Annotated in this window: 33 protein-coding genes and 1 tRNA gene; 20 read left to right on the forward strand and 14 right to left on the reverse strand. The window is 56.1% G+C overall.

What is annotated here, in order from left to right; translation table 11 throughout:
- Nucleotides 1–628: 628 nt before the first annotated feature.
- Nucleotides 629–916, forward strand: a complete 288-nt coding sequence (locus tag DWV16_RS04665) for a DUF6809 family protein (RefSeq protein WP_118477924.1) — start codon at nt 629–631, stop codon at nt 914–916.
- 59 nt (nt 917–975) lie between these two features.
- On the opposite strand, the gene abc-f is transcribed toward DWV16_RS04665, so the two are convergent.
- Both abc-f and DWV16_RS04675 read right to left on the reverse strand, forming a co-directional pair.
- Nucleotides 976–2,508 (reverse strand): ribosomal protection-like ABC-F family protein, encoded by a 1,533-nt coding sequence (gene abc-f, locus DWV16_RS04670; protein ID WP_118477926.1) that lies wholly within the window; start codon nt 2,506–2,508, stop codon nt 976–978.
- 267 nt (nt 2,509–2,775) lie between these two features.
- Nucleotides 2,776–4,413 (reverse strand): peptide ABC transporter substrate-binding protein, encoded by a 1,638-nt coding sequence (locus DWV16_RS04675; RefSeq protein WP_118477928.1) that lies wholly within the window; start codon nt 4,411–4,413, stop codon nt 2,776–2,778.
- 326 nt (nt 4,414–4,739) lie between these two features.
- Between DWV16_RS04675 and DWV16_RS04680 the strand changes: the two genes are divergently transcribed.
- The 3 genes from DWV16_RS04680 to nrdG all read left to right on the forward strand — a co-directional run bounded on the left by DWV16_RS04680 (nt 4,740) and on the right by nrdG (nt 8,278).
- Nucleotides 4,740–7,028, forward strand: coding sequence for an anaerobic ribonucleoside triphosphate reductase (locus DWV16_RS04680; RefSeq protein WP_118477930.1), 2,289 nt, complete (start codon nt 4,740–4,742; stop codon nt 7,026–7,028).
- 585 nt (nt 7,029–7,613) lie between these two features.
- The gene (gene nrdD, locus DWV16_RS04685) at nt 7,614–7,793 is read left to right on the forward strand and encodes an anaerobic ribonucleoside-triphosphate reductase (protein WP_066455284.1); all 180 of its coding nucleotides are present in this window, start codon (nt 7,614–7,616) and stop codon (nt 7,791–7,793) included.
- Nucleotides 7,790–8,278: an anaerobic ribonucleoside-triphosphate reductase activating protein gene (gene nrdG, locus DWV16_RS04690; protein ID WP_066455280.1), complete on the forward strand. Its 489-nt coding sequence runs from the start codon at nt 7,790–7,792 to the stop codon at nt 8,276–8,278. The genes nrdD and nrdG overlap by 4 nt, the downstream gene beginning before the upstream one ends.
- Nucleotides 8,279–8,302: 24 nt before the next feature.
- Here the strand turns inward: nrdG and DWV16_RS04695 are convergent, their stop codons facing one another.
- A complete protein-coding gene (locus tag DWV16_RS04695; RefSeq protein WP_066455277.1) occupies nt 8,303–10,384 on the reverse strand; it encodes a glutamine synthetase III in 2,082 nt (693 codons plus the stop codon).
- Between the two features lie 59 nt (nt 10,385–10,443).
- Nucleotides 10,444–11,457, reverse strand: a complete 1,014-nt coding sequence (gene asnA, locus DWV16_RS04700; protein ID WP_066455275.1) for an aspartate--ammonia ligase — start codon at nt 11,455–11,457, stop codon at nt 10,444–10,446.
- 311 nt (nt 11,458–11,768) lie between these two features.
- On the opposite strand from asnA, the gene DWV16_RS04705 reads away from it, so the two are divergent.
- Nucleotides 11,769–12,308 (forward strand): Chromate resistance protein ChrB, encoded by a 540-nt coding sequence (locus DWV16_RS04705; protein ID WP_118477932.1) that lies wholly within the window; start codon nt 11,769–11,771, stop codon nt 12,306–12,308.
- Between the two features lie 26 nt (nt 12,309–12,334).
- Here DWV16_RS04705 and DWV16_RS04710 read toward each other — a convergent pair whose 3' ends face one another.
- The 3 genes from DWV16_RS04710 to lepA all read right to left on the reverse strand — a co-directional run bounded on the left by DWV16_RS04710 (nt 12,335) and on the right by lepA (nt 16,566).
- A complete protein-coding gene (locus tag DWV16_RS04710) occupies nt 12,335–13,189 on the reverse strand; it encodes a metallophosphoesterase (protein ID WP_118477934.1) in 855 nt (284 codons plus the stop codon).
- Nucleotides 13,186–14,313 (reverse strand): radical SAM family heme chaperone HemW, encoded by a 1,128-nt coding sequence (gene hemW, locus DWV16_RS04715; RefSeq protein ID WP_118477936.1) that lies wholly within the window; start codon nt 14,311–14,313, stop codon nt 13,186–13,188. The genes DWV16_RS04710 and hemW overlap by 4 nt, the downstream gene beginning before the upstream one ends.
- Nucleotides 14,314–14,751: 438 nt before the next feature.
- Nucleotides 14,752–16,566 carry a translation elongation factor 4 gene (gene lepA, locus DWV16_RS04720; RefSeq protein WP_066455268.1) on the reverse strand — a complete coding sequence of 605 codons (1,815 nt, stop codon included), beginning with the start codon at nt 16,564–16,566 and terminating at the stop codon, nt 14,752–14,754.
- A gap of 243 nt (nt 16,567–16,809) precedes the next feature.
- On the opposite strand from lepA, the gene DWV16_RS04725 reads away from it, so the two are divergent.
- A complete protein-coding gene (locus DWV16_RS04725) occupies nt 16,810–17,559 on the forward strand; it encodes a GNAT family N-acetyltransferase (RefSeq protein WP_118477984.1) in 750 nt (249 codons plus the stop codon).
- A gap of 16 nt (nt 17,560–17,575) precedes the next feature.
- Here DWV16_RS04725 and DWV16_RS04730 read toward each other — a convergent pair whose 3' ends face one another.
- The 3 genes from DWV16_RS04730 to gpr form a co-directional block, all read right to left on the reverse strand.
- Complete coding sequence (locus DWV16_RS04730; protein WP_118477938.1) at nt 17,576–17,971, reverse strand: hypothetical protein; 396 nt, start codon at nt 17,969–17,971, stop codon at nt 17,576–17,578.
- Between the two features lie 32 nt (nt 17,972–18,003).
- Nucleotides 18,004–19,224 (reverse strand): stage II sporulation protein P, encoded by a 1,221-nt coding sequence (spoIIP, locus tag DWV16_RS04735; protein WP_118477940.1) that lies wholly within the window; start codon nt 19,222–19,224, stop codon nt 18,004–18,006.
- A 145-nt stretch (nt 19,225–19,369) separates the two neighbouring features.
- Nucleotides 19,370–20,242 carry a GPR endopeptidase gene (gpr, locus tag DWV16_RS04740; RefSeq protein WP_118477942.1) on the reverse strand — a complete coding sequence of 291 codons (873 nt, stop codon included), beginning with the start codon at nt 20,240–20,242 and terminating at the stop codon, nt 19,370–19,372.
- A 153-nt stretch (nt 20,243–20,395) separates the two neighbouring features.
- On the opposite strand from gpr, the gene DWV16_RS04745 reads away from it, so the two are divergent.
- From DWV16_RS04745 to DWV16_RS04785, 9 genes are all read left to right on the forward strand, one after another.
- On the forward strand, nt 20,396–20,581 hold the full coding sequence (locus DWV16_RS04745) for a hypothetical protein (RefSeq protein ID WP_066455255.1): 186 nt from the start codon (nt 20,396–20,398) through the stop codon (nt 20,579–20,581).
- Nucleotides 20,582–20,600: 19 nt separating this feature from the next.
- Complete coding sequence (gene alr, locus DWV16_RS04750; protein ID WP_118477944.1) at nt 20,601–21,794, forward strand: alanine racemase; 1,194 nt, start codon at nt 20,601–20,603, stop codon at nt 21,792–21,794.
- Nucleotides 21,795–21,909: 115 nt separating this feature from the next.
- Complete coding sequence (gene murD / locus DWV16_RS04755; protein ID WP_118477946.1) at nt 21,910–23,298, forward strand: UDP-N-acetylmuramoyl-L-alanine--D-glutamate ligase; 1,389 nt, start codon at nt 21,910–21,912, stop codon at nt 23,296–23,298.
- A 22-nt stretch (nt 23,299–23,320) separates the two neighbouring features.
- Nucleotides 23,321–24,358 carry a M42 family metallopeptidase gene (locus DWV16_RS04760; RefSeq protein ID WP_158572777.1) on the forward strand — a complete coding sequence of 346 codons (1,038 nt, stop codon included), beginning with the start codon at nt 23,321–23,323 and terminating at the stop codon, nt 24,356–24,358.
- Nucleotides 24,348–25,361 (forward strand): M42 family metallopeptidase, encoded by a 1,014-nt coding sequence (locus DWV16_RS04765; protein ID WP_118477950.1) that lies wholly within the window; start codon nt 24,348–24,350, stop codon nt 25,359–25,361. The genes DWV16_RS04760 and DWV16_RS04765 overlap by 11 nt, the downstream gene beginning before the upstream one ends.
- Nucleotides 25,358–26,155, forward strand: coding sequence for a GNAT family N-acetyltransferase (locus DWV16_RS04770; protein WP_066455247.1), 798 nt, complete (start codon nt 25,358–25,360; stop codon nt 26,153–26,155). Before DWV16_RS04765 ends, DWV16_RS04770 begins: the two co-directional genes overlap by 4 nt.
- 18 nt (nt 26,156–26,173) lie before the next feature.
- Nucleotides 26,174–27,442, forward strand: coding sequence for a methionine gamma-lyase family protein (locus DWV16_RS04775; protein WP_118477952.1), 1,269 nt, complete (start codon nt 26,174–26,176; stop codon nt 27,440–27,442).
- A 54-nt stretch (nt 27,443–27,496) separates the two neighbouring features.
- A tRNA-Leu gene (locus tag DWV16_RS04780) sits at nt 27,497–27,578 on the forward strand.
- A gap of 77 nt (nt 27,579–27,655) precedes the next feature.
- The gene (locus DWV16_RS04785) at nt 27,656–29,272 is read left to right on the forward strand and encodes a SulP family inorganic anion transporter (RefSeq protein ID WP_341472900.1); all 1,617 of its coding nucleotides are present in this window, start codon (nt 27,656–27,658) and stop codon (nt 29,270–29,272) included.
- Nucleotides 29,273–29,409: 137 nt separating this feature from the next.
- Here the strand turns inward: DWV16_RS04785 and DWV16_RS04790 are convergent, their stop codons facing one another.
- Both DWV16_RS04790 and DWV16_RS04795 read right to left on the reverse strand, forming a co-directional pair.
- A complete protein-coding gene (locus tag DWV16_RS04790) occupies nt 29,410–29,964 on the reverse strand; it encodes a permease (RefSeq protein ID WP_066455237.1) in 555 nt (184 codons plus the stop codon).
- Complete coding sequence (locus DWV16_RS04795) at nt 29,961–30,440, reverse strand: permease (RefSeq protein WP_199719764.1); 480 nt, start codon at nt 30,438–30,440, stop codon at nt 29,961–29,963. Before DWV16_RS04795 ends, DWV16_RS04790 begins: the two co-directional genes overlap by 4 nt.
- Before the next feature lie 208 nt (nt 30,441–30,648).
- On the opposite strand from DWV16_RS04795, the gene DWV16_RS04800 reads away from it, so the two are divergent.
- Both DWV16_RS04800 and DWV16_RS04805 read left to right on the forward strand, forming a co-directional pair.
- A complete protein-coding gene (locus DWV16_RS04800; protein WP_079988109.1) occupies nt 30,649–31,329 on the forward strand; it encodes a Crp/Fnr family transcriptional regulator in 681 nt (226 codons plus the stop codon).
- Between the two features lie 259 nt (nt 31,330–31,588).
- Entirely contained in the window at nt 31,589–34,492 is a 2,904-nt protein-coding gene (locus DWV16_RS04805; RefSeq protein ID WP_158572778.1) for a diguanylate cyclase domain-containing protein, read from the forward strand.
- Nucleotides 34,493–34,533: 41 nt separating this feature from the next.
- On the opposite strand, the gene DWV16_RS04810 is transcribed toward DWV16_RS04805, so the two are convergent.
- Both DWV16_RS04810 and DWV16_RS04815 read right to left on the reverse strand, forming a co-directional pair.
- Nucleotides 34,534–34,977, reverse strand: a complete 444-nt coding sequence (locus tag DWV16_RS04810; protein WP_066455227.1) for a GNAT family N-acetyltransferase — start codon at nt 34,975–34,977, stop codon at nt 34,534–34,536.
- Nucleotides 34,978–35,003: 26 nt separating this feature from the next.
- Entirely contained in the window at nt 35,004–36,086 is a 1,083-nt protein-coding gene (locus tag DWV16_RS04815) for a glycerol dehydrogenase (protein ID WP_066455224.1), read from the reverse strand.
- Between the two features lie 205 nt (nt 36,087–36,291).
- On the opposite strand from DWV16_RS04815, the gene DWV16_RS18970 reads away from it, so the two are divergent.
- From DWV16_RS18970 to DWV16_RS04830, 3 genes are all read left to right on the forward strand, one after another.
- Nucleotides 36,292–36,510, forward strand: a complete 219-nt coding sequence (locus DWV16_RS18970) for a hypothetical protein (protein WP_066455221.1) — start codon at nt 36,292–36,294, stop codon at nt 36,508–36,510.
- A gap of 15 nt (nt 36,511–36,525) precedes the next feature.
- Nucleotides 36,526–38,685 (forward strand): Tex family protein, encoded by a 2,160-nt coding sequence (locus DWV16_RS04825; protein WP_118477956.1) that lies wholly within the window; start codon nt 36,526–36,528, stop codon nt 38,683–38,685.
- 270 nt (nt 38,686–38,955) lie between these two features.
- Entirely contained in the window at nt 38,956–40,536 is a 1,581-nt protein-coding gene (locus DWV16_RS04830) for a B12-binding domain-containing radical SAM protein (RefSeq protein ID WP_118477958.1), read from the forward strand.
- Nucleotides 40,537–40,565: the final 29 nt, after the last annotated feature.

Consider the following 40,565-nt stretch of genomic DNA (forward strand, 5'->3'; position numbering starts at 1 on the left):
AAGGAGTGCCTGCGGCACAATAGCCCCTTAAGAAACCCGGCGGACGCCTTGCCAGGACTTGCGCCGCCTGCGCTCCCAACAAACGGTCAGCTCAGGACTGAACCTGGCGTTTCGCGCTCCCTGCATACTCCCCGCGATGGAGACGGCGAACTCAAGTCTGATAGCAGCCTTTAAATGCGCGGCCCGCAGGGCCGCGCATTTTTTAATCGGTTCGTCCGTTTTGCGCGTAGCGCATTTTCGCGCCGGGCGCGAAAATTTGTCCCGCGCGTCATTGCGAAGCGCGCGCGGCGCACTGCGTTTTCTCTCAGCAGATTGCGCGCGGTCTTTGCCGCAAAGCGGCAACACAAGCGCGCGCAGGGGGCCGCGGGGTGTCCCCGCGCGTGTTCTTTTCCCCCTTTCTTGCACGAGCAAGAAAGGGGGCCGCCGGAGGCATGCGGAGGGTGCCTTTGCCGCCAAAGGGCGGCGATTTTAAATTTTTGTATACCTGATAAGAACTATTTTCTAATATTTTAGGAAAAAAGTGTATAATGATATTGAAAGAGTTTTTTACATACATTTAAATGTATTTCTACCTATAAAATCTGTTTTGCGGTATAATAAGAACACTTTATTTTGGATGGTGATAAAAATGTATGAAATGCTGTATCGGTTTTTCAACGGTGACGTTCGACCGTGCGAGATGCCGTACCCGAAGGATGGTAAAATCAATCTTGCGTGGCGGGAATTTGACCGCGCGCAGGAAAGCCTGCGCGCCCAACTGAACCCGGCGCAGGCGACCCTGCTGGATGAACTGCTGCTTGAGCAGGTCGCGCTGAACGCCGCCATGGAGGAAACTTATTTTGTGCGCGGCCTGCGGTTTGGCGCGCAGTTTTGTGTGGAGCTGCTCTTCCCAGAGGTTTGCGGCGCAGCCGAATAAAGGTTTTTTAGGGGTCCGAGGGACTTTTTTGCAAAAAAGTCCCCCAGTGTTGGATGAAATTAATAAAGTTCCCCCAGCCGCCGGAGCTGTTCGCGCAGATCAGACATGTCGTCGCGCGGGGCCGCCCGGCGCGTTTGCTCGGCCTGCCAGGCGTCCCAACCGCCTTCGAACGTCTCAATTTTCCCATCCTGCACGAATAGCAGCCGCTCGGCGAGCTTTTCAATCAGCCGCTGATCGTGTGTGATGAGCAGCATGGTGCCCTGCCAGCAGACAAGTAGCTTTTCGAGTGCCTCGGCCGTGAAGAGGTCGATGTGGTTGGTCGGCTCGTCGAGGACGAGCAGGTTGCAGTCGGAGGCGAGCAGCCGCGCAAAGGAAACCTTGGCTCGTTCACCGCCTGAAAGAACTCCGGCGGGCTTATAGACGTCGTCCTTTGCGATCATCAGGTTTGCCAGGATGGTACGCACCTCGTGTTCCGGCAGGGAAGAGGTTTCCCGCACATTTTCCAGAACGGTTTTTTGGAGATCGAGTACCGTGTGATCCTGCGCGAAATAGCCTGCCTTTATCCCTTGTGCAAACTGGGCGCGATCTCTGTTGTGCAGCAGATATTCGATGGCGGTTGTTTTGCCCGCGCCATTTGGCCCGAACATGACCGTGCGTTTGCCGGTTGTGATCGAAAAGGAAACGTCATCGAGTACCGTACGCTTACCGTAACGTATGGTGAGTCCTTCGATCCGGGCCGCATTTTTGGATGTGACCGGGCTGGCCGCGCCAAGCGCCATCCTGATTTCCGGCGGGTCGGAAGGCCGCTCCTTTTCTTCCAGGTGGCCGGCGCGGCTGAGCAGCACTGCCGCGCGGTGCGCGACCTGTCCCTGTGGGACGGTCCGGCTTCCCTTGTGCAGCCGGGCTTCGCTGTTGCCCATCCGTTTGGGCGCTTTGCGCATGGTGCGGGCCTGTTCGCGCAGGACGGCTGCTTCGGCCTGCAGCCGCGTCTTTTCGCTGCGGTACCGTTCATATTCAAATTGTGCGAAGTCCCGTTCCCGCTGCTTTTGGACCGTCCAGTCGGTATAGTTTCCAGGGAAGACGCGAAGTCCGCCGTCCGCGATCTCCCAGATGGATGTGCAGAGACTGTCGAGCAGCGCCCGGTCATGGGAGATCAGCAGAATTGCGCCGGAGTAGTTTTCGAGCTTTTCCCGCAAGACGGAAATCCCGTCAAGATCCAGGTTGGTGGTGGGTTCGTCCGCGAAGAGCAGCGGAGCCTCCTGGCTGAACGCGGCCGCAATGGCCGCGCGGGTCCGCTCGCCGCCGCTCATACGCGGTGAATCCATCAGCGCGAGTTCCTTTTGCATCCGGCGGCCGCTCTCGCCTTCCGGCTCGCCCGACTGCCGGATCAGTGCGATCGGGCAGCGGCGTTCGATCAGGCCTTCGTCATATGGCTCCTCCCCATAGAGGATGCCGAGCAGGGTGGATTTGCCCGCGCCGTTTGCACCGACCAGTCCGATACGGTCGTGATCATGCACCTCAAGCCGGTCAATTGTGAACAGTGTGCGCGCCCCAAAAGTTTTTATCAGTTTTTGCGCTTTGAGTAACAACATAAAAATCCCTCCAGACAGTCCTGTCCGGAGGGATTTGTTTTCTGCATAAAGAAAACGGCGCGCGTAAAGATACGCCGCACAGCAATTGCAAAAACAAAAACTTCCACAGCCAGACAGAACAAACAATACCAAAGCCTCCGAAGAAGGCAGGTCAGAATAATTTGTTCGATTTGCGGCTGTCAGTTACGCATGTTTTGTGCAATTACCTCGTTCTTTCTCAAATTCGTATGGATTTTATCACAGTTTTATGGGAATGTCAAGCATTGCTTACTTTTTGCGGGCATATTTGAAGTATACGCCCGACAGAAACGGTGAAAATTCAATGCCGGAAACGTCCGGCCCCATCGCGTAGTAGGAAGTCTCGAAAAAAAGCGGAATGATCGGCGCATCGTAAAGCAGCATCTCCTCGGCCTGCGCGTAGACTTCGTAAGCTTCCTGCCCCGAAAGAGAAGCCGTTGCGGCGAGCAGCGTGTCAAAGTCCGCGTTTCCGTAGCCGGTGAGGTTTTGTGTGGATGCGGAGGAAAAGTCCGCGAGCACAGCCCCAGGCGAAGAATAGGAGGCTGAAAGCGGCAGGATGGCCGCCGAATAATTGCCCGAAGCCACCCGCGCGAGCAGCTCAGCTTCTGAAAGCTTGACAAGCCCGGTGTAGACCGCCAGGTTTTTCTGCCAGCCCTGCTGGACAAAGCCGGTGAGCAGCGGGAGGTTGTAGGTATCCGGCACCAGGATTTCAGAAAGCGGGATCTTTTCGAGCCCCAGATCCTCCAGACCGGAGGCAAAATTCTGTTTGGCAAGATGCGGGCTGTAGAGCAGCTCGCTATTCTCCCCGGCAAAGGTGCGGAAGGATTCCCCAAGCAGAGAAACCGCGGGCGGCACCAGCATTTCGCTGACCCGAAGGTTTTCCGGCAGGTACTGGTCAAACAATTTGCGGTCGATGGCGTAAGCCAGCGCGCGGCGGATTTCCGCGTTTGCAAGTGCTTCGTCACGGCAGTTGAAGGCGAGCACCCACACAACATCTTCAAAGGATTCATAGGCCCCGTCCGCGCCGAGCACCGCCGGAAGGGCACCGTAATTGACTTTGCAGGCGTCAGTGGAACCGGCAAGGAAACGTCCGACCGGGTCTGCGGGCGCTTCAGGGGATCCCGGCTGGATATAGAGGTTTACGCCCCCTGCAATTACCGGGTCGGGCGAACTGTAAAAAGCATTCTGGCGCAGCGTGACGGCCGATTCGTTGTCCCAGGAGGTCACGCCAAACGGACCGTTAAAAAGCAGGCTCTTCAGGTCAAGTCCATACCGGGCCTTTGTCGAGCGGAAGAAATCCTCGTTACAGGGCATTGCATAACTCGCGGCGAGCAGCTCCGGCAAAAGGCTGTCCTGCCGGATGAGGGTGATTTCGAGCGTATAATCGTCGGTCGCGCGCACGCCGAGCGAATCCATTGGCGCCGCGCCGCGCCGGATGAGCTCGGCGTTTTTGATGCTGGAAAAAGAGCCGGCAAACGGGCTGGGCGCGGTGGGATTGAACATCCGGGAAAGCGCGAAGACAAAATCGTGGGCGGTCACGGGCGTCCCATTGTAGGCTTCGCGAACCGCCCGCGGCAGCTTCGCATTGCCCCAGGCGGCGTCGCGGCGCAGGTGAAAGGTGTAGGTGAGCCCGTCCGCGGAAACCTCATAGCTTTCGGCAAGGCATGGCTCGATTTCCCCCGAAGGAAGCTGCCGGAAGAGCCCTTCGAAGGTGTTTTGTATGATCATGCGGGCGGTGGAATCGGTGGCGAACTGCGGGTCGAGATTGTGCACGCCCGATGGGATATCGTATTTAAAGATTTGGCCGGCGGTTTTGTCCCCGCAGCCGGAAAAAGCAAACAGGAACACTGCCGCAAGCAGCAAGGCAAGCAGTCGGTTTTTTGTCATATGCAGACACCTTCACATTTGATCTATAAGCAAGTTTAGCAGAAGCGCCGTGGGAATGCAACGCATCAAATGTGAATTCTTCACGCGCCAAAAGATCCCGGAAAGGCCGGTGTAATGCGGTGGGAGCGGTTTTTTGGAGAAAAATTCCACAATATATAGTGCATTCTACAAAAATAGCCCCCAAAAAATGTGCTTTTACGCATTGACAGAAAACTCGTTTTGCATTAAAATGATACTTGCGCAATGAATGCGCGACTAGATATTGTATAGTTTTTTGTTTTAAAATACAAAATATAGAGCTGAATGATTTTGACGGAGGGGACAAAATGATCAATACCATTGTGAAACGCGACGGGCGGTGCGTGCTTTTCGATATCGACAAGATTGCAAACGCAATCTTCAAAGCCGCGCAGGCGCTCGGCGGCAGCGATTATGAAATGGCGCAGAACCTGGCGCAGCAGGTGGCCGATTATCTGGAGAATACCTGCCACAATGAAACGCCTTCGGTTGAGGAGATCCAGGACGCGGTGGAGCATGTCCTGGTTGAGAGCGGGCACGCCCGTACGGCAAAGGAGTTCATCCTCTACCGCGCGCAGCGGACAAAAGTGCGTGATATGAACACCCGCCTCATGAAAACCTATGAGGATCTCACCTACAAATCCGCCAACGAGAACGACATCAAGCGCGAGAACGCCAACATCGACGGCGACACCGCGATGGGCACCATGCTCAAGTACGGTTCTGAGGGCGCCAAGCAGTTCTACCATATGTTTGTCCTGAACCCGGTGCACTCCAAGGCGCATCTCGCGGGAGATATTCATATCCACGACCTCGACTTTCTGACGCTGACCACTACCTGCTGCCAGATCGATATCGAGAAGCTCTTTCAGCACGGTTTCTGCACAGGCCATGGCTTTTTGCGCGAGCCGAACGATATCGCCAGCTACGCCGCGCTTGCCTGCATCGCGATCCAGTCGAACCAGAACGACCAGCACGGCGGCCAGAGCATCCCGAATTTTGATTACGGCATGGCCGCGGGCGTGGCCAAGACCTACCGCAAGAGCTACCTGCGCAACATTGCAAAGGCGCTCAGTTTGTTCGCGGACCTCGAAAACGCCGATGAGCGCGCGAAGGAAATTGCCGCGCAGGTGAAAGAGGCGCAGGGCGTGGAGCCGGTGCTTGCGGACGACAACGGCTACCGCGGCTTTGAACTGCCGCTGCTCTGCGCGCTGGTGGATGAACAGACAGCACAGAAGATCCAGCGGTTTGCGCTCAGAGAGGCGTTCAAAGAGACAGACCGCGCTACCTACCAGGCAATGGAGGCGCTGGTCCACAATCTCAATACGATGCATTCCCGCGCCGGCGCGCAGATCCCGTTCTCCTCGATCAACTACGGCACCGACACCTCCCCAGAGGGACGCATGGTCACTGAAAAGGTGCTGCTTGCGACCGAGGCGGGGCTTGGAAACGGCGAAACCGCCATCTTCCCGATCCACATCTTCAAGGTGAAGGAAGGCATTAACTTTAACCCTGGCGAGCCGAATTACGACCTCTTTAAGCTGGCCTGCCGGGTTTCCGCCAAACGGCTGTTCCCGAACTTCTCCTTCCTCGACGCGCCGTATAACCTGCAGTATTACCGGCCCGGCCGCCCGGAAACCGAAATTGCTTATATGGGATGCCGCACCCGCGTGATCGGCAACTACTACGATAAGACCCGTGAAATTGTCAACGGGCGCGGGAACCTCAGCTTCACCTCGGTGAACCTCCCACGCATCGCGATCCGTTCGAAAGGCGACATCGACTTCTTCTTCGAAGAGCTCGACCGTAAGATTGATATTGTCATCGAGCAGCTGATGGAGCGCTACAAGATCCAGGCGAAAAAGAAGGTCCGTAACTACCCGTTCCTGATGGGACAGGGTATCTGGCTTGATTCGGACAAGCTCGGCCCGGACGACGAGGTGGGCGAGGTGCTCAAGCACGGCACCCTCTCGATGGGCTTCATCGGCCTGGCGGAGACGCTCAAGGCGTTGATTGGGCAGCACCACGGCGAAAGCGAATATGCCCAGAATCTGGGACTTGAGATTGTTGGTCATATGCGTAAACGCATGGATGACACAACTCGCGCCACCGGGTTCAATTATACCCTGCTCGCCACTCCGGCGGAAGGCCTTTCCGGACGTTTTGTCCGGATGGACCGCGAGCTCTATGGCTCGATCGAAGGGGTGACCGACCACGACTTTTACACCAACTCGTTCCACATCCCGGTCTACTTCAACATCTCCGCCAGCGAGAAGATCCGTCTGGAAGCGCCGTATCATGCGCTGACCAACGCGGGGCATATCTCCTACATCGAGCTGGACGGCGACCCGCTCAAGAACCTCGACGCGTTCGAACAGGTGGTCCGCTACATGAAGGAATGCGGCATCGGCTACGGGTCGATCAACCATCCGGTCGACCGCGACCCAGTCTGCGGTTACACCGGCATCATCGACGACGTCTGTCCGCGCTGTGGACGCCACGAAGGCGAAGCGGTGAGCGTCGCGAAGCTCAAGGAGCTCGGCTGCTATGTCGGCGCCGGTCGGGATTTTCGCGGCTATGAAGGGTACGGCAAATAGCGGCCTGCCCGGAAAAACCGCGCGAATGCATCGCGCGGCATTTTCCGGAGCGCGCCAAAGGCGCGACGGCCGCTCGCAGGGGGTTGCATACCCCCTGCGGGATCCCCGTGGGGCGCCTTCTGCGACGCCCCGCCGCTTTCAGCGGCGGATTTGGGATAAGGTGTGCTTCGCACGAATTGAAATCCGAATCGCGGTGGGCGCGGAAAACGGACGGTCCATGGCGAATCCATTCTCTCCCGCCGAACTTGGGAACTAAGTGGTACGGGGAGAAAAAAACGGAAAGGCGACCTTTTTCTCCCGCTCGAACTTGATATCTAAGCGGCGCGGGGAGCAGATAACGCCGGCTTCAGCCTTGAGCTGACCGTTTGTTGGGGCGTTTGTGGCGCAGGTTTTGGCAAGGCGTCCGCGGGGTTTCGGAAGGGGCGGCTAGCCCCTTGCGCGAACTTTTGGTGCCTTTTCGTTCGTTCGAAAAGGCACCCGTGGTGCGCGGCGGAACGCGCAAAGACCCGTGGTGCGCGGCGGAACGCGCAAAGGCATGACACACAGATGATTTACGTATGAAATAACATACAGGAGGGAATTCATATGCAAAATACACAGACTGTACAGAATGAACCGGAGATGATCGGCGCGGGCGTCGGCTTTGAACGCATTCGGCGTATCACCGGTTACCTGGTGGGCACGCTCGACCGCTTCAATGATGCGAAACGCGCAGAGGAAAGCGAGCGGGTCAAGCACACTGTTGTCCGCGAAGTGAAGTTATGAGCACCCCGCTGCGAATTTCCGGTTGCATCTCCGATTCGATTGTGGATGGGCCGGGAATGCGCTATGTCGTGTTCGTACAGGGGTGCCCGCATCATTGTCCAGGCTGTCACAATCCCCAGACGCATGATTTTGACGGCGGCTATCTGGCTGACATGGATGAGATCGTGCGGCAGGTGAAAGCTGACCCGCTGATGAGCGGCGTGACCTTTTCCGGCGGAGAGCCGTTTTGCCAGGCCGCGGCGCTCTGTGAACTCGGTGAGCGGATCAAAGCGCTTGGAAAAAACCTGACAATTTACTCTGGGTATACTTTTGAACAATTATTGCAAAAATCGGAGCAGGAGCCGGATATTTTGCGGCTTTTGCAGCTCTGCGATCTGCTTGTGGACGGCCCCTATCTGGAAGCCGAACGCGACCTTTCGCTGCAGTTCCGAGGCAGCAGGAATCAACGCCTGATCAATTTAAAAGAAGCGCTCACCCATCGGTGAGCGCTTCTTTTTGTCTGGAATGCTTTATACCCGCAAGAGCAGGTCGGTGTAGGTGGGGATCGGCCAGCTTTCAAAGTCAAGGATGTGCTCGGCCGCATCACAGGCGGCGCGCAGGCTGTCCATACAGCCGCAGACGGTGTCGCGCATGAATACCGCGTGCTCGTGCAGGTCCTCGATCGATTGGCTGCGCGCGAACGCGTCGCGCAGAGCGTCCAGCTCACTGTCGATCTGGTCGATCAGCGCGGTGAGCGTTCCCAGCACCCGCACCGTCGATTCGCTGAGCGCACCGGCGGTACGCATCCGGTTGAGCGTTTCGGCCAGCTCGCCGGTATAGCGCACAACCGCCGGATAGACCTGGCGGCGCACCATTTCGATCATGGTGGCTGACTCGATGGCGAGGACTTTGCTGTAGTTTTCGAGTAGGATCTCCACACGGGAAAGGCACTCGGGCTCGGTAAAAACGCAGTGACGTTTGAAAAGGGCGATATTTTTCGGCGCGGTGAGGCAGTCGAACGCCTCAACCGAGGAATCCAGGACCGGCAGGCCGCGGCGTTTGGCTTCCTGCACCCAAGCTTCGGAATAGTTGTTACCGTTGAAAATAATCCTGCCGTGGCGGTTCATCACATCGGCAATGATCGCGCCGATTTCTTTGTCGCGGTCGGGAGCCTTTTCGAGCCGGTCGCAGAACTTCTGAAAGACGTCGGCCAGAGCGGTGTTGAGCACCACGTTGGTCAGCGCGATCGATTGGGAGGAACCGAGCATGCGGAATTCAAATTTATTGCCGGTAAAGGCAAAGGGAGAGGTGCGGTTGCGGTCGCTGTCATCCTTGACGAAGTCGGGCAAAGCGGCTACGCCGGTATGCAGCATCTGACGTTCGTTCTCGTGGGCGCTGTGGCCCTCAGCAGCGCTGACAAGCTCTTGGGTAAGGTTCTCGCCAAGGAAGACCGAAATGATGGCGGGAGGCGCCTCGCAGCCGCCCAGACGGTGGTCGTTCCCGGCGCAGGCGGCGGATGCGCGCAGAAGATCCGCATAATCGTCGACCGCTTCGAGGAAGGCGGCGAGCACCAGCAGGAACCGGCGGTTTTTGGCGGGATCCTTCGAGGGGGAAAGCAGATTCAGGCCGTCGTCGGTCGAAAGGGAATAGTTGTTATGCTTTCCGGAGCCGTTGATGCCCGCGAACGGTTTTTCATGCAGCAGGCAGGCCAGACCCTTCTGTTTTGCGACCACCCGCAGCGTTTCCATTGTGAGCTGGTTGTGGTCGCAGGTGATGTTTGCCGATCCAAAAACCGAGGCCAGCTCATGCTGGGCGGGCGCGACTTCGTTATGCTTGGTCTTGCTCGGGATGCCGAGCGCCCAGAGTTCCTCGTCGACCGCTTTCATATAGTCCGCCACCCGCAGCCGGATGCGCCCACAGTAGTGGTCGTCAAGCTCCTGGCCCTTCGGCGGCTTCGCGCCGATCAGTGTGCGCCCGCAGATTTTGAGGTCAAGCCGTTTTTCGTAAAGGCCGCGGTCGATGAGGAAGTATTCCTGTTCCGCGCCGACCGTCGGCACCACGCACTTGGAGGTCGTATTGCCCAACAGCCGCAGCAGCCGCAGCGCCTGATCGTTCACCGCCTGCATCGAGCGCAGAAGCGGGGTCTTTTGATCGAGCGCTTCGCCGTTGTAGGCGCAGAAGGCGGTTGGTATGTAGAGGGTTCCGTCCTTGACAAAAGCGGGGGAAGTGGGGTCCCAGGTGGTGTAGCCGCGCGCCTCAAAGGTGGCGCGGAGCCCGCCGGAAGGGAACGAGGAGGCGTCCGGCTCCCCTTTGACCAGCGCCTTTGGGGAGAATTCCAGCACGATGTCGCCGTTGCCAGCCGGTTCGATGAAAGAATCGTGCTTGCCGGCGGTGATGTTGGTGAGCGGCTGGAACCAGTGGGCGTAATGGGTCGCGCCGAGCGAAATGGCCCAGTCTTTCATCCCTTCGGCCACCGCTTCCGCAATGGCCGGGTCAAGCGGCAGCCCGCCCTCCTGCGTGCGCTTAAGGCTCTCATAAACTTCACGGGACAGATATTTGCGCATGGCGGCGTCGCCGAATACTTTTGAACCGAACAGTGTCGTCAGATCCATAAATAACCTCCACTTCTTGTTTCAGGAACAGGTCATCGTCCCAAATGGGGATGCCTGGATTACAGCAGATGGATGCCGGAAGCCGCGCAGGCGTCGTGCATGTCGTCCGGCCAGACCGAAGCCTGCACTTCTCCGATATGCGCTTTCTGCAAAAGCGCCATGCAGATACGGCTCTGTCCAATGCCGCCGCCCATCGTGAGCGGCAGACGTCCCGCCAGCAGCATGCTGTGGAACGGCATTGCGGCGCGGTCGGTGCAGCCGGAGATTTCGAGCTGTTCGCGGAGCGTTTTTTCATCCACGCGGATCCCCATTGAGGAAAGTTCCAGCGCGCGTCCAAGCACCGGGTACCAGATGAGGATATCGCCGTTGAGCTGCCAGTCGTCGTAGTCGGGCGCGCGGCCGTCGTGGGGTTTTCCGGAACGGAGCGCGCCGCCGATCTGCGAGATGAAGACCGCGCCGTATTTTTGGGCGACCGCGTCCTCCCGCTGCTTGGGCGTGAGATCGGGATACAGATCCTCCAGCTCCTGGCTTGTGAAGAATTCCAGGTGGTCGGGCAGGTACCGCTCGAGCGCCGAGAATTCCTGCGCCAGAACCCCTTGGGTGGTACGCAGCGCGCACATGATGGCGTTCGCGGTGGATTGGAGGGTTTGCATATTCCGGTCGGCGCGGGTGATGACCTTTTCCCAGTCCCACTGGTCGACATAGATGGAATGCAGATTGTCGAGCTCCTCGTCGCGCCGGATGGCGTTCATATCGGTATAAAGGCCGGTTTCGGGGGCGAACCCGTAGCGGGCCAGCGCCATCCGCTTCCATTTTGCCAGCGAATGGACGATCTGCACATCCGCGCCGATGTCCAGCACATCGAACTGCACCGGCCGTTCCACTCCATTGAGGTCGTCGTTAAGGCCGGTTTCCGGTCGCACAAAGAGCGGCGCGGAGACACGGGTCAGGGTGAGCATCTTGGCAAGTTCCCGTTCAAAGGTGTCCTTCGCAAGCTTGATCGCGATTTCCGTCTCCAGGATATCCAGCTTGGAAAAATAATTGGGGGGAAGAATCAGGTTTTTGACCGACATGGCTCCAGTTCCTTTCAAAATCCGCCGGCGGGCATGCCGGTCGGAAGCATTTCAATTTCAAATAAACCAATACTATATTTTAGCATCCCAATGGGCATCTTGCAAGAAAATTTCGTCGGGATAAATAAGGATTGACGAAAAAGCTAACACTTGTTACAATTATCGTGCTATAATAAGTACAACGCAAACAGTTCCCGCCATTTGAGCCCCGCCTTCGCGGGGGCACTGCCAAAGACGGCGGGAGAAGCTGTGAAGGCGGCTTTTGACATGCGGTAGCAGCCTCGGAAAATAAGGAAAGGCAGGTGGACGCAATGCAGATGCAGCGGACGGTCTGGCTGGCGCTCAGTTACAACCTCCCAATCAACCCCTCCAAGGTGCGGGTATACGTCTGGCGCAAACTGAAGGAATTTGGCGCGGAATACTTTAAGCAGGGCGTCGCAATTCTGCCCAACACCGCGCAGGGCATGCAGCAGTTCACCGCCCTTGCGCAGAAAATCCGTGAGCTCGGCGGCGAGGCGAGTATTGTGGAGCTGCGGTTCACCGATCCTTCGGACGAAGCGCAGATGACCGCGCGCTTTAAAAAACAGATTGAGGATGAATATAGGGAACTGCTTTCCGACTGTGCCAACGCTTTGCGGGAGATTCGCAAGCCCGAAAACCCAATTTCCCAGCAGGAGAGCGAGCGCATCAAGCAGATGATCAAACGCTACCGGAAAACCCGGTCGCGCGACTACTTCAAAACGGGCGGCGCGGCCGGCGAAATAGAAGACGGCATCAACGAGATCATCGACAGTGTTCGTTCGGTCGCCGCGGATTTTGGCAAACAGCTTCGCCAGCTGATGGAAACTTAAATGAAAAGACGAGGGGGCCCCGGTGTTTATGCCGGGGCCCCTTTCAGTTCGATGCAAACCAGTTCGGGCGGGTTACAGACGCGCGGCAGAATCCAATAATGGGAAACGCCGCGTCCCACAATGCGGATCTGTCCGCTGGGAACGTCCTCGTAGCAACCTCCCGCATATTTTGGAAAGAAGCCCTGATTCGGGGCGTAAAGCCCGTTGAGGATACCGGGAATGCGGACCTGTCCGCCATGCGCATGCCCTGAGAGGGTAAGATCAAACGGCAATTGCGCGTAAAGAGCGGCCTGTTCCGGCCGGTGGGAAAGCAGCAGCCGAAAATGCCCGTCGGTTTCGAGCGGCGTGAAGGCTCTCCTGGCATTGTCCGCCCAGGCCTGCAAACTTGGCGCGCCGTCAGGGTCTGCAAGCCCTGCCATCAGGATTTCACCGCCGCCTTGTACCGGCAGCGTTACCCAATCGTTTTCGAGGACGGTCACCCCATGCGCTTTCAACCGGGAAAGAATTTCCGGCATCCGCTTTGACCAGATTTCATGATTGCCCGTGACATAGTAGAGCGGCGCGAGTCCCGCAATTTCGGAGAGAAACGCGTCGGCGCCATCGAAGGCGCGCCAGTCGTCATAGATATCCCCACAAAGCAATATCACATCCGGTTCGGCGCTTTCGAGCAATGCGGCAAGTCTTTTGCGCCGCGTTTCGGATGGCTCGGCGTGCAGATCGGTAACCAGCGCGGCACGCAGGCAGCTGCCCGTCGGAAGTTTTTGGGTGGTGACGCGGTAATGCCGGACAGTATAGCCGCTGTAAAATGCAATCGCAAGGATAACCAGCAGCAGGCCCAGCGCCGGGACCCAAATCCTTTTTGAAAGGCCTTCCTGTTTCATGTGAGCAGCTCCCCGATGATGGTGTTGGAAAGCAGGAATCCTTCCGGTGTGAGCCGAATCCCTGCCTCATCGCGCGTAAGGAACCTGGAGGGGATCCGGCGCGCTCGTTCGCACAGAGCGGTCAGATCATAATCCGGATAATGCTTGGAAAGTGTGGAAAAACGCACCCCATCGGCGAGCCGCAGCCTAAGCATCAGAAACTCCTCGGCGTCGCCGCCCGGCCCGTCGTCAACCAGCAGGCCAAACGGATTTTCTGCCGCGAGAAACCCCGTGAGATCGCGCGGGAAATAGAACCGCCGGCCATTCACAAAGGAATGCGCGGATGGCCCGACCCCAAGATATTCCTCACAGCGCCAGTACTTGAGATTGTGACGCGCGGTCCGGCCATCCCGCGCGAAGTTGCTGATTTCATATTGCTCATATCCATGTGCGGCAAGCGTCTCAACCGCGTGCCGGTAATAATCGGCCTGCCCATCGCCATCTGGACATTCCAGCTCAATATGGCGCGCCGCGAACGGCGTGCCATCCTCCACCTTGAGCAGATAAGCGGACAGATGTTCCGCGCCGAGTTCGGATGCAAACCGCACCGCCTCGTCAATATCCGCAAGAGTCTGCCCAGGCGTCGCGAGCATCAGATCGAACGAAAGATGCTCGAACCCGGCCCTTCGCGCCGCCTGTGCCGCCTGTGCCACATCGGACGCGGTATGCGGCCGTCCCAGCAGCCGAAGCTGACGGTCGCTGACGCTCTGCATCCCGATCGAGAGCCGGCTGATCCCAGCCCGCCGCATCAAAACAAGTTCGGGGGCAAGCGCCGAATGCGGGTTGCATTCCACTGTGATTTCCGCATCCGGTGCAACTGTGAATGCGGAAAAAACCGCCTCCATCATCCGCGCGAGCCGTTTCCCGCCCAGCGCCGAAGGGGTGCCGCCGCCAAAATAGACCGTCTCCAGCTCCCGCACGCCGAACGGCTGCGTTTTGAGCATGTGGATCACCCGTGCGGTGTAGGCATCCATCAGCGTCTGGTCCGCCTTCACCGAATAGAAATCGCAGTAGGGACATTTGCGCTCACAGAATGGTACGTGAATGTATAGACCCTTGCAGGACATGAAATCACCTTCTTCCAATTGTACGCTCCTGTGTGTTTCGCCGCGCACCACGAGCGACTTTTCGGGCGAACGAAAAGTCACCAAAAGTTCGCGCAAGGGGACTAGCCGTCCCCTTGCGAAACCCCGGCAGATGCCTTGCCACGATCTGCCTCGCAGCCGCTCCCAACAGGACGGTCAGCTCAGGACTGAACGCTGCGTTTCACGCTCCCTGCGGATAGTGCGGGTAGTGTATTCGGCTGAAAGTGCGGTTTGAGATGCCTGTGGATGCCCCCGGCCCGGTGGGGAGTCCGATCGAACGCCAGTCTTTGCCACTTGGGCGGGTACTGCCGGCCTGCGTTTGATTTAAAGAACGCGCGGCCCGCAGGGCCGCGCGTTTCTGCCATCCGTTTATGGGGAGTATGATACGTTGCCATCAGCCCCGAACGCGCGGAGTCGCAGAACAGACCCGCCGTGGTGTCAGTCGTTGGAATCGAGCTTGAGTACAGCGGTGAACGCCTCGGGCGGAACCGAAACGGTACCGAGCTGACGCATCTTCTTTTTGCCTTCCTTCTGCTTTTCAAGCAGCTTTTTTTTGCGGGTGATATCGCCGCCGTAACATTTGGCAAGCACGTCTTTGCGCAGAGCCTTAACCGTTTCCCGCGCGATGACCTTGCCGCCGATCGCGGCCTGGATCGGCACTTCAAACATTTGGCGCGGGATATTTTCCTTCAGATTTTCACAGAGCTTGCGCGCGCGCGGATAGGCTTTATCCGCGTGTGCGATGAAGGAGAGCGCGTCGACGATCTCCCCGTTTAAGAGGATGTCAAGTTTGACCAGCTTTGAATCACGATAGCCGCAGAACTCATAGTCGAAGGACGCGTAACCCTTAGTGCGGGATTTGAGCGCGTCAAAGAAATCATAGACAATTTCGTTGAGCGGCAGTTCGTAATGCAGCTCAACCCGGTCGGCATCCAGATATTTGGTGTCAAAATAAACGCCGCGGCGGCTTTGGCAGAGTTCCATGATATTGCCGATATAGGCGGTTGGAGTAAAAATATTCGCTTTTACAAACGGTTCCTCGGCCGCAGCGATCAGTGCCGGGTCGGGATACTCGGTCGGATTGTCGATCCATTTTTCCTCGCCGCCGGTCATCGTGAGCTTGTAGATAACGCTCGGCAGAGTGGTGATGATGTCGAGGTTGAATTCCCGCTCGAGCCGCTCCTGGATGATCTCCATGTGCAGCAACCCAAGAAAACCGCAGCGGAAGCCGAACCCGAGCGCGGCGGAAGTTTCCGGCTCAAAGGAGAGGGAAGCGTCGTTTAGCTGCAGCTTTTCAAGTGCATCGCGTAGATCAGGATATTTTGCACCGTCAAGCGGATAGATGCCGGAAAAGACCATCGGCTGAACCTTGCGGTAGCCGGGCAGCGGTTCGGGCGCGGGATTTTCCGCGTCGGTGATCGTGTCGCCCACCGCGGTATCCCGCACGGTCTTGATGGAGGCCGCGATATATCCGACCTGCCCCGCGAAGAGCTCGTCCCGCGTGACCAGGCTGGTGGCTGCCATGACGCCGCATTCCACAACATTGAACTGCGCGCCGGTTGCCATCATTTTGATGGTCATGCCGGGTTTCACCACTCCGTCCATGACGCGCACATAGGCGATAACGCCTTTGTAGCTGTCGTAGTAGCTGTCAAAGATGAGCGCGCGCAGCGGCGCCTGTTCATCGCCTTTGGGAGCGGGGATGTCGGTGACGATCCGTTCGAGCACCGCGTGGATGTTTTCGCCGGTTTTGGCCGAAATGCGCGGCGCGTCGAGGCAGGGGATGCCGATGACGTCTTCGACCTCCTGCGCGACCCGGTCGGGCTCGGCGGCTGGCAGGTCGATCTTGTTGATGACCGGCGTGACTTCGAGGTCATGTTCGATCGCGAGATAGGTGTTTGCAAGGGTCTGCGCCTCGATCCCCTGCGACGCGTCCACGATGAGCACCGCGCCTTCACAGGCCGCGAGCGAACGGGAAACCTCATAATTGAAGTCGACATGTCCGGGGGTGTCGATCAGGTTGAAGTTATAGTCCTTCCCGTTGTCCGCGTGGTAGGTGAGCGAAACGGCCCGCGCCTTAATTGTGATGCCGCGCTCCCGCTCCAGCTCCATATTGTCGAGGATCTGTTCCTCCATATCGCGCTTGCTGACCGCGTCGGTCAGTTCCAGGATACGGTCGGCCAAGGTGCTTTTGCCGTGATCGATATGCGCGATGATACAAAAATTCCGGATATTTTCTCTTCTGTCGGACATAGGTTACCTGCCGTTTCCGCCCGCTCGGGAAGCTGTGGAAAGGCGCGTCCCGCCGGGCATTTCATCATATTTATCCAATACTGCATTATAGCACAGGGACGGGCCAATATGCAACAGGAAGGCGTCCCGGTTTCTGACACAAAGCGTCTGTCATTTTACCAGACGGCCTTGTGGAGATGAGGCTGATATGTTACAATGAAATCGAACATTAGTTCGTTCAAAAAATTTGAAGCGAGGGTGCATATGGGTACGGAATTTATCAATCTGACGGCAGAAAACCTGGACAAGGAACATCTGTGCTGTATTATTCGCAGCAAAAAACCACACCCCGGCGTGGAGGAAAAGCGGCAATGGCTTTCGGACCGGCTGCGGGAGGGTCATGTTTTTCGCAAGCTCGATGCGAAGGCCACGGTTTTCATCGAGTATGCGCCGCTCGAAACCGCCTGGGTTCCCATTGCTGGCGACAACTATATTTATCTGTACTGTCTGTGGGTCACCGGAGACTGTAAGGGAAAAGGATATGGCAAAGCGCTGATGGAATATTGTCTGGCCGATGCAAAAACGAAAGGTAAATCCGGCGTTTGCATGCTCGGGGCGAAAAAGCAGAAGTCCTGGCTTTCCGATCAGGCGTTTGCGAAGAAGTACGGCTTCGAGGTTGTGGACACGACCGAACAGGGGTATGACCTGCTGGCATGCTCGCTTGATGGGACCGTGCCGCAGTTTGCGCCGCGTGCAAAGTGCGGGCGCATCGACAGCGAAGCGCTGACCATCTATTACGATATGCAGTGCCCTTATATCCCGCAGCGGGTCGGGCGGGTCCGGCAGTACTGTGAAAAGAACGGAATTCCGCTGGAACTGATCCGGGTGGATACGCTGCAGAAGGCAAAGGAACTGCCCTGCGTATTCAACAACTGGGCTGTTTTTTATAAAGGAAAGTTTGAAACAGTGAATCTGCTGGAGGATGTGTCGCTCGCGCGGATCCTCAAAAAATGAACAGGAAGGCGTCCCGTTATTCGATCGGGATGCCTTCCTGTGATTTTGCGACATTTTGTACATATTCATTCTCTTTATACCAATTGTAAATCTTCTTCTTCCCATAAACACCTAAACTGTACAGCTTTTCGAGATTGAGCAGCCTGCGCGGTGTGACCAGGCAGGCATATTGCTTGCGGGCCGCTTCAAGCCGGTTGAGCGGCTCAAGGGTTACGGTGTACCACTGCCCAAGCAGCGCCAGATCAAAATGGAGTGGTTCGTCGGCGCGTGTCATCTCAAGCGCGGGGACAGTGGCGGAGGATTCATACCGGGAACCGGAATTGTCCACCACCAGGAAGGCGGTCACCCAGCCGGTCAGAATCAGGGTGATACAGAAGGAAGAGAAGAAAAGGCGGAGATCTCTTTTTAACAATTTGTATTTTCACCTACATTTTTAACATCTGGTTATTGAACGGGCGTGGGGTTCGGCTTTTCAGCGGTCACTTCCCGGTTTGCGTTCAGCAGTTTTGCAATCGACTGGCCGATAAGCCCGGCAGTGTACTTGCTTTCCTCCAGGGTATTTGCATTGGAGCCGACCTCGAACAGCAGCGACCCGGTCGTTAAATCCATATTGTACTTGCGGTAACAAAAGAAGATCGGGCGCGTGAGCCCTGGGAAGTCCTGCTCGATTGCATCCTGCACCGAAGCCGCGAACCGCAGGTTTTCCCGCCATTTCGGCACATTCATCGTACCGTCGTCACTGCCGGTGATGATCATGAGCTGGGAAGCCTTTTTGCCGTCCACCTCGACCACCGGCTTGACAATCAGGTCGTCTTCCCGTTGAATGCCGTCCCGATGGATATCGAGCGCGATCTTGATAGTCGGGTATTTTTTCAGATACCCTTTGATCGTTTCGGCGCTGCGTTCATACGAGCCGTTGTAGGAGGGGTAATCGTGCTGGGTTTTGTCGTGGATCACGCCGATTCCCGCGTCCCGCAGCGTTTTTTCGAGTACATCCCCCACCGCAACCATGTTATCATTGTTGTTGGTCGTGCGCCAGGTATTGCGCAGGTCATAGGTGTCGGTGTCGTAGGGCTCATAGCTTTCGGTGGCGTGGGTATGGAAGATGAGCACCTGCGGCTGGTCGGTATCTTCCAGGTGAATGTTCATCCCCTGTTCCATGATCCCTTTGATTTCCTCATCCGGCACCTCTGTATAGTTGCGCAGGAGCCCCTCGCCATATGGGATCAAATTGGTGCCGCTGGCGGACATGTTCTCCTGCACAATCCGTCCCCGGAAATCTGCCGGTACGGTGTGGATGGTGTCTTTTGCTGGAGAGGGATCGGTCACAACCGCTTTTTTGCCGGTCGGCTGGATAGCGGACGGAGAAGTGGTTTCGGGCGCTTTGGGGGATGATTTCGGTTCATCTGGGTCGTTCCACGGGGAAAGGTAAGGCGCGACGTCCGATTCGTTTCCGGTGGGGTTATATTCCGGATCGAGCTGCCCGGCAAACCGGTGTTCCAGCAGGGAAAGGGTTCCTTCCGGCATATTCACCATGGCGGAAAGCAGAGCGGCGCGCTCAGTAAGCGCGTCCATTTCAATGGGGCCGGAGAGCGCCGCGATCACCGTAACCGGCAGCAAAAACACAACCGTCAGAATCAGTGACAGCCGCCGCGGCCTTGGCATACGACTGTTTCGTTTCAGCTTCCTCGCCCCCTACCTTATAGAACCGTTTCTTTGCATTCTATGTGCCGGGGCTTAAAAATATGCCGGGCGGCCTGCGTGGAATAAGCACGCGAATACATCGCGCGGTATTTTGCGGTATGCGCGGCTAGGAAACCAGATAGGTAATATCTTCCAGTGAAAGCTGCGGCTGGAGCGCGGCGTTGATCGCAAGCGAAAGGTTTTTCGCGCCGCGCGCGATGATCGAGTCGATGTCGCGCGGGGTGACCATCATTGTTTTCGCTGTGGCGTCAATGTTGGAAGCGTCCTCCTGGCCGGTGAGGTCACAGGCCAGAGTCACGCCGTCAACGACTGTAGGGATGCCGACCGAAATGACCGGTACGCCGAGGGACTGGGCGCTCAGCTCCTGTCGGGAGTTGAGCACGCCCGACCCGGGAGAAATACCGCTGTCCGCGATCTGGATGGTACGGCCGAGCCGGCCCAGCGAGCGGGCCGCAAGGGCGTCGATGACGATGACAGCCGCCGGGGAGGTGTCCCGCACGACTGCGCGGATGATTTCTCCGGTTTCGATGCCGGTTTGGCCGAGTACGCCGGGCGCGAGCGCCGAAACCGGCCGCAGCCCGTCGAGCCCGGTGCGCCGGGCAACTTCGGCAGGGATGTGGCGGGTGGCGAAGATCTGCCGGGTGGTTTCCGGGCCGAGCGCGTCGGGGGTCATCTGACGGTTTCCGAGCCCCACCACAAGGACCGGACCTTCGCGCGGAAGCAGTGCGCGCAGTTCTTTTGCGGCCAGGTGAGTCACATCATCGGCTGGATCGACGCCGCTTTCGAGCGGCGGAAGCTCAATGGTGATGTATCGGCCGCAGGCACGGCCGAGCTTCTGGGCGGCGTCCTCGGTGGAAATTTCGATGCGGGTCATCCGCACCGATTCCCGTTCTTCCTCATGGACGGCCACGCCGTCCGGCAGACGGCTGCGCATCGGTTCGGCTGATTCAACCGCAAGGTCGGTGCGGATCAGTGACATAGAATCCCTCCCGGAAAAAGTGTGGCAATTGTTAAATTTGTGCGAACGCGGACGGCTTGGTTGTAAAAGCCGCGGGGTTGGTGTATATTAAAATGTACGGGTGAAACGCCTCAGAACCCTTATTGGGTGCATCAATACAAAGGAATTTGAACGATGATGACAAGAAGAAAATTCGGGCTCACAGTGCTGGCGGTTGGTGTGATCGTATTATTGGTAGCACTCCTGCTTTTATTCAATACAAATTCGCCCTGGGCGCTCATCACGCTTGGGCTTTCGATCCTGATCAACACCTTTGGGCTGGCGGTGCTCATCGCCAAAGATCCGGACCGGGACGACTGAAGGAAAGGGAAAAGCCGATATGGATTATTTGCGCCGCACCTGGGCGGACATCGACCTGGACGCTGTGGTCCACAACTATCAGGAAATGAAGAAGTGCCTTGATCCCGGCTGCCTGTCCATGGCGGTGGTCAAGGCGGACGCATACGGCCACGGGGACGGCTATGTTTCCCGCGCGCTGCAGAAGGCAGGGGCCGATTGGTTTGCTGTTTCGAATCTGAACGAAGCGGTTTCGCTGCGCCGCCAGGGGATCGATAAGCCGGTCCTGATCCTTGGCTTTACGCCGCCTGCGATGGCGGACCGCCTGGCCGAGCTGAACGTTTCGCAGACTGTGTATTCGGAAGAATATGCCAAGGCGCTTTCCGCGCAGGCAAAAAAAAAGGGCGTCACGGTTGACTGTCACATCAAGGTGGACACCGGCATGACCCGTATTGGGTTTTACGCGCCCAACGGCCACGAATGCGAGGCGGCGGAAGAGATTGCCGCGGCCTGCGCGCTGCCGGGGCTTTCCTGCACCGGGATCTATACCCATTTTGCCTGCGCCGACGAATTCCAGCAGGACAGCAGGGAATATACGCTGGGCCAGTACGCGGTGTTTATACAAACCCTGGAAGAGCTGCGCAGGCTCGGGATTACCTTTTCGCTGCGGCATTGCTGCAACAGCGCGGCGACGATGGCCTATCCACAGATGCACCTGGACATGGTGCGGCTTGGGATCGTGCTCTATGGACTTGCGCCGTCCGGCGAATGTGCCGGAATGGCCGACCTGCGCCCGGCGATGTCGCTCTATACCACCGTGTCGATGGTGAAAAAACTCGAAGCGGGCGTGCCGGTCAGCTACGGACGGACCTACACAACCGAACATGACCGGCAGGTGGTGGCCTCGATCGCGGCCGGCTACGCGGACGGTTACCGCCGCAACCTTTCGAACCGCGGCCGGGTGATCGTGGGCGGCGAATATGCGCCGGTGGTCGGCCGGGTGTGCATGGACCAGATGATGATCGACGTGACCGATATCCCACAGGTTCAAAGCGGGGATGTTGTGACGTTGGTTGGACGGTGCGGGGATCTGGCGGTGACGCTTGACGATTTCGCGCAGTGGAACGGCACCATCAACTATGAGGAAGCCTGCCTGATTGGGCGGCGTGTTCCGCGGGTTTACATAGAGGATGGCCGGGAGGCAGCTGTAATCGATTATGTGATCGAAGCTTTGTAAAAATATAGCGGCTCCGGGGGGAACTTCTTTTGGAGTTCCCCCGTTTTTGCTTGATAAAACCGGCCGGGGCGAATATAATAAAAAAGTTAGACAGGAATAATAGGAGGCTTTTCTTATGGACAGCAGGGTTCAGCGCTTCTTTGAGGAAGTAAAAGGGAAAAAAGTGGCGGTAATCGGTATCGGCGTGAGCCATTCCGACCTGATCAGCAGGCTCTGTGACCGCGGCGCAAAGGTGATTGCCTGCGATAGACGTACCCGCGAGCAGCTTGGCGAAGCGATCTGCAACAATTTTGAGGCGCAGGGGGTCACACTGAAGCTTGGAGAAGGCTATCTTGATGGAATCGATGCCGAAATCGTCCTGCGTACGCCGGGGATGAAGTTCCATCACCCGGTGCTCGAGCAGCTCAGGCAGGACGGTGTGGTGGTCACCAGCGAGATGGAGCTATTCTTCGACCTGTGCCCCTGCAAGACGGTGGCTATCACCGGTTCGGACGGCAAGACCACCACCACAACCATCATTGCGGAGATGCTCAAGGAGGCCGGGCACAGGGTCCATCTCGGCGGCAACATCGGCCGCCCCTTGATGCCGGTGGTGCAGGATATCCGCGACGGAGATTTCGCGGTGGCGGAGCTTTCGAGCTTCCAGCTCATCTCGATGCGCGAAAGCCCGGACATCGCGGTGGTCACCAACATCACCCCGAACCATCTCGACATCCATAAGGACATGCAGGAATACGTCGACGCAAAACGCAACATCGTCCTGCACCAGCACGCCTTTTCCAGAACGGTGCTCGGCGTGGACAACGAATTGGCGGCGTCGTTTGCAAAGGATGTGCGGGGGCAACTCTTTGAATTTTCAGTGAAACATCCGGTACGCACTGGAGCCTATCTCGAGGACGGGATCATCTACGTTTCGATCAACGGCAGGGCGCAGAAGGTCCTGCGCGCCGAAGAGATCAAGCTGCCGGGCATTCATAATGTGGAAAACTACCTCGCTGCGATCTGTGCGGTCTGGGGTTATGCGGATCTGGAGGCGATTCAGAATGTCGCGATGGAATTCGGCGGCGTGGAGCACCGCATCGAACTGGTGCGGGAGCTTGGCGGGGTCAAATGGTACAACGATTCGATCGCGACCACTCCAACCCGGACGATTGCCGGGCTCAACAGCTTTGGGCAGAAGCTGATCGTCATCGCGGGAGGATATGACAAAAAGATCCCGTTCGAGCCGCTGGTGCCCAAGCTGCTTGAAAAGGTGAAGATGCTGATCCTCACCGGGGCGACCGCGGACAAGATCGAATCGGCGGTGAAAGCCGCTGCGGATTTTGATCCGGAAAAACTCGTTGTCCTGCGTGCAAAAGATCTCGAAGATGCGGTGCGTATCGCACATGAAAAGGCCGCCGAAGGGGATATCGTCTCGCTTTCGCCCGCGTGCGCAAGTTTTGATGCCTACCCGAATTTTGAAGCGCGCGGCCGCCATTTTAAGGAACTGGTCAAAGCGCTCTGACCCAAAGGAAAGAAGGTTTCAGATGTCCACAGCAAAAATGATTTTGAACCTCTGTGACGCGGTCGGCGTGTCGGGCTTTGAAGACCGCGCGGCCCAGACGGCGTGGGGGATGCTTGCGCAGCTCGGCCCGTGCGAAACGACGCAGCTCGGCAGCCTCATCTGCCGCGTGCATGAAGCGGGCAAAGGAGCTCCGCATGTGATGCTCACTGCCCACCTTGACCAAATCGGTATGATTGTAAGCTACATTGAGGAAAATGGCTTCCTGCGCGTCTCTAACTGCGGCGGCATTGACCGGTCGCTCGTGTTGGCGGCGCAGGTACAGGTGCACACTGAAAACGGTCCGCTCGACGGGGTAATCTGCACCATTCCGCCCCATCTGAACCCGGACGATGGGAAGCTTCCAAAGCTGGAGGATCTCTGTATCGACGTGGGGATGACCGGGGAAGAGGCACGGGAAAAGATCGCGCTGGGTGACCGGGTGACCATCTGCGGGCAGGCGCGGGAGCTGCCGGGGGGGCTGGTCTGCGCGCCCTCCATCGACGACCGTGCGGGCTGCGCGTCTGTGATTTTGGCGGCCAAACGGCTTGCGGCGGCAAAGCTTGGCTGCACGCTCAGCGTGGCGCTCGTCAGTATGGAGGAGGTCGGCAGCCAGGGGGCTTATACAGCCGCGGTGAAGCTCACGCCGACCCACTGTGTGGCGGTTGACGTTTCGTTTGCGCACACGCCGGATGCCCCCCGCGCAAAATGCGGGCTTATGGGCAAGGGGGCGATGGTCGGCATCGCGCCGGTGCTCGATAACGGCATGTTTAAACAGATGAAGAAACTGGCAAAAGAGGCGGGCATCCCCTATCAGACAGAAGTGATGGGCGGCGCGACCGGTACCGATGCGGACGCGGTGGCGATTTCGGGCGCGGGGGTGCGGTGCGCACTGCTGTCAATCCCGATCAAATATATGCACACGCCGATTGAAATGGTCTGTGTGACCGATGTGGAAGCAGTGGCGGATCTGATCGTTTCGTATGTCCGGGCCGAATTTGGAGGTGACGGGAATGCTTTATAAATATATCGAACGTCTGAGCGGCATTCCCGGCGTGTCCGGCAATGAAGAACAGGTGCGGTATGAGATCCTGCGGATGATCGAGGGCAAATGCCTTTATAAAGTGGATGCGCTCGGCAATATCCTGGCTTTCAAAAAGGGGCGGGAAACCCCGAAGCAAAAGCTGATGATTTCCGCGCATATGGACGAGGTCGGGCTCATTGTGACCTATATCGAAGATGACGGCCTGCTGCGTTTTACAACGGTAGGCGGCATTGACAAGCGTACCATCCCCGGTAAATCGGTGTTGATCGGCGAAACCTTCGGCGTGATCGGCATGAAGGCGATGCATATGAAATCGGCGGAAGAACGGGAAAAGGCCGCTGATCTGGATACGATGTATCTCGATATCGGAGCGAAGGATCGTGACGAAGCCCGCAAACTGGTCCATCTGGGGGATCGCGCGGTATTTTGTTCGCAGTATGCGGAGTTTGGGGACGGATTTTTGCGCGGCCGCGCGCTTGACAACCGGGTTGGCTGCGCGCTGGCTGCGGCGCTTATTGAATCCGACCTGCCGTATGACTGCCACTTTGCCTTTACCGTGCAGGAAGAAACCGGCACCACAGGCGGAAAGACCGCTGCCGCGCAGATTGCGCCGGAGATTGCGATCGTGCTTGAAACAACGACTGCCTGCGATATCCCGGACACGCCGCCCGCAAAGGTGGTCTGCGCGTTGAAAAAGGGGCCGGTGCTTTCGTTCATGGACCGCGGCACCATCTACGACCGGGATCTTTACCGGAGGGCGCTCACCATCGCGGCGGAAAAGGGGATTGCCTGCCAGCCGAAGGCAGGCGTCTACGGAGGCAATGAAGCGCGTTCGGTACAGGTCGCGGGCGAAGGGGCAAAGGTGCTGGCGGTATCGGTGCCCTGCCGGTATCTGCATACGCCGTCCTGTGTTGTCAACCGCTTCGATGTGGATGAAACACGAAAGCTGCTGCCGGAGCTGATCGGCGCGTTTGGCCGGTGATCCGGTACCTGAATGCGGAAACGGAAGCGTTTCTGTGCAACAAAGAAAATACTTTTGGGATATATGAAATAAAAATATACAGTCAGTATCAAACTTATGGCGCCGGGAAGCGGGAGCTGGATCTCTGGTCGATCGAACAGGACGGACAGATCCGGGGATTTCTTTCGCGCCTGAATGGGGTGCTGACCATTGCCGCGCGGGACGTGGATGCCGCTGAGTGCGCTGTATTTGCGCATACAGTCGGAGCCCGCTGCATCAATGGGGAACGGGAGCTTCTCGAACAGCTGAACGCCGTGATCCATGGCACGCTTTGCGCGTCATGGATCCTACGCCGCCGCGGGGACATCCCCGCGGAAGCCGCAGCCGCGCTCTGCGCGGACGGCGTTTCTGTGCGGGTGGAGCGCGCGCAGCGCTTATCTGAGGTATGCAGATTGCATGTTCTGGCAACGCCGGGTTTTGCAGAAACGGTTGACCAGGACGCTTGGATTGCGGAAGCATCGCATAAGCAGCGGCATGGATTGGCGGACTATTACATACTGAAAGTAAATAAAAATGCAATTTCAACTGCAAGTATATTATTTCGTGGAAAAGGACAGGCAGTTCTTGCCGCGATTGCAACCCATCCGGATTTCCGCCGCAAGGGCTATGGAAGCTGGCTGGTGGATTATACACTGCGGCAGGCCTGTGCGGATGGGCTGGCTGTATGGCTTTTCACAAGGGAGGATTCCCTGATGGATTTTTATGCGCCGCTCGGTTTTGAAATCGCCGGACAGTGGGCGCAGATTGATTTCTGACGGCTTAGGAGAGAGAACATGGTAGAACAGTTTTTTAAGGTCGATCCAATGATTATGAAGGAAGCAGAGGCTGCGGAAGAACGCTGCCGGGAAGCTTTCGCCAAGATTGACCGGATCACCGAATATAATGCCTGCAAGGTGCTTTCGGCTTTTATCAAACATGGTGTGAGCGAAAGCCATTTCGCCGGTTCGACCGGATACGGTTACGATGACCGCGGCCGTGAAACGATCGAAAAGGTCTTTGCTGAGATCACCGGCGCGCAGGATGCAATTTTTCGCCACAATTTTGTTTCCGGCACCCATGCGCTGACCGTGGCATTGTTCGGTGTGCTGCGCCCCGGCGATCGGATCGTTTCGCTGACTGGCGCGCCGTATGACACGCTTCAGCCGGTGCTTGGGATTGTGCCGGGCGGCAGCGGGTCGCTCAAGGAGTTTGGCGTACAATATGAGCAGCTCGATCTGCTGAAGGACGGCACGCCGGATTATGATGGGATCGCGCAGGCGGTCAAGGGCGTAAAAGTGGCTTACATGCAGCGTTCCCGCGGTTATTCGCTGCGAGAATCGCTTTCGGTGGATGAAATTGGCCGGATCGCAAAGCTTGTCCGCGCGGCAAATCCCGAGGCGATTATTATGGTGGACAATTGTTATGGGGAATTTGCAGAGGAAAAAGAACCGACCCAGGTGGGCGCCGATCTTATTATTGGATCGCTTATCAAGAATCCCGGCGGCGGGATTGCAAAAACAGGCGGTTACATCGCGGGCCGCGCTGACCTCATTGAACAATGTGCCTGCCGCTTGACCGCGCCCGGCGTGGGCAAGGAGGTCGGTTGTACGCTTGGGGAATCGCGCAGCATGTTTATGGGGCTGTTCTTTGCGCCGACCGTGGTGGGCGCCGCCCTGAAAACCGCTGTTTTCGCGGCGGCGCTTTTCGAGCGCTTCGGTTTTTCGGTTTTTCCTGTTTGCGACGCTCCGCGCGCCGATATTATCCAGGCTGTAAAACTCGGCACCCCGAATGGCCTTTGCGCCTTTTGCCGAGGCGTACAGCGTGGAGCGCCGGTCGACGCGTTTGTGACGCCGGAACCGTGGGACATGCCCGGCTACGACAGCCAGGTGATCATGGCGGCGGGCGCGTTTACGCTCGGCGCGTCCATTGAGCTTTCCGCCGACGGCCCGATGCGGGAACCATATGCGGCCTGGCTGCAGGGAGGCCTCACTTGGCCAAGCGGAAAAACAGGAATTATCCTGGCGGCGCAGTCGCTGCTTGAAGCGGGAGAAATCCATGGTTGACAAGCTTTATACCAATGGCGTATAATATTTTTTGCCGCGGTCGCGGCAAAAAATGCGGGAGTGGCGGAATGGCAGACGCGCCGGTCTTAGGAGCCGGTACTTCGGTGTGTGGGTTCAAGTCCCATCTCCCGCACCAAATCCCGAAAGTTCCGATTCATCAGGACTTTCGGGATTTTTTTGCTCTATCTAATAAAAGAAGAAGGTTAACAGACAGTGAGAAATTATTGGCAGGATTTGAAGAAGGAATTTGCAGGGTACAACAGCGGCAAATTGATGAAGGACTTAATGGCCGGTATGACAGTAGCGGCAGTAGCGCTCCCCTTGGCTTTAGCCTTTGGCGTAAGCAGCGGCGCAACAGCGGCGGCGGGATTGATAACCGCCATCGTAAGCGGATTCTCCATCAGCCTTTTGGGCGGAGCATTTTATCAAATTTCCGGCCCTACAGGCGCAATGGCAGCGATTCTGATTTCGATTATCGCCCAGTATGGCATATCCGGGGTTTTTACCGCTACCATTATGGCGGGAATTTTGCTGGTTTTGGCAGGCGTTCTGCATCTGGGACGTTTAACAGCTTATATTCCCATGCCGGTTATTGCGGGATTCACCTCGGGCATTTCTGTTATTATTGCCCTGGGACAACTTGACAATCTTTTTGGTGTCACCTCAACGGGCGATTCAGCATTAGAAAAGTTTATCAGCTATTTTTCCGGTGCTTTTTCCCCTAACTGGATATCGCTTGCAATTGGTATGCTGGTAATTTTGTTTATGGTGTTTTATCCTAAAAAGTGGAATGCTGTTGTTCCGGCATCGCTCATAGCGATTATCCTTGCGACTGCCTTTGTCATGCTTTTTCATTTAAAGGTGAACCTTGTGGGTGAAATCCCCTCATCGCTGATACTTAGCGAGCGGTTTTCTTTTGCGGAGTTTGATTTATCCAGCATCAGAAACCTTCTTGCTCCGGCAGTCAGCGTTGCGGCTTTAGGCATGGTGGAAAGTTTGCTGTGCGGTGCGAGCGCCGGACGGATGACAGGCGTGCGTTTAAATAACGACCGTGAGTTAGTTGCACAGGGAGTCGGCAATATCCTGTCGCCGCTGTTAGGCGGAATTCCTGCAACGGCAGCTATTGCACGCACAAGCGTGGCAATAAAATCAGGTGCGCAGACAAGACTTACCGGGATATTCCACTCGGTTATTCTGCTGATCTCCATGCTTGCGTTGGGTCCTATTATGGCACAGATCCCGTTATCCGCATTGGCGGGAGTTCTGCTTGTTACAGCATGGCGAATGAATGAGTGGGATACCATCAAATACATTTTTTCACGGAAGTTTGAAGGCGCTATCCTGAAGTTCCTTGCCACCATGGCGGCAACCATTCTTTTTGATTTGACGATTGCAATCCTGATCGGCGTGGTGATTGCATTGATTCTATTGGTGTCCCGCCTGTCCAAGCTGGAAGTCAATTATGACCGGGTGGACCCCAGCAGGCTGAGAAATCAAAAGACCCCGCTTTCTCCTGTGTATGATCATGCGGAAGTGGTATATATAACCGGAGCGGTTATCTTTGCAAATACGCAGATAATTACCAGCATGGCGGAACGGTTGTCCGACAAATCCGCGGTTCTGTTTTCCATGCGTGGGGCTTCTTATATGGACATATCAGGGGCGCAGGCATTTTTGGAATTGCTGCGGGACCTTCAGGAAAAAGGGATTCCGGTCTATATCTGCGGCGTATCGAATGGGGTGAAAGAAATCATGGATCGCAGCGGGATCGTGAGCTGTATCGGTCAAGAAAACTTTTACTGGAGCGTAGAACGCGCGCTCAATCAATGAAAATTTGAATGGATTTGGAAGGAATCGGTTCCCCGCGGAAGGATGTTTTAAAGACCGGCTGCAATTCGAACGGAATTGCAGCCGGTCTTTCCTGATTTTTCCATAGAAGTTTTTTCAGAAAATTAATAGACGTATGGTCATTTTGCTTCCAGCTGATTACAGGCTGTTTGCAGTATTTTTTGATATTCTTCCTCGCTTGTCGTTTTTTCAACAACAAAAGCGAGGAGAATCGTTCCAATTAAATTTAAAACGAACCGGGATATGGCAAATTTGCCTCCCAACTGCGTAACTTCAAACAACATCATCGGTATCTTCTCTGCTGACCATGCCCCGATGAAGATAAAAACATTTGTGAGAGAAACGCCCTTTTTTAAAAAAATAGCGGCTATCGGGAATGCTGCGTAAAGCGGCCCGGCTGAAAAAGAACCCAATGCAAAAGCAAAAACGCCGCCTTTTATTCCTGCGCCCTTACCCATATATTTCATCATAATTTCTTTGGGAATCCAGACATCCATCAGGCCTAATAGAATAAAAACCGGTGGGATGATTGACAGCATTTCCAATAGATTGTCAAGAGAAAGCAACAGTGTTTTTTTTCCGATTTCAGGAGCAATGAATGACAAACCGATATTTAACAGCAATAAAACAGTAAAAAACCGATATCTTAACATAATTTTCGAAAAGCGGGTCATCTCATAATCACCCCTATCACACAAGACGTAATAATAGCGATTGCCAATGACAGGGAATTCCTTTTAAAGGCGGTAAGCCTTCCAAAATACTTTTCTTCCAATGGGAACGTTGCGACCCCGACCATCATAAGCGTGGAAATGAAAATTGAAATCTGTGCATAACCCGCTCCCGCGCGCAATAAAGACGCCGCCAAAGGAAAAGCCACAAATCCGGGAATGAGAGTAACACAGCCAATCACAGCAGCAACAAACATTCCCCAAGCCCCCGATTCCGTACCGAGAAGTTTGGAGATCGTCTCCGTATCCAGTGCCGCCAAAATCAAACCAATTAAAAGCAGTACGCTCAAAATGGATGGCAGGATTTTTTCGAATGATTCCCATGCCTTTTTTATCGCTGATTTTGTCTTTTGGCGGTCCTTGAAAAAAGACAAAATCAGCCACATCGCCGCAATCGCATAAAGGATTTTAGGAAACACTTTGATTCCCTCCTCACCGCTTCAAAAAAGCATTTTCTGAATGGGACCTTAATTTTGCAAGCAATTGTCCTGTGAACAATAAAGGATGCATACTTAAATGTGAGGCAGTATGCTATACTGATCATAGGGTTATCGTACCACACGGACGGCCTTAACCCATGTATCCGCAGATACACCCGAAAAAATAAACTGAAAGGTTTTAAAGCCTATGGACGCCACAATAAGCGTATTATCTGAATGTCCCATATTCGAGGGCGTTCGGGAAAAAGACATATCGGATATTTTGCAGCGCATTGACTGCACAAAAAAACGTTTTAAAAAGAACGAAATCCTCTATCAGACAGGGGATTCATCGAGTTGTATCGGTATTATTGTTTTTGGATGCCTGGAAATTAAAAAGATTCTTCCCAATGGAAATACAGTAAGTATATTCCATAGAAAACGAGGGGAAATGACGGGCGGAAGCATTGTTTTTTCAAGCAATCCGCGGTATCCTTGCGATGTCCTGGCAAAGGAAGAAAGTGAAGTCCTGTTTATTGACAAATCGTATATTTTCGATGTGCTGTTCAAAAACGCCGTCATCGCTTCCAATATGCTGAAGATTTCTGCCAACAGAATCAGGCAGTTTGAAAAACGACTTGAGCTATTTTCCTTTTCTTCCATTCAGCAAAAAATAGCGTTTTCGCTGTTGAATAGCTTTAAGGCAGAAAATGATAAAATAGTCATGATTCCTTTTCCTAAAGCAACATGGGCGGAATACTTAAATGTGTCTCGTCCCTCGCTGAGCAGAGAACTGAAATTCCTCTGTGAACAGGGCGTTATTAAAATGAACAAAAATAAAATTGTCATTCTGCGGAAAGATTTGCTGGAATCTCTGCTGCGCTCTTAAAAATAGAAACAGGATGACCCCTTGGCCAATAAGGGCAAATCGCCAGTCCGGGTCATCGCAAAGCTGTCACTTGGGCTTGCGTAGCGAGCAAATAGACAAAAAAGGAGCGTTTCTGCACCCGGTCCTACTTACGGCGCCAGGGAAATCATGTGAATAGCTTGTTTTTATATTGGCTGTGGCGTAAAATAGAATAGGGAACGGGGCGCGGCGGTAAAGGCCAGACCGCGACCGGCGGATGCTGCGGAAGGAAGGATCGCATATGGAAAGTGCTTTCATCGGCACGCAGAAGTGCATTGCCAACGAAAAATGTGAATTTGTCCATATTTCTGATAAATACCTGCGGCTGGTCGGTTATTCCCGCCAAGAAATCCGGGATCAGTTTCACAACAGTTTTTTTGAGATGGTCTATCCGGAGGATCTGGACACCCTGCGGGAGAATTTTTCCCGGCAGCTTTTGTCGTCAGACAGCTTTTCGATCGATTACCGGGTGCAGACAAAAGCTGGAAAACCCATCTGGCTGCACGACCAGGGAAAGCGGGTTACGGAAGACGGCGTGGATTTTTATTATTGTGAGATCTCCGACGCCACCCGTTATTACAATCTGGACAGCTATTATAAAGGCCTGCTCAATGCGCTGCCGAACCCGATCATCGTTCTTGACAATGACCTGCGCATCACTTTTATCAACCAAAGTGTGGCGCGTGATACCGGGATTTCAGCGCACGAAGCATATGGCAAGCCGTGCGCGGTTTTTCAGACGCCGTTATGCGGGACCGAGAATTGCTGTATCAAACGTTATCTGCGCGGGGATTCCGCAGCGGTTCAATACACGCCGGACGGCCGGATCAACCGGGTGAGTTTTACCCCGCAGTACAACGCCGAGGGCAAACAGATCGGTTATATCAGTATTTCCACCGATGTGACTGAGCTGGTCCAGACAGAAAAGGAACTGCGGCTGAGCGAAGAACGATACCGCATCGCACTTCAGCAGACCAAAAATACCATCTGGGAGTTTGATATCGCGGCAAAAACGAGCTATCGGGCAGACGCTTCCCACAGCGCTGGCCAGAACCGGTACACAAACGTCCCTGAATCGCTGATCGATTCAGGGGCGGTTCATCCGGATTCTGTGAAGGAAATCCGGAAGATGTACGAAGCGATCCTTCGTGGGGAAAAAACCGCCTCCTGTACAGCCAGGATAAGGGATGCGGCGGGGAATTACCGATGGCTCGAACTCACCAGCTCGACCGTTTTCGATGAGGATGGCGTACCGCTGCGCGCAATTGGGACCGCAAGGGATGTAAGCGCCGAAAAGGAGCGTGAACAGCAGTTTATCCAAGAGCGCCAGTATCGGGATTCGCTCGTTTCAGATGCGATCTATACTTATGAAGCCAATCTTACGCAGGATAAAATCTTGCGGATCACCTCCGGCTGGGCCAATCTGCTGGGCGTTAAGGAGATGGAGAACTACTCCAGCCTGATCCACAAGGCGCAGGAACGGGCGGTGCATCCAAACTACCGCCAGTACATAATGGATATACTCGGCCGGAATTCGCTGCTTGAGGCGTTTCGCAATGGACGCCGGGAGGTTTCCTGCGAATATCAGCAGCTCGATAATGACGGCGAGATGATCTGGGTGTGCAACACCGTTTACCTGATCCAGTCGGAGGTCAGCGGGGATATCTGCGCGTTTATCTATCTCAAGGATATCGACCATCAGAAAAGGCAGGCTTTGGAACTGCAGAAAAAAGCCGAGCGTGACCAGCTGACCGGGCTTTTCAACCGGACGGCGTCCCGCTCGCTGATCGACCGGATTCTTGGGGATACGAAAGGGAGACCCTGCGCGATGTTCATGCTGGACATCGATAATTTTAAACAGATCAACGACACCTATGGGCACCTGTTTGGAGATGCGGTCCTTTCTGAAACCGCGGCCCGTCTGAGCACCCTTTTCCGCAAAGGCGATGTGCTTGGCAGGCTGGGCGGGGATGAATTTTTGATCTTCCTGCAGGGCATCCCGAACGAAGAACTGGCGCTCAGAAAAGCGGAGCAGGTCTGCAGGCAGGTGCGCAGCGTCTATTCTTCGGGCGGCAGGCAGTGTGAAATTTCCGGCTCGGTGGGTATCGCTTTTTCCCCACGCGATGGAGGATGCTTCGACACCTTGTATGAACGGGCCGATATCGCCCTTTACCATGCGAAGGATCAGGGGAAGAACCAGTTTGCGGTCTATCAGGAGGGCCTGTGGAAAAACCTTGTGAAGCCGCTTTCCCCCCGCCTCTCGCAGGAAAAGAACCTTGCCAAATCTTTTTCCGAAAACATTGGGGAATACATTTTCAAAATCCTTTATAATGCCAGGGATCTCGATCTTTCGGTCAATGCAGTGCTGGAGCTGCTCTGTAAGCATTATAATACCCGCCGGTCCTATATTGTCGAATACGATGCGGAAAACGACGCCTTCTCGATGACCTTCGAATGGTGTGATCAAGGCTTTCCGTCCGCGAAGGGCTGGATGCAGGGGATCAGCCTGGGAAAATACTGGGAGCGCTTCGATGAGGACGGGGTTTTCCTCCTGGAGGATATCTCCGGAGCAGATCCAGCGCTGGAGGCGATTGTCCGCCGGGTGGGGTCCTGTTCACTGATCCAGTGCGCGATGGTTTCCGGCGGGAGATTCCGCGGCTTCCTCGGGGTGGATGAGGACCGCTGCCAGCGTGCCTTCAGTGAGGAGGAGCGCTCCACGCTGCTGAGCGCGGGGGAGATTATCAGCACCTTCCTGCTCAACCAGCGCAATGAAGCGGAACGCCTGCGGCTGATCGAAACCCTGCAGACTCTTCTGGATAAGATGCCAAACGCGGTCTATGTGGTGGAACAGAACACCCACCGGCTGGTTTACTGCAACAGGCGGCTTCTCCGGATATTTCCGGACGCCATGTCCGGCAGGCCATGCTACGAAACCTTTCGGGGATTTTCGAGTCCGTGCCGGGAGTGCCCGATGAGCGGTATTGGGGGGAAGAATGAGTCCAGTACCGAGGACATCTATAACGAACGTCTCAATGTGTGGATCAAAACCACTGCGACCCGGATCAAATGGCCGGGCGCTGGGGAGCATTTCATGCTCAACTGCGTGGAGGTCACAAAGTATAAAGATCCGAAACAGGAAGAATAAAAGAACCCCGGCCGGCGTAAAAACGCCGGCCGGGGTTTCATTCAGCCTTTTGTCTCCCGCAGCGGGAGACAGAATTTAAAATGCCGGTTGGTCATCCCCTGACGGAGATAGAATGTGTGGCTCATGACGCGAGATCTGTTGCAGCAGACCTCCAGCTGCAGGCAGCCTTCCCGCACAGCGGCCTCTTTTGCGGCGGCAAACAGAAGTTTGCCGATGCCCTGTCCACGCAGCTGCCCGCACACCACCAGCTCCTGGATTTCCGCGACTTTGGCGGCATGGTGCAGAAGCTGCTGGATATGCAGGCTTATAAAGCCGAGCACCCTGCCGCCCTCCTGGGCGACGAAATAATGAACCTGCGGGTTTTCAAGGTTCTGCCGGTAACACGCCGAAAAGCCTTTCCGGCTGACTGGGGTGCCCTCCAGTTCGCAGATCAGAAGATAGATCTCTTCGAGCTGACTGGACGCTGCCGGTAAAATTTCAACCATTCCGCTCCCTCCCGATGGAAAACCGTTTATTCCGCTTTGAAGTACCGGCCGATGGCGTCCGCGCCGAGGATGGCGGCATAGACCTTTTCGGGTGTGACTTCCAGCGGCATGTTGTAGATCGATTCCCCTTCGGCGCAGGCCGCGTTTGCAACCGCCATCAGGTCGGCCGCGACCGGATCGGAGACGCCGATATCGGCAAGGGTGGTCGGCAGACCGACGTCCATGCAGAATCCGATGACCTCCTCCAGCTCCTCGGACGGCGCATTTTCAAGCACGAGCTGTACCAGTGTGCCGAACGCAACTTTTTCGCCGTGATAGTAGCTGTGGCACTGGGGCAGGACGGTGAACCCGTTGTGGATGGCATGTGCGCCCGCCAGGCCGCCGCTCTCGAAACCGATTCCGCTCAGATAGGTGTTTGCTTCGATCACATCTTCGACCGCTTTGGTGCAGACCTTCTGCTCCACCGCGAGCTTGGCCTGCAAGCCCTCTTCGATCAGCGTTTCATAGCAGAGCCGCGCCAATGCAATCGCTGCCTTGGTGACCTTGCCGCCCGCGCAGGTGGAACCATTTGAGGCTCTGGTGGCGCGCGCCTCAAAATAGGTGGCGAGCGCATCGCCCATGCCGCTCACCAAAAGGCGTGCCGGCGCGGCGCTCACGATGTCGGTGTCAATGAGCACGAGGTTCGGGTTCTGCGGCAGGAAGAGGTACTGGTCAAAAACGCCCTCATCGGTGTAGAGGACCGAAAGCGCGCTGCATGGCGCGTCGGTGGAGGCAATGGTCGGGACGATCGCAACCGGTTTTTTGGTGTAGTAGCCGACTGCCTTGGCGGTGTCGAGAATTTTGCCGCCGCCCACGCCGACGATCACGTCGCAGTCCCCCATCAGGCCGATGAGGCGGTCGACTTCGTTTTTGCTGCATTCGCCGCGAAAGCTTTCAAAGGTGACTTTGCCGCCGAAACCCGCTTCAATCGGGGCCTTCACGCGCTTCATGCCGGATTCGCTGACAAGGATAAACGGATTTTTCCCAAGCGCGTCGACATAGGTTTTGAGATTTTTGAGTTCGCCCTTTCCCTGGACATACTTTCCGGGCGAAATGATGATATTGGCCATTTGGAACGCTCCTTTATTTTTTAATTGGTAGGACATCTTTAATTGACAATAGTTTAACATAGATGCGCCGCCAATTGCAATGGAGAAGCCAACAAACTGTACGGGGAAATTCCGCCGATTTTGTGAAATTTGAGCTGTTTGAAAGAACAGGCCGAAAATGATATACTATATATCTATCGTATCATTGGAAAGAGGGAAAAACAACATGCAATTTTTAAAAAGGCTGCTCCCTGCCGGGCTGCTTTTGGCGCTTGCCGGCTGCGGGGAGGCGAGCTCGGTCGGCGTCATCGGCGGCGCGGACGGCCCGACGGCCGTTTTTGTGACCACAGCCACCAAAACGAATCCAGCCGTTTGGCCGACAGTGGCGCTTGTTGTGATTGCCGCTGTGATCGGCGTAATTGTCTGGCTGAAACATCGAAAGTAAGGAGAAATACCGTTTATGGACTTTGCCGCGATCCTTTCAAAGGAATTCAACATTGCAAAAAACCTGGTGGAAAACATCATCGCGCTCATCGACGAGGGCAATACCATCCCGTTCATTGCGCGTTACCGAAAGGAAAAAAACGGTTCCTGTGACGATCAGGTGCTGCGGGAACTTTCCGACCGGCTCGAATATCTGCGCGGGCTTGAAAAACGAAAACAGGAGATCACCGATTCGATCACGGAACAAGGCAAGATGACCGAGGACCTCGCCGCCGATATTGCCGCGGCCGAGACGCTCGCCCGCCTGGAGGACATCTACCGCCCCTATAAGCAGAAGCGGCGCACCCGCGCGACGATTGCGAAGGAACGCGGGCTGGAACCACTGGCGGAACTGATCCTCGCACAGGACAAAACCTCCGGTACGGCGCAAGCGCTGGCCGCGCCGTTCGTCGATCCGGAGAAGGAGATCCCGACGGCGGAGGACGCCATCGCGGGAGCCTGCGACATCATTGCGGAACAGGTGTCAGACAGCGCGGAGGGCCGCCAGCGGCTGCGTCTTTATTATCAGAAGAATGCCGTCCTGCGCAGCGTGGCCGCCGATCCGGACAAGGAGAGCGTCTACAGCACCTATTATGACTACGCGGAACCGGTTGCCAAGGTCCCAAGCCATCGGGTTTTGGCGCTCAACCGCGGAGAGAAGGAGGAATTCCTCAAGGTCGCCGTTGAGGTGGACGGAGGATATGCCGCCGGGCTGCTTGGCGGGTTGTTTGTCAAAAAGGGCAGCATCACCACGGGCCTGGTGCAGGAAGCGGTCGCGGACGCTTATAAACGACTGATCCATCCTTCGCTTGAACGAGAGGTGCGTTCCGATCTCACCGAAATGGCGAACGAACAGGCGATCAAAAACTTCGGCGTGAACCTGAAGGCGCTGCTCATGCAGCCGCCGGTCAAGGGAAAGACAGTGCTCGCGATCGACCCGGCCTACCGGACCGGCTGTAAGATCGCGGTGGTTGACCAGACCGGCAAGGTGCTCGACACGACGGTGGTCTATCCGACCCCGCCGCAGAACAAAACCGTTGAAGCCAAACGCGTCCTTGGCGCGCTGATCAAAAAGCACGGCGTGCAGGTGCTTTCGATCGGCAACGGCACTGCTTCCAAGGAAAGCGAGATCTTCGCGGCCGAGATGATCCATGAGCTTGACTGCGGGCTCCAGTACATGATGGTCAACGAGGCCGGCGCGTCGGTCTATTCGGCCTCGAAGCTTGCGGCGGCCGAATTCCCGGACTATGACGTTTCACTGCGCAGTGCGGTTTCGATCGCGCGGCGGCTGCAGGACCCGCTGGCAGAGCTTGTGAAGATCGACCCGAAGTCGGTCGGCGTGGGCCAGTACCAGCACGACATGCCGCCCAAACGGCTTGACGAGACGCTTGCGGGCGTGGTGGAAGACTGCGTAAACCGGGTCGGCGTGGATCTAAACACGGCGTCCGCGTCACTATTGGGATATGTTTCGGGACTTTCGGCGGCGGTCGCGAAGAACATTGTTGCCTACCGCGAGGAGAATGGGGAATTTACCTCCCGGCCACAGCTCAAAAAGGTGCCGAAGCTCGGCCCCAAGGCGTATGAGCAGTGCGCAGGATTTCTGCGCATCCCGCACGCGAAAAATGTGCTTGATAATACCGGCGTGCATCCGGAAAGCTATGATGCTGCAAAAACGGTGCTGGAGAGTTTCGGCTACACCCTTGCGGATGTGGCGGGGCATAAGATTTCAGATCTGCCGGACAAGGTGAAGGCCCAGGGCGAGGCGAAGGTGGCGGAATGCTGCGGAATCGGCGTGCCGACCCTCCGGGACATCGTAAACGAGCTTTTAAAGCCCGGCCGCGATCTGCGCGACGACCTGCCGCAGCCGATGCTGCGCAGCGACATTATGGATCTCAAGGACTTGAAACCCGGAATGGAGCTGAGGGGCACCGTACGCAATGTGATCGACTTTGGCGTGTTCGTGGATATCGGTGTGCATCAGGATGGGCTGGTACACATCTCACAGATCACCAACCGTTATATCAAGCATCCGAGCGAGGTGCTCAAGGTAGGCGATATCGTTACCGTGTGGGTTATTTCGGTGGATGTACAGAAGAAACGTATTTCGCTCACCATGAAAAAGCCGAAGCAGATGTAATTGCGCCCTCCGCGCGCCCGGGCCCTATTTCTTGCTCGTGCAAGAAATAGGGGAAAGAACACGCCAAGGGGAAACCCCTTGGACCCCCGCCGCCGCTGGTTGCTTCGCAAAGGCGGCGGCCGCGTCCTTAGGCTTCGAGACCTGCGTCGCGCCGGCTCCCCCCAAAAACGGCCAGCTCAGGGCTGATGGCCACGTTTGCCGCACCGCCGCTCTTTCTGCCGACGGAGCGGATGGGGCGGTAATTAAAAACGAACGAAAGGCGGGTGCGCGATGCGCATATTGCTGGTGGCGGTCAACGCCAAATACAGCCATACCAATCTGGCGGTGCGCTATCTGCGCAATGAACTGCGGGCTGCCGGTTTTGACGCTGAAATTGGGGAATACACGATCAATCAGCAGCCGCGGGAAATCCTTGCCGACATTGTGGCCCGTGCACCGGACAAACTCTTTTTTTCCTGTTACCTGTGGAACATCCGGATGATCCGGCAGGTGGGGGCGGATTTCCGGCTGCTCTTTCCCGATACGCCAATCGTACTCGGCGGACCGGAGGTGTCGTTCGACCCGCAGACGCAGCTCACTGCGATGCCATGGGCTGACGCGGTGATCTGCGGCGAAGGCGAGCCGCTCGTCGCGCGCGTCGCGGGCGAGAAACGCCCCCGCGGTATTTACCGCGGGACCGGCTTTGCCGATCTCGACGCGCTGCCGTTTCCCTATACCGATCTTGCCGCGCTCCAGAACAGGGTGCTTTATTACGAATCCTCGCGCGGATGTCCGTTTGGCTGCTCCTACTGTCTTTCCTCCGCTGACCGAACGCCGCGCTTTCGTTCGCTCGAATTGGTTTACAGGGACTTACAGCGGTTTCTTGACGCAAAGGTCATGCAGGTGAAATTTGTCGACCGTACTTTTAATCTGGATGCAAGGCGAGCGCTTGCTATCTGGCGGTATCTTGCCGAACACGATAACGGCGTCACCTCGTTTCAGATGGAACTGGGCGGCGATCTTACCACTGGAGAGCAGCTCGCGTTCCTGCAAGCCGTGCGGCCCGGGCTTTTCCAGTTTGAAATCGGTGTGCAGAGCACCTGCGAGCAGGCCCTGCAAAAAATCTGCCGCGCGACCGATCTTGTGAAGCTGCGGGAAAATGTTGCCGCTGTAAAAGCCGCCGGGAATATCCACCAGCATCTCGACCTGATCGCAGGGCTGCCGCTCGAAACCTTTCAGCGATTCGGGCAGTCGTACGACGAAGTTTTCAGCATGCGTCCCCAGCAGCTTCAGCTGGGATTTCTCAAACTGCTGCGGGGTTCATCGCTCTATGAAAAGCGGACGGAGTATGGGATCATACACAGCGCTGAACCGCCTTATGAAGTGCTCTGCACGCCACAGCTTTCCTTCCCGGAGCTTGCGCGGCTCAAAACGGTGGAGGAGATGACCGAAACTTATTACAATTCCGGCCGTTTTTCACATGCGCTCGATTATCTTTTGGAATACAGTGTGTCGCCGTTTTGGACGCTGCTTGCCCTTGGGGAAGGGATGCCCGCGCGTGCGGTCGGCAAGTACGAATATTACGAACGGCTCCTTGATTTTGCGGTCCGGCAGGGCTGCGACCGGGAAATCATGGGCTGGCTGATGAAATACGACCTCTGCCTGCATGAACGGCCCCGCCGTCTGCCAAAGGGATGTCCGATGGGCGAGCCGTCCCGACCGGCACAGTATGGACTGCCGCCCGCTGCGCATGTGGAAACCTTTCCGTTCGATGTGACCTGCCCGTCCCGCCCGTCCATCCGGACTGTGCTCGTTTTTGACTACGCAAAGCGGGACCTTTTCGGCCGCGCAGCCGTGAAAAAACTCGAATAAAGCCTCCCGCCTGCGGCGGGGGGGGTTTT

Origin of the sequence: Anaerotruncus sp. AF02-27 (genome assembly GCF_003465835.1) — a bacterium.
Lineage (GTDB): Bacteria > Bacillota > Clostridia > Oscillospirales > Ruminococcaceae > Anaerotruncus > Anaerotruncus rubiinfantis.

What these genes read in the sequence shown, in the direction of transcription:
- DWV16_RS04675 (WP_118477928.1), bottom strand. Translation starts at nt 4,413, where the DNA reads ATGACAAAAAACCGACTGCTTGCCTTGCTGCTTGCGGCAGTGTTCCTG.
- DWV16_RS04830 (WP_118477958.1), top strand. Translation starts at nt 38,956, where the DNA reads ATGCGCATATTGCTGGTGGCGGTCAACGCCAAATACAGCCATACCAAT.
- DWV16_RS04775 (WP_118477952.1), top strand. Translation starts at nt 26,174, where the DNA reads ATGGTAGAACAGTTTTTTAAGGTCGATCCAATGATTATGAAGGAAGCA.
- gpr (WP_118477942.1), bottom strand. Translation starts at nt 20,242, where the DNA reads ATGTCACTGATCCGCACCGACCTTGCGGTTGAATCAGCCGAACCGATG.
- DWV16_RS04800 (WP_079988109.1), top strand. Translation starts at nt 30,649, where the DNA reads ATGGACGCCACAATAAGCGTATTATCTGAATGTCCCATATTCGAGGGC.
- DWV16_RS04725 (WP_118477984.1), top strand. Translation starts at nt 16,810, where the DNA reads ATGGGTACGGAATTTATCAATCTGACGGCAGAAAACCTGGACAAGGAA.
- DWV16_RS04760 (WP_158572777.1), top strand. Translation starts at nt 23,321, where the DNA reads ATGTCCACAGCAAAAATGATTTTGAACCTCTGTGACGCGGTCGGCGTG.
- nrdD (WP_066455284.1), top strand. Translation starts at nt 7,614, where the DNA reads ATGCAAAATACACAGACTGTACAGAATGAACCGGAGATGATCGGCGCG.
- DWV16_RS04825 (WP_118477956.1), top strand. Translation starts at nt 36,526, where the DNA reads ATGGACTTTGCCGCGATCCTTTCAAAGGAATTCAACATTGCAAAAAAC.
- alr (WP_118477944.1), top strand. Translation starts at nt 20,601, where the DNA reads ATGGATTATTTGCGCCGCACCTGGGCGGACATCGACCTGGACGCTGTG.
- DWV16_RS04810 (WP_066455227.1), bottom strand. Translation starts at nt 34,977, where the DNA reads ATGGTTGAAATTTTACCGGCAGCGTCCAGTCAGCTCGAAGAGATCTAT.
- DWV16_RS04805 (WP_158572778.1), top strand. Translation starts at nt 31,589, where the DNA reads ATGGAAAGTGCTTTCATCGGCACGCAGAAGTGCATTGCCAACGAAAAA.
- DWV16_RS04815 (WP_066455224.1), bottom strand. Translation starts at nt 36,086, where the DNA reads ATGGCCAATATCATCATTTCGCCCGGAAAGTATGTCCAGGGAAAGGGC.
- murD (WP_118477946.1), top strand. Translation starts at nt 21,910, where the DNA reads ATGGACAGCAGGGTTCAGCGCTTCTTTGAGGAAGTAAAAGGGAAAAAA.
- spoIIP (WP_118477940.1), bottom strand. Translation starts at nt 19,224, where the DNA reads ATGCCAAGGCCGCGGCGGCTGTCACTGATTCTGACGGTTGTGTTTTTG.
- DWV16_RS18970 (WP_066455221.1), top strand. Translation starts at nt 36,292, where the DNA reads ATGCAATTTTTAAAAAGGCTGCTCCCTGCCGGGCTGCTTTTGGCGCTT.
- DWV16_RS04745 (WP_066455255.1), top strand. Translation starts at nt 20,396, where the DNA reads ATGATGACAAGAAGAAAATTCGGGCTCACAGTGCTGGCGGTTGGTGTG.
- DWV16_RS04710 (WP_118477934.1), bottom strand. Translation starts at nt 13,189, where the DNA reads ATGAAACAGGAAGGCCTTTCAAAAAGGATTTGGGTCCCGGCGCTGGGC.
- DWV16_RS04680 (WP_118477930.1), top strand. Translation starts at nt 4,740, where the DNA reads ATGATCAATACCATTGTGAAACGCGACGGGCGGTGCGTGCTTTTCGAT.
- DWV16_RS04665 (WP_118477924.1), top strand. Translation starts at nt 629, where the DNA reads ATGTATGAAATGCTGTATCGGTTTTTCAACGGTGACGTTCGACCGTGC.
- DWV16_RS04790 (WP_066455237.1), bottom strand. Translation starts at nt 29,964, where the DNA reads ATGACCCGCTTTTCGAAAATTATGTTAAGATATCGGTTTTTTACTGTT.
- DWV16_RS04705 (WP_118477932.1), top strand. Translation starts at nt 11,769, where the DNA reads ATGCAGATGCAGCGGACGGTCTGGCTGGCGCTCAGTTACAACCTCCCA.
- DWV16_RS04695 (WP_066455277.1), bottom strand. Translation starts at nt 10,384, where the DNA reads ATGGATCTGACGACACTGTTCGGTTCAAAAGTATTCGGCGACGCCGCC.
- nrdG (WP_066455280.1), top strand. Translation starts at nt 7,790, where the DNA reads ATGAGCACCCCGCTGCGAATTTCCGGTTGCATCTCCGATTCGATTGTG.
- asnA (WP_066455275.1), bottom strand. Translation starts at nt 11,457, where the DNA reads ATGTCGGTCAAAAACCTGATTCTTCCCCCCAATTATTTTTCCAAGCTG.
- DWV16_RS04765 (WP_118477950.1), top strand. Translation starts at nt 24,348, where the DNA reads ATGCTTTATAAATATATCGAACGTCTGAGCGGCATTCCCGGCGTGTCC.
- lepA (WP_066455268.1), bottom strand. Translation starts at nt 16,566, where the DNA reads ATGTCCGACAGAAGAGAAAATATCCGGAATTTTTGTATCATCGCGCAT.
- abc-f (WP_118477926.1), bottom strand. Translation starts at nt 2,508, where the DNA reads ATGTTGTTACTCAAAGCGCAAAAACTGATAAAAACTTTTGGGGCGCGC.